Origin of the sequence: Corynebacterium sp. ACRPS, assembly GCF_022346005.1 — a bacterium.
Lineage (GTDB): Bacteria > Actinomycetota > Actinomycetes > Mycobacteriales > Mycobacteriaceae > Corynebacterium.
On sequence record NZ_JAKRMY010000004.1, the window covers coordinates 1 to 56,742 of the forward strand.

54 protein-coding genes and 1 pseudogene (1 of these 55 only partly in view) are annotated in these 56,742 nt (G+C 58.4%); 20 read left to right on the forward strand and 35 right to left on the reverse strand.

Annotated features, from left to right (window positions below; translation table 11 throughout):
* A pseudogene (locus tag MHX65_RS03035) lies at positions 1–446 on the forward strand (IS3 family transposase); the annotation flags it as partial.
* A 41-nt stretch (positions 447–487) separates the two neighbouring features.
* On the opposite strand, the gene MHX65_RS03040 reads toward MHX65_RS03035, so the two are convergent.
* From MHX65_RS03040 to MHX65_RS03050, 3 genes are all read right to left on the reverse strand, one after another.
* A complete protein-coding gene (locus MHX65_RS03040) occupies positions 488–958 on the reverse strand; it encodes a hypothetical protein (protein WP_239268553.1) in 471 nt (156 codons plus the stop codon).
* Between the two features lie 116 nt (positions 959–1,074).
* Entirely contained in the window at positions 1,075–1,839 is a 765-nt protein-coding gene (locus MHX65_RS03045; RefSeq protein WP_239268555.1) for a phage antirepressor N-terminal domain-containing protein, read from the reverse strand.
* Between the two features lie 60 nt (positions 1,840–1,899).
* A complete protein-coding gene (locus MHX65_RS03050; RefSeq protein WP_239268557.1) occupies positions 1,900–2,091 on the reverse strand; it encodes a hypothetical protein in 192 nt (63 codons plus the stop codon).
* A 217-nt stretch (positions 2,092–2,308) separates the two neighbouring features.
* On the opposite strand from MHX65_RS03050, the gene MHX65_RS03055 reads away from it, so the two are divergent.
* From MHX65_RS03055 to MHX65_RS03075, 5 genes are all read left to right on the forward strand, one after another.
* The gene (locus MHX65_RS03055; protein WP_239268559.1) at positions 2,309–2,812 is read left to right on the forward strand and encodes a hypothetical protein; all 504 of its coding nucleotides are present in this window, start codon (positions 2,309–2,311) and stop codon (positions 2,810–2,812) included.
* Positions 2,813–2,946: 134 nt separating this feature from the next.
* Entirely contained in the window at positions 2,947–3,891 is a 945-nt protein-coding gene (locus MHX65_RS03060) for a DUF3800 domain-containing protein (protein WP_239268561.1), read from the forward strand.
* Positions 3,891–4,262, forward strand: coding sequence for an ImmA/IrrE family metallo-endopeptidase (locus MHX65_RS03065; RefSeq protein ID WP_255716714.1), 372 nt, complete (start codon positions 3,891–3,893; stop codon positions 4,260–4,262). The genes MHX65_RS03060 and MHX65_RS03065 overlap by 1 nt, the downstream gene beginning before the upstream one ends.
* 759 nt (positions 4,263–5,021) lie before the next feature.
* Positions 5,022–5,975 carry a P63C domain-containing protein gene (locus MHX65_RS03070; protein WP_239268565.1) on the forward strand — a complete coding sequence of 318 codons (954 nt, stop codon included), beginning with the start codon at positions 5,022–5,024 and terminating at the stop codon, positions 5,973–5,975.
* Between the two features lie 88 nt (positions 5,976–6,063).
* Complete coding sequence (locus MHX65_RS03075; RefSeq protein WP_239268567.1) at positions 6,064–7,164, forward strand: tyrosine-type recombinase/integrase; 1,101 nt, start codon at positions 6,064–6,066, stop codon at positions 7,162–7,164.
* Between the two features lie 266 nt (positions 7,165–7,430).
* Here MHX65_RS03075 and MHX65_RS03080 read toward each other — a convergent pair whose 3' ends face one another.
* The 4 genes from MHX65_RS03080 to MHX65_RS03095 form a co-directional block, all read right to left on the reverse strand.
* Positions 7,431–8,804, reverse strand: coding sequence for an NAD-dependent succinate-semialdehyde dehydrogenase (locus tag MHX65_RS03080; RefSeq protein WP_239268569.1), 1,374 nt, complete (start codon positions 8,802–8,804; stop codon positions 7,431–7,433).
* A 124-nt stretch (positions 8,805–8,928) separates the two neighbouring features.
* On the reverse strand, positions 8,929–10,134 hold the full coding sequence (locus MHX65_RS03085) for an oxygenase MpaB family protein (RefSeq protein ID WP_239268571.1): 1,206 nt from the start codon (positions 10,132–10,134) through the stop codon (positions 8,929–8,931).
* A gap of 34 nt (positions 10,135–10,168) precedes the next feature.
* Complete coding sequence (locus MHX65_RS03090) at positions 10,169–11,545, reverse strand: oxygenase MpaB family protein (RefSeq protein ID WP_239268573.1); 1,377 nt, start codon at positions 11,543–11,545, stop codon at positions 10,169–10,171.
* A gap of 58 nt (positions 11,546–11,603) precedes the next feature.
* Positions 11,604–12,962, reverse strand: a complete 1,359-nt coding sequence (locus tag MHX65_RS03095; RefSeq protein ID WP_239268575.1) for an oxygenase MpaB family protein — start codon at positions 12,960–12,962, stop codon at positions 11,604–11,606.
* A gap of 404 nt (positions 12,963–13,366) precedes the next feature.
* Between MHX65_RS03095 and MHX65_RS03100 the strand changes: the two genes are divergently transcribed.
* Positions 13,367–14,419, forward strand: a complete 1,053-nt coding sequence (locus MHX65_RS03100; protein ID WP_239268577.1) for a PDR/VanB family oxidoreductase — start codon at positions 13,367–13,369, stop codon at positions 14,417–14,419.
* A gap of 73 nt (positions 14,420–14,492) precedes the next feature.
* On the opposite strand, the gene MHX65_RS03105 is transcribed toward MHX65_RS03100, so the two are convergent.
* The 4 genes from MHX65_RS03105 to MHX65_RS03120 all read right to left on the reverse strand — a co-directional run bounded on the left by MHX65_RS03105 (position 14,493) and on the right by MHX65_RS03120 (position 19,072).
* Positions 14,493–15,416, reverse strand: coding sequence for a DMT family transporter (locus MHX65_RS03105; RefSeq protein ID WP_239268579.1), 924 nt, complete (start codon positions 15,414–15,416; stop codon positions 14,493–14,495).
* Between the two features lie 145 nt (positions 15,417–15,561).
* Complete coding sequence (accC, locus tag MHX65_RS03110) at positions 15,562–16,938, reverse strand: acetyl-CoA carboxylase biotin carboxylase subunit (protein WP_005284133.1); 1,377 nt, start codon at positions 16,936–16,938, stop codon at positions 15,562–15,564.
* 17 nt (positions 16,939–16,955) lie between these two features.
* Complete coding sequence (accB, locus tag MHX65_RS03115; protein WP_239268581.1) at positions 16,956–17,513, reverse strand: acetyl-CoA carboxylase biotin carboxyl carrier protein; 558 nt, start codon at positions 17,511–17,513, stop codon at positions 16,956–16,958.
* Between the two features lie 2 nt (positions 17,514–17,515).
* Entirely contained in the window at positions 17,516–19,072 is a 1,557-nt protein-coding gene (locus tag MHX65_RS03120) for a pyruvate carboxylase (protein ID WP_239268583.1), read from the reverse strand.
* A 425-nt stretch (positions 19,073–19,497) separates the two neighbouring features.
* Here MHX65_RS03120 and MHX65_RS03125 point away from each other — a divergent pair, with 425 nt between their 5' ends.
* The gene (locus MHX65_RS03125; RefSeq protein WP_239268585.1) at positions 19,498–20,844 is read left to right on the forward strand and encodes an MFS transporter; all 1,347 of its coding nucleotides are present in this window, start codon (positions 19,498–19,500) and stop codon (positions 20,842–20,844) included.
* Between the two features lie 73 nt (positions 20,845–20,917).
* Here MHX65_RS03125 and MHX65_RS03130 read toward each other — a convergent pair whose 3' ends face one another.
* Together MHX65_RS03130 and MHX65_RS03135 are read right to left on the reverse strand one after the other, a co-directional pair.
* Complete coding sequence (locus MHX65_RS03130) at positions 20,918–21,559, reverse strand: 3-oxoacid CoA-transferase subunit B (RefSeq protein ID WP_237792597.1); 642 nt, start codon at positions 21,557–21,559, stop codon at positions 20,918–20,920.
* The gene (locus tag MHX65_RS03135) at positions 21,559–22,302 is read right to left on the reverse strand and encodes a CoA transferase subunit A (RefSeq protein WP_239268587.1); all 744 of its coding nucleotides are present in this window, start codon (positions 22,300–22,302) and stop codon (positions 21,559–21,561) included. Before MHX65_RS03135 ends, MHX65_RS03130 begins: the two co-directional genes overlap by 1 nt.
* 116 nt (positions 22,303–22,418) lie before the next feature.
* Here MHX65_RS03135 and MHX65_RS03140 point away from each other — a divergent pair, with 116 nt between their 5' ends.
* Positions 22,419–23,192 (forward strand): IclR family transcriptional regulator domain-containing protein, encoded by a 774-nt coding sequence (locus MHX65_RS03140; protein WP_023029078.1) that lies wholly within the window; start codon positions 22,419–22,421, stop codon positions 23,190–23,192.
* A gap of 9 nt (positions 23,193–23,201) precedes the next feature.
* Complete coding sequence (locus MHX65_RS03145) at positions 23,202–24,419, forward strand: acetyl-CoA C-acetyltransferase (RefSeq protein ID WP_239268589.1); 1,218 nt, start codon at positions 23,202–23,204, stop codon at positions 24,417–24,419.
* A 44-nt stretch (positions 24,420–24,463) separates the two neighbouring features.
* Here MHX65_RS03145 and MHX65_RS03150 read toward each other — a convergent pair whose 3' ends face one another.
* Both MHX65_RS03150 and MHX65_RS11535 read right to left on the reverse strand, forming a co-directional pair.
* Positions 24,464–25,750, reverse strand: coding sequence for an acid phosphatase (locus tag MHX65_RS03150; protein ID WP_239268591.1), 1,287 nt, complete (start codon positions 25,748–25,750; stop codon positions 24,464–24,466).
* 144 nt (positions 25,751–25,894) lie between these two features.
* Positions 25,895–26,020 (reverse strand): hypothetical protein, encoded by a 126-nt coding sequence (locus tag MHX65_RS11535; RefSeq protein ID WP_255716704.1) that lies wholly within the window; start codon positions 26,018–26,020, stop codon positions 25,895–25,897.
* A 138-nt stretch (positions 26,021–26,158) separates the two neighbouring features.
* Here MHX65_RS11535 and MHX65_RS03155 point away from each other — a divergent pair, with 138 nt between their 5' ends.
* On the forward strand, positions 26,159–26,440 hold the full coding sequence (locus MHX65_RS03155; protein WP_023023385.1) for a hypothetical protein: 282 nt from the start codon (positions 26,159–26,161) through the stop codon (positions 26,438–26,440).
* Positions 26,441–26,507: 67 nt separating this feature from the next.
* Here the strand turns inward: MHX65_RS03155 and dnaG are convergent, their stop codons facing one another.
* Positions 26,508–28,427, reverse strand: coding sequence for a DNA primase (gene dnaG, locus MHX65_RS03160; RefSeq protein ID WP_239268593.1), 1,920 nt, complete (start codon positions 28,425–28,427; stop codon positions 26,508–26,510).
* A 225-nt stretch (positions 28,428–28,652) separates the two neighbouring features.
* Between dnaG and MHX65_RS03165 the strand changes: the two genes are divergently transcribed.
* Together MHX65_RS03165 and MHX65_RS03170 are read left to right on the forward strand one after the other, a co-directional pair.
* Entirely contained in the window at positions 28,653–29,075 is a 423-nt protein-coding gene (locus tag MHX65_RS03165; RefSeq protein ID WP_239268595.1) for a ribonuclease domain-containing protein, read from the forward strand.
* 2 nt (positions 29,076–29,077) lie between these two features.
* Positions 29,078–29,311, forward strand: a complete 234-nt coding sequence (locus MHX65_RS03170; RefSeq protein ID WP_005284161.1) for a hypothetical protein — start codon at positions 29,078–29,080, stop codon at positions 29,309–29,311.
* Between the two features lie 173 nt (positions 29,312–29,484).
* Here the strand turns inward: MHX65_RS03170 and MHX65_RS03175 are convergent, their stop codons facing one another.
* Both MHX65_RS03175 and MHX65_RS03180 read right to left on the reverse strand, forming a co-directional pair.
* The gene (locus MHX65_RS03175) at positions 29,485–30,777 is read right to left on the reverse strand and encodes a deoxyguanosinetriphosphate triphosphohydrolase (protein WP_239268597.1); all 1,293 of its coding nucleotides are present in this window, start codon (positions 30,775–30,777) and stop codon (positions 29,485–29,487) included.
* Positions 30,778–30,788: 11 nt separating this feature from the next.
* The gene (locus MHX65_RS03180) at positions 30,789–31,376 is read right to left on the reverse strand and encodes a YdcF family protein (protein WP_239268599.1); all 588 of its coding nucleotides are present in this window, start codon (positions 31,374–31,376) and stop codon (positions 30,789–30,791) included.
* Between the two features lie 71 nt (positions 31,377–31,447).
* Here MHX65_RS03180 and MHX65_RS03185 point away from each other — a divergent pair, with 71 nt between their 5' ends.
* Positions 31,448–33,466, forward strand: coding sequence for a TPM domain-containing protein (locus MHX65_RS03185; RefSeq protein ID WP_239268601.1), 2,019 nt, complete (start codon positions 31,448–31,450; stop codon positions 33,464–33,466).
* A gap of 47 nt (positions 33,467–33,513) precedes the next feature.
* Here the strand turns inward: MHX65_RS03185 and MHX65_RS03190 are convergent, their stop codons facing one another.
* The 3 genes from MHX65_RS03190 to MHX65_RS03200 are packed head-to-tail and all read right to left on the reverse strand — an operon-like array spanning position 33,514 to position 35,934.
* A complete protein-coding gene (locus tag MHX65_RS03190) occupies positions 33,514–34,029 on the reverse strand; it encodes a hypothetical protein (protein WP_239268603.1) in 516 nt (171 codons plus the stop codon).
* Positions 34,030–34,040: 11 nt separating this feature from the next.
* The gene (locus tag MHX65_RS03195; RefSeq protein WP_239268605.1) at positions 34,041–34,550 is read right to left on the reverse strand and encodes a hypothetical protein; all 510 of its coding nucleotides are present in this window, start codon (positions 34,548–34,550) and stop codon (positions 34,041–34,043) included.
* A gap of 4 nt (positions 34,551–34,554) precedes the next feature.
* Positions 34,555–35,934 (reverse strand): glycine--tRNA ligase, encoded by a 1,380-nt coding sequence (locus MHX65_RS03200; protein WP_239268607.1) that lies wholly within the window; start codon positions 35,932–35,934, stop codon positions 34,555–34,557.
* 189 nt (positions 35,935–36,123) lie between these two features.
* Between MHX65_RS03200 and MHX65_RS03205 the strand changes: the two genes are divergently transcribed.
* Both MHX65_RS03205 and MHX65_RS03210 read left to right on the forward strand, forming a co-directional pair.
* Positions 36,124–36,414: an ArsR/SmtB family transcription factor gene (locus tag MHX65_RS03205; RefSeq protein WP_005278104.1), complete on the forward strand. Its 291-nt coding sequence runs from the start codon at positions 36,124–36,126 to the stop codon at positions 36,412–36,414.
* A 68-nt stretch (positions 36,415–36,482) separates the two neighbouring features.
* Complete coding sequence (locus MHX65_RS03210; protein WP_370657781.1) at positions 36,483–36,902, forward strand: Fur family transcriptional regulator; 420 nt, start codon at positions 36,483–36,485, stop codon at positions 36,900–36,902.
* Positions 36,903–36,933: 31 nt separating this feature from the next.
* Here the strand turns inward: MHX65_RS03210 and MHX65_RS03215 are convergent, their stop codons facing one another.
* The 12 genes from MHX65_RS03215 to hemW form a co-directional block, all read right to left on the reverse strand.
* Positions 36,934–37,686, reverse strand: coding sequence for an isoprenyl transferase (locus MHX65_RS03215; RefSeq protein WP_239268611.1), 753 nt, complete (start codon positions 37,684–37,686; stop codon positions 36,934–36,936).
* A gap of 10 nt (positions 37,687–37,696) precedes the next feature.
* Positions 37,697–38,413, reverse strand: a complete 717-nt coding sequence (gene recO / locus MHX65_RS03220) for a DNA repair protein RecO (protein WP_239268613.1) — start codon at positions 38,411–38,413, stop codon at positions 37,697–37,699.
* 6 nt (positions 38,414–38,419) lie between these two features.
* Complete coding sequence (gene era, locus MHX65_RS03225; RefSeq protein WP_023023416.1) at positions 38,420–39,457, reverse strand: GTPase Era; 1,038 nt, start codon at positions 39,455–39,457, stop codon at positions 38,420–38,422.
* Between the two features lie 913 nt (positions 39,458–40,370).
* Positions 40,371–41,390: a formamidase gene (locus tag MHX65_RS03230; protein WP_023023423.1), complete on the reverse strand. Its 1,020-nt coding sequence runs from the start codon at positions 41,388–41,390 to the stop codon at positions 40,371–40,373.
* A 127-nt stretch (positions 41,391–41,517) separates the two neighbouring features.
* Positions 41,518–42,366, reverse strand: coding sequence for a pyridoxal kinase PdxY (pdxY, locus tag MHX65_RS03235; protein ID WP_239268615.1), 849 nt, complete (start codon positions 42,364–42,366; stop codon positions 41,518–41,520).
* Between the two features lie 51 nt (positions 42,367–42,417).
* Positions 42,418–43,038 carry an rRNA maturation RNase YbeY gene (gene ybeY / locus MHX65_RS03240; RefSeq protein ID WP_239268616.1) on the reverse strand — a complete coding sequence of 207 codons (621 nt, stop codon included), beginning with the start codon at positions 43,036–43,038 and terminating at the stop codon, positions 42,418–42,420.
* A complete protein-coding gene (locus tag MHX65_RS03245; protein WP_005284200.1) occupies positions 43,039–44,016 on the reverse strand; it encodes a PhoH family protein in 978 nt (325 codons plus the stop codon). It lies immediately after the preceding gene.
* Between the two features lie 10 nt (positions 44,017–44,026).
* The gene (locus MHX65_RS03250; RefSeq protein ID WP_239268617.1) at positions 44,027–44,770 is read right to left on the reverse strand and encodes a 16S rRNA (uracil(1498)-N(3))-methyltransferase; all 744 of its coding nucleotides are present in this window, start codon (positions 44,768–44,770) and stop codon (positions 44,027–44,029) included.
* Complete coding sequence (gene dnaJ, locus MHX65_RS03255; protein ID WP_239268618.1) at positions 44,770–45,915, reverse strand: molecular chaperone DnaJ; 1,146 nt, start codon at positions 45,913–45,915, stop codon at positions 44,770–44,772. The genes MHX65_RS03250 and dnaJ overlap by 1 nt, the downstream gene beginning before the upstream one ends.
* 80 nt (positions 45,916–45,995) lie before the next feature.
* Positions 45,996–47,036, reverse strand: coding sequence for a heat-inducible transcriptional repressor HrcA (gene hrcA / locus MHX65_RS03260; protein WP_239268619.1), 1,041 nt, complete (start codon positions 47,034–47,036; stop codon positions 45,996–45,998).
* Between the two features lie 12 nt (positions 47,037–47,048).
* Complete coding sequence (locus MHX65_RS03265; protein WP_239268621.1) at positions 47,049–48,221, reverse strand: ATP-binding protein; 1,173 nt, start codon at positions 48,219–48,221, stop codon at positions 47,049–47,051.
* A 109-nt stretch (positions 48,222–48,330) separates the two neighbouring features.
* Positions 48,331–49,470 carry a radical SAM family heme chaperone HemW gene (hemW, locus tag MHX65_RS03270; protein ID WP_239268623.1) on the reverse strand — a complete coding sequence of 380 codons (1,140 nt, stop codon included), beginning with the start codon at positions 49,468–49,470 and terminating at the stop codon, positions 48,331–48,333.
* A gap of 149 nt (positions 49,471–49,619) precedes the next feature.
* Between hemW and MHX65_RS03275 the strand changes: the two genes are divergently transcribed.
* From MHX65_RS03275 to MHX65_RS03290, 4 genes are all read left to right on the forward strand, one after another.
* Entirely contained in the window at positions 49,620–51,008 is a 1,389-nt protein-coding gene (locus tag MHX65_RS03275; protein WP_239268625.1) for a hemolysin family protein, read from the forward strand.
* Positions 51,008–52,066, forward strand: a complete 1,059-nt coding sequence (locus MHX65_RS03280) for a CNNM domain-containing protein (protein WP_239268627.1) — start codon at positions 51,008–51,010, stop codon at positions 52,064–52,066. Before MHX65_RS03275 ends, MHX65_RS03280 begins: the two co-directional genes overlap by 1 nt.
* A 110-nt stretch (positions 52,067–52,176) precedes the next feature.
* Positions 52,177–53,331 (forward strand): ATP-binding protein, encoded by a 1,155-nt coding sequence (locus tag MHX65_RS03285; protein WP_239268629.1) that lies wholly within the window; start codon positions 52,177–52,179, stop codon positions 53,329–53,331.
* Between the two features lie 164 nt (positions 53,332–53,495).
* Positions 53,496–54,446 carry a hypothetical protein gene (locus tag MHX65_RS03290; protein ID WP_239268630.1) on the forward strand — a complete coding sequence of 317 codons (951 nt, stop codon included), beginning with the start codon at positions 53,496–53,498 and terminating at the stop codon, positions 54,444–54,446.
* A 139-nt stretch (positions 54,447–54,585) separates the two neighbouring features.
* On the opposite strand, the gene MHX65_RS03295 is transcribed toward MHX65_RS03290, so the two are convergent.
* Both MHX65_RS03295 and MHX65_RS03300 read right to left on the reverse strand, forming a co-directional pair.
* Positions 54,586–55,266 carry a hypothetical protein gene (locus MHX65_RS03295; protein ID WP_239268632.1) on the reverse strand — a complete coding sequence of 227 codons (681 nt, stop codon included), beginning with the start codon at positions 55,264–55,266 and terminating at the stop codon, positions 54,586–54,588.
* A 224-nt stretch (positions 55,267–55,490) separates the two neighbouring features.
* A protein-coding gene (locus tag MHX65_RS03300; protein WP_239268634.1) for an AMP-dependent synthetase/ligase crosses the window boundary here: on the reverse strand, positions 55,491–56,742 show its 3' portion. Its footprint extends 581 nt past the window's final position; only the last 1,252 of its 1,833 coding nucleotides appear in the window; its start codon lies off the right edge, out of view; it ends in the stop codon at positions 55,491–55,493.

Genomic DNA, 56,742 nt, shown 5'->3' on the forward strand with positions numbered 1-56,742 from the left:
TTACTTATCTGCGCACCGGTGAAGGCTGGTTGTATTTATGCGTGGTCCGCGATGGTCATTCCCGCAGGGTGCTGGGCTGGGCTATGGATAGCGTGCAAGACACAAGTTTGGTCGAACGGGCGCTGCGGATGGCACATACACTGCGTAGTGATGTTCCTGAGGGGCTGGTGTTTCACGCTGACCGGGGAACACAATTTACCAGCGAGCAGCTCTGGGAGGTGTGCCGCAACCTAGGGGTTGCTCAGTCTGTGGGGCGTACTGGGGTGTGTTTCGATAATGCGATGGCTGAGTCGTTCTGGTCGACGCTTAAGACCGAGTTCTACGACCGGAAGCGCTGGCCAACCCGCGATGCTGCGCGTCAGGCCGTTGCCTACTGGATTGAAGTGGTCTACAACCGTCGGCGCCGGCATTCCGCTCTCGGGATGGTCAGCCCCGTCGATTTCGAAAACCACACCAGCCTAACCACCAGCAGAAAAGAAATCGCTGCCTAACCACTAGGTAGCTCCACTACGTGTCCACGATTTGCGGGCAACCCCACCACTGGAAAAACACGACGACCTGCAACATCATCAACACTGGACAAGATAAAGCCCTCAACACCCACATCACCGTCACCGTAAATGGGGAAAGCATGTCTCACCCCAGGACTGACATCAAACCAGGCCACGGAATCAACATCACGCTTCCGAAACTTCTCAACCAAGTCCGCAACCACGCTGAAGAATTCCGAACCGAACAAAGGAACTTCGAAACCAGAAGACAAGCCCACAACACCAAAAGCACCACCCTCAACACCCCCTTCCTTGAGGTCAACCCCATCTACATCCCCCTCACCTTCGATGTCACAGTCACCATCCAATGGCACACCCCACTCGGTACACAACACGAGAGAGTCTTCCAAGACCCCAGCCACACGTTCAGTCTCATCGACTGACAAATCCCACAACTCCCGAGACATCAACAACACCTTTTCCTAAACCGAATAAACCCGGAATAAACCTGAATAATCTGATACACTCAACACCGTCGAATAGGTCCGACAAGCCCCGCCCACACGCGGGGCTTTCCTCACACCTAGGCGTAGTACTCATCCCACACTTGCTGCATGAGCGGGCGGTCTGCTTCGGTGTAGCCATTAACCTGGCGTACCTGGCCGTTAGGCAAGGTCAAGTCATACTTTTCTGGTTCGCGTCCCGTTTCCAGCGTGTACAAAGCCTTCATGCGCTTACCGAACATCGGCGCAACGGACTTCATCTTCTTGCTAGAGAGGTTCTTCGACTTCAAAAAATCCGCCGTATACAGTGGCCGCGTCTCCGGATCCAACTCCGGAACCTCACCCAAACCACGCGCCAACACAATCCGCGCCTTCGCCTCCAAATGGTCAGGATGAATCAAACCCTTAGCCGCCTGACACAACTCCATCCGCATCTGAGACTCACGCATCAAAGCATTCAACTGATGCTCCTCGGCGCGGGGGTTAATGGCGCCACCCTTATGGAAGTAGGCATCAAGGGCGTTAGCTGCTTCAAGCTGGTAGGCCTCAAGCGTTGGACGGGCAGCTTCACTGACACGGTTAGTGTCGATAGTGGCAAGCCACATCGTCAGAGTGCGACGGTCAACCATGCTCATTTCTCGCTGTTTGCCGTCAGCGCCAACCGTGTCGATGAGCGCCACGGTTGCCCATGCTTTCCCTTTTAGCTTGTTTCGCTGGGCACTCCACTCGATTCCGAGCGCATTGCAGATGTGACGCGCTGCTACCCACTCGGTGCCGTCGTTCTGCACCGCCATGATGGGGGTGGAAGTTCCGGGAACCGGGATAGTCACGAGTTGATTGTTCATTGTGATAAACTCCTTATCGGTTGATTGTCTTTGGCCCGGTGTTCCTGCACCGGGCTTTTCTTATGCGGCAATGGGGTCATCTACGCGGTCGAAATAGCCTGCGATGTAGTTCTTGTCACCTTGTAGCGTGGATACGCGTAGGGCGAGTTCTGCGGTCACTTTTGCCCCGGCGCGCAGCTTGGGAATATCAGCGGGATATACCCCGATAAGCAATGCCAGCTGTTCTTCTGTTTGAAGGTTCCTTGAACGCATGATTGCGTCTAAAGCTCCAGGGCGGAAGGTGTACCGAGGCGGTGTACTGACAGCCATGTAGTTACCTCCATGTAGTTTTTAAGGTTCTAGTCAAGGCCCTTGTGAACCCGACAAGATTCATTATGAACCTAACACGGTTCATTGTCAACCTGTTTAGATTTATTTTGATAATTCCCCAGCGTTTGACACCTTTTTACGCATGGTTCATAATGAACCTATGGAATTTCAAGAATGGCTAACCACGCTCCCCGGCTCCCCCACAGCCAGCCAGGCCGCCGACCACTCCGGTATCTCTAAAGCGACCCTGCTGCGTCACGCAAAGGCAGGTAAGACGACCGCTGAGTTCACCATCAGCATCGCCCGCGCCTACGAAGTCAATGAGGTCGAATCCCTCCTAGACCTCGGATTCATCACGTCTTCGGCTATCGACGAGTACAGCGTCGAGGCAGCACTAGAAAGAGCCACCAACGAACAACTACTAGACGAAATCCTGCGCCGCTCCGACCCGCAGGCGCGTTACCTGTTCGGCAACGACAGTGACGACGACGCTATCGGCCTAGCCCCACATCTCACCCCCGTGTCCGACGTGTCTGCTTCACTGCATGATGACGATGATGGCGTGGTCCGCGAATTTGACTACTCCCCCGACGAATACGCCGCAGACTCATCAATAAACGAACAAGAAGAACGCGAAAAACGAGGTGAAGATTTGATTGACTAACACATAGTTAGCGAAAAACGCCGGAGTCAGCTACAATCAGTAAACACAGTGGCGGCATTGAAATACATGTACCGCGCTCATTCCGGCGGCTAGAGCATTTAATGTTCTAGCCGCTGAGTCATTTCAAGGACGTTATGCTTATTGCTTACTTGGATGAATTCGGCCACCAAGGCCCCTACATCAGACACGACCACCCTAAATTCAACACACACCCCGTATTCGGTTACGCCGGATACATACTCCCCGCCGAAAATGTACGCCAGATGGGTGGCTACTTCGAATATGTAAAAGAGCACCTACTTGCCTGGGAAATCGAACGCTTGAAGGTTCACCCGAAACGATGGGAGAAGAAAGGCTCAAAACTTCTCACCACAACAAACATCGAGAATTATGGCGAGGAAATAAACCCCGCGATGAACCGTATATTCCGAAAGCTAGGAGAATTAGACGGAAGGATATTCTTCTTCGGTCAACAAAAACCCATCGGAACAGTCAAAGAAACCAATGAGACTTCCCAAGCCCGCGAAGAGCATTGTCTCATTCAATCAATAAACCGACTCGGAACCTTCGCTTCTAAAGCAAACCAAAAACTAATGGTCATCATGGATGCCACCGACACAGACAACCGTGAACGGGCCGTCGCCACTTTAGGGAAAACGATATATTATCGCCAGAACAAGGAAAATAGAAGCATCATTGAGATACCTGTTCAGGCCGATAGCAGACTATACGGAACAATCCAATTGGCAGATTGGATATGCGCGATACTTGGCCGACTAACGGACTATCATTTTGCAGAAACTTCCGCCTTTGGTTGGGCCGTAGACATGGGGCAAAACCTCGCACCACTATGCCAAACGACTAACAATTCAATTATCTGGTCTAACTCCCCCAGCAAAGACTCTCGATGCTTTCCAAACCAGTTAGTGAAAACCACCAAATTTTGGCAGTCTGAAGCTAGAGCCGAAGCTAAGAAAAACCGGCAAAATCAAAGAAATAACCAAATGATGCAGAATATGCTTGACGCTAGTTCGCCGGAGCTTCAGAAGAAACTGGAACAAATCAGAGGCAATCGTTGATGATTGAATCTCTTATACAATCCGCTGAGGCCCGGGGTTATAGAATCCGCTGGCACCGCGGCGGCCCAAAAGCAGCATGGCTCCCCCACCGGTCCACCATCACCCTCCGCGTAGGCATGGATGACACAACTACCCTGTGCTCCCTAGCCCACGAACTAGGCCACGCGCATTATGGTGACCCGCCCGGCCACCACGGCGCCCACGAAATACGCGCCGACAGGTTCGCCGCCCGCCTCCTGGTCTCCCCCACCGAATACGCCACCACAGAAGCAATCTACGGACCACACCCGGCCACCCTCGCCAACGAACTCGGGGTGACGGTCAAAGTCCTCAAAACTTGGCAAAACATCTACGAAAAGACAGCAGTATGAAAAAGCTCTCAATTCTTCTCATCGCAGTCCTCGCACTAGCGAGCTGCACCTCCAACGAGGAACCCACGGCAACCGATAAGCCGTCCTCAAGCACATTCAGCACCTCGAGTACCAAACGCAGCAGCTCGACCAAAACCGCGGACCCCTCCAACACACCCCTAACCACAACACAGGAACCTGCTGCTGCCAATAGCGCCTTACCCGAGGCGAATCCGCAAATGGCACAACCGACCGTAGTCGAGTGCCTCCAAGGCACCCCTGGGCCCGCTCGATGGTCAGACGGCACTGTCTCCTTCTCCCAATGGTGTTTTGACAACCGCGGAGGACAGCAGTACCTCGAGAATGAAAGCCAAGCCGGTCTAGTAGAAAACGGAGAATGCGTAGGGCCGGCGGCAGAATGCGGATACGGCACCGCAGCCAACGGCGCCCGAAATCCGACTTCGGGTGAAATCCAGACCTATCACGGCTGCCAAGACGGATACATCAACGACCCTGCTTTGTGCTCTCAAGCAGAGGGCGCTGTCCGGGCTGCTGACCCAAACGGCTCTATCTATTAGGAGCCATGCGCTTTCAACGCAATCCCCGCCCCCGGTGCTCACTGAAATGAACACCAAGGGGGTTGAGGGCCCAACAATCGGCAATGCGAACTAAAAAACGCATCGAGATCAAACTCAGAAACCCAACTGGGACTTTCCAACAAAACATCATTTCACAAGCATGACCAAAGCAGTACAAAATCCAGCATGATAATATGCGATTATGGAAACGCACAGCGGGAAACTACCCCGCCCAAACTACCGAAAAATAGCCGGACAAAAAGCAGCCGACACCCGATGGGGACGAAAAATCGAACGAGCAACCCACCAAGGAACCCTAAACATAGCCGGAACAGACCTATCCTGCTACGTACTCGAAGACGGACGCCGGGTAATCAGCCAATCCTCAATCATGAACGCCATGGGACGTACCCCTCGCGGACGACGCGCAAGCCACGACAATCGACCACCCTTCTTAGAAGCAAACAACCTAGCCGCATTCATCTCACCCGAGCTCCAAAAAGCAGTCGCTGGAATCGACTATCGCGTCGGGGATAACCCGAACGTCATCAACGGACACAACGCCGAAATCCTCCCCAGAATTTGCAACGTCTACCTCGACGCAGAAGAAGCCGGCGTGCTTACAACCACACAAAAACCAATCGCCAAAACCGCCCGCAGAATCATCAAAGCCCTAGCACTGGTAGGAATCACCGCTCTAGTCGATGAGGCAACTGGCTACCAGGAAACTCGCGCCAAAGACGAACTGCAACGACTCCTTGATGCCTACATTGCAGAAGAATTCCGCCCCTGGGTTCGCACTTTTCCCGAGGCGTTTTTCAAGGAAATATACCGCTTGCAGGGCTGGAAATTCGTCCCCGGCAACCATCACCACCCGCAGTACGTCGGAAAGTTCATCAACAAGTACATCTATACGCCAATGCCGACTGGCATCCTAGACCGTCTTAAAGATCTAAACCCTAAAAATGAGCAGGGTAACCGGCCGCGGAAGCATCATCAGCATTTAACTGATGACATTGGGGTCAACCACTTAGAGCGCCAGATTAACCAGGTAGTCACGCTGATGCAAGCATCCGATGACAAAGTTCAGTTTGAGAATCTTTTTGAGCGCGTTCACTCAAGAAATCTTCCAGTTCAGCAAATGCTCGACATTTAAGAACCCCGCCCTGGCGCTACAGATGTGAAATTCGCGTGCCGGGACGGGTATCACCCCATCCGATTAAAGAACAGAACAGGTCTGTCTTATGGCATCAATCAAGCAATACAAGACCGCCAAGGGTAAAGCTTGGCGCGTGCAGTACCGCTCCCCCGATGGGCGGAATCGCACCAAGCGTGGATTCCGCACTAAAAATGAAGCACAAGCCTGGGCTGACAAAAACGCCGTCCACATGAACGAGCAAAACTGGATAGACCCCAACGCCGGCAAAGTGACTATTGGTGAGGTTGCTGTGCCGTGGGAGGCGAACCTGACTCACCTGAAGCCTAAGACGCGGCATGACATGCTTGCGGTGTGGCGTAACCACGTGGAACCAAAGTGGGGCGGGCGTCAGGTGGCCGGCATTAAACCCTCGGAGGTACAAGCATGGGTGTCCAGCCTGGATAGGTCGGCGTCGTTGGTTAGGCAGGCCCATGCGGTGCTGGCGCAGATTCTTGACCTGGCGGTGATGGATAAGGCGGTGCGGGAGAACCCAGCGCGGGGCGTGAAACTACCGCGTAAGGGTGCGGCGCGGAAAGTGTATCTCACAGCGGAACAGCTAAGCCTATTGGTGAGTGAATGCACACGCTATCAGGAGTTGGTCTGGCTGCTTGGCACCGTGGGCCTGCGTTGGGGTGAAGCCGCAGCACTCAGGGTACGAGATGTGAACGTGCTACGGAATCGCATCAACGTGGAGCGTAATGCGGTCACCGTGGGCAGTGAGGTGATTATTGGTACGCCTAAAACCCATGAAGTGCGGGAAGTGTCTGTGCCCGTGTCCGTGATGCGGATGCTGGTCCCTGTGATGGAGAGTAAGGGGCCGGATGAGTTGCTGTGGCCGCGTCGTGACGGCACTCCGATGAAGCCGCCTACGCATGGCAAGTGGTACTACAACGCACTGGATAGGTGCATGGATAAGTACCCGGATTTTCCGCGAGTCACCCCGCACGGGCTTAGGCATGTGGCGGCGGGATTGATGATTTCCGCCGGGGCGAATGTGAAGGTTGTGCAAAGGCAACTCGGGCATTCTTCGGCTGCGATGACCCTTGATATTTACGCTGAATTGTTTGATGAGGATTTGGAGGCGGTGGGCAGTGCTGTGGATGAAAAGATTTCAGATGTCGTCAAATTGTCGTCACGTAGGGCTTAAAAAGGGTGTTTATGCAGTTTAAATGGGGTTTAGGTGGCTGGTTCGACCCCAGTTGGAGGAGCAGACTACATCCCGCCCAGCATTGCGCTGAGCGGGATTTTTCGTATACGCCACACAGCTCGAGTTCAGAGGGTTGCGGAAGATACAGGTTAAGCACAACGGGGACAGGAAAAGGGGCCTAGCCAATCAAGGCTAGGCCCCTTCCCTACTGCACTCTATGCGCTCGCCGCAGGCTCAGGGAGCGCTGAGCGAGCGTCAACGAGTAATTAGTCGTTGATGTAGAGGTACTGCTTGTTCACGAACTCGTCCAGTGCGAAGACGGAGAGCTCGCGGCCGAAGCCGGAGTTCTTAACGCCACCGAATGGCAGTACTGGGGAGAAGTACTGGCCCAGGTTGACGTGAATCATGCCGGTTTCGATCTGGTCAGCAACCTTGGTGGCGCGCTCGGTATCATCGGAGAAGACGGCACCGCCCAGGCCGTAGTTGGAGTTGTTGGCCAGCTCTACGGCTTCCTTCTCGGAGGAAACCTTGTAGATCTCTGCTACTGGGCCGAAGAACTCTTCGTAGTAGGAGTCGGAACCGACGGGGACATCGGTAAGCACGGTCGGCTCGTAGTACGCAGCGGTCTCGTGCAGGTTACCGCCGGTGCGAACCTTAGCGCCGTTGTCCACAGCGGTCTTGACCTGCTTGTCCAAGTTCTCTGCTGCTTCGCGGGAGGACATTGGGTAGTACTGGTTCTCGCCCGGCTGGGTTGGGTCAGCCTGCTTCATGCCCTCAGCAATGCGGACCATTTCATCGACGAACTCGTCGTAGATGTCTTCCATGACGATGATGCGCTTGTTGGAGGTGCAAGCCTGGCCAACGTTTTCGATGCGCTTGACCCAAGCGTCCTCGGCAGCCTTGGTGATATCGGCTGCATCCAGGATGATGTAGGGGTCGGTGCTGCCAAGCTCCAGCACAACCTTCTTCAGGTTGCGGCCAGCGATCTCGGCCACGGCGGCACCGGCGCGCTCGGAACCGGTCAGGGATACGCCCTGGACGCGCTTGTCCCCGATGATCTCTTCAATCTGCTTGTGGTCGGCGTACACGTTGATGTACACGCCCTCTGGCAGGCCAGCCTCGCGGAAGATCTCCTCGATGGCTGCAGCGGACTTCGGGGTAATTTCGGCGTGCTTCAAGATGATGCAGTTGCCGTTCATCAGGTTCGGGCCGGCGAAGCGGGCGACCTGGTAGAAGGGGTAGTTCCACGGCATGATGCCCAGCAGGGTACCAATGGGCAGGCGGCGGAGGGTGGCCTTGCCGCCTGGCACGTCAACCGGCTGGTCCTTGTTGTGCTCTGGGGCGTTGTCTGCATAGAACTGCAGGATGTCGCCGGAGAAGTTAATTTCCCACTCGCCTTCTGGGGTGGACTTACCCATCTCCTGTGCGGCAATCTTGGATAGCTCGCCCTTGCGCTCCTTGAGCAGTTCCGCGGCGCGGGACACAATCTTGGCGCGCTCCTCAATTGGGGTCTCGCGCCAGGTCTGGAAAGCCTCGTTAGACTTAGCCAGAACCTCTTGGATCTGCTCATCGCTAAAGGTGTCGAATTTCTCTACTACTTCATTGGTAGCGGGGTTAGTTACCGCAAAATCCTTGGACATTATTGGATCCCTTTCTAATTGGATTCTTGGAACTAATGTGGCGACGAACACAGTCTGTGTGCGCCTGCCACAAGAGTACTTAAAGTTCTAGTGACGTGTCACCCATGAAAGTGGGTAATTTGTTTTAGGAGGCCGCGACGACCGAGCCATCCTTCATCTTGATGCCCTCATCCTGCTTCATATAGGTGGCATCGCGGGTGAGCATCTGGCGCACCGCCTCCTCGTTCTTCTGGATTTCCGCTTCGAGCGCTTCCGAGTCTTGGCGGAGGAGGTCAAAGCGCTCCTGCACCAGCGGTGCCTCCATTTGCAGGATGGGGCGCATGACGGAGTCGGCCACGCCACAGGCATCGGCGACCTCATCGCCGTGAATGATGCGCACGTGCGCGGCGGTCCAGTCCGCCAAGGTGTCATCGGGCATGCCCGTGAGCTCCTTGGCGTTGACGACGAAGCCGTCCATGAGGGCATCAACAAGCTTGCGGGCCGATTCGTTGATCTCGCCGTCGACGGTGTGGATGGCATCCATGGTCTCCTGGGAGGCCTCTACCCCATCTTCGCCTTCGAAAAGGTCCGCGGAAATGCCCAGCATGCGCCCGGCAATCTTCCACAGGTAGAACGCGTCTTTTTCTTCTTCTGCGGTAAGCTTCCAGCCCATGTTGCGCAGGCCAGCGTATGGAATGTAGGTGAAATCAAACCAGGTGCGCAGCATGTCGAACTCGCTGATCGGAGCACCGTAGTGGGAGTAATCCAGCTCCTTGCGGGTGTGCACACGCCGCACGTGGGCGTGGATGGCGCGCACCATGCCGGTGTGAATGAAGCCTTCGCCGCCGGGTTGCAGCGCATTCGGCAGGTAGAGCGAATAGGTCCGGTTGGTGGTGTAGGCAAGGCGCTTGACGGCGCCATCGGTAAGCTCACCGGTGTTGACCAGCAAGTCCGCGATCGCTGGGGTGGAATAGGTGTGGACCAGCGAGCCCGGGCCCAGCGCCAGGCCGTGGCTAAGCGGCGGGATGGACAGGTAGACGCGGCGGCCGCGCTCCAGCTTTTCGGCGTCGATGCCGTCAAGTGCCTTGGTCATGTCCTCAATAAGGGCGGCAACCTCGGGGAAGGTGTCCTCGTTGGCGGTGCCGCGCGCGAGGGCATCGCGCAGGTTAGGCATGATTTCCTTGACGGTGTGGCCGCTGGTAAACAGCGCATCAGCCACCGGGTCCATCTTCCAGAAAGCCTCGTGGTAGCGGTCTGCGCGCTCTTGGCCAAAGGTGGCGATGAATTCATCCTTATCGCCGCGGCCAGCAGGCCACTCGCCGACGGTACCTAGGGACATAGTGTTAGTCATGGTGTTCTCCTCTGAGAATGTTATGGGGGATGGGTTAGCTGCGAGCTTCTTTAGAGTCATCGTGCAGCGTGTAATCGGATTTGGTCTCGGGCTCGTTTTTCGCGATGTGTGCCTTGATCACCGCGGTGACATCGGACCATGGCGGCTTATTCTTATTGGCGCGCTTAATCTTTGCCTTTTGCGCACCCGGCAGCTTGTCCCGCAGGCGCGCAACCTTGGCTTCTGCGCGCGCGGCACCCCGATACAGGATGGCCCACGGCTTGTAGTTCACCTTTTCCCAGCGCGTGCCCTTAACCATGAACTTGGTATCTTCCACGCCGCAAATGGTGGTCAGCGCACCAAGCGCCATCTTGGGAACCAGCGGGTGGATGGTTTCTAGAATGCTCATTAAGGCGGTGGCCACGCGCTCGTGATAGGTGGAGGAATACCCGCCATTGGCGTAGATATAATCCGTCATCTTGCGCATTTCATCGCCAGTCTTGGGGATGAGGCGCTCTTCGGCGCCCATCATATAAAGGATGTATCCCCAGTACTGGGCCACATCGTCCCAATCCTGGCCGGAGTGCGGGCGGCCAAAGCGCTCGTCGATGGCCAACGGCATCATCCCGAACCAGCCCTCACCGGAGACCAGGAAGCTGGAGCCAATCGGCCGTCCGAATTCGTTGTAGTGCTCCTTGCCCCACATCTTTTCTAGGCCACGATTGGCCTGGGAATGCAGCAAGCGCACGCGCACGGCGGCCTTGCGACCTTCGCCGAAGCGGTCAAAGACGTCCTTTTTGCCCAAGTCAGTGAAGAATTGCGCCGTTTCAATGGAGCGCTGCATGGCCTTGAACTCGAACATGCCGGTCTCGCCCGTGGCCGCCGATGTGCGGTCCTCCATCGTGGTGGCCCAGTATGCGAAGGCGATGGCCAGAACCTCTGAGGTGCGCGTGACGTTGTAATAGGCCACACGGCCGCGCTCTGCGGCCTCAAGATCCAGCCACTCCGGAATGCGGTCTACCTCTTTGAAGAAGTCCACCAGCTCCGACGCGGGGTCTTCTACCGTCTCGATGCCGTGGTTAAGCGCCTGCTCAAACTTGGCGCGCGATTCCTTGGCGCCATCACGGCGGAAGGCCTGCGCCAGCTTTTCACCGGTCTCATCGGTCTGCCACATGTGGTCATCAAGAAGCTTGGTTTGCAGGCTATCGTAGCCAGACCATTCATCTTCTACGGTGTGCCAGGAATCGAAGATATTGTGTCGCAGCTCGGACCAGCCTGGGGCCGCGGTGCGACGCTTCGGCGCCGGGCGCAGGTCCATGCCATCGCGGTAGAAGTAGCGGAAATCCTCATAGGGATTATCGGACATAGGCAGAACCTTTGGTTCCACCTGCGACGTGTTGGCAGCCTCAGACGTATCTGTGGGAGCAGTCATTGTATTTCATTCCCTTCCTTATTATTAGGCCTTGATAACTAGCTGTGGGGCGCAGCGGCTAGTTCCGGCGGGCTTCCTTGGAGTCATCGTGCAGGGTCCACTCGGCCTTGACGTCTGGCTCATGGTTGTTGATGTGCTCTTGCACTTCCTCCAAGGCATTGATCCACAGCGGGCGCCCTTGCGCGGCGTTGTGCTTCTTGTATTCCTCCGCGCCCGGCTTTTCATCGGCTTCGCGGGCTTCCTTTGCCTCTGCGCGCGCCTTGGCCTCAAAGTCTTTGGCTGCCTGAGAAAAGTCCATATCGGCCCAGCGGGTTCCTTCCACCATGAACTTGGTGTCTTCTTCTCCCACTAGCGTTGCCAGCGAACCCAACATTTCCAGCGGAAGGTCCGGGTTCATCTGCTCCACGATGGACATCAGTGCCGTGGCCACCCGCTGGTGGTACGTGGAAGAGCGCCCGCCGTTTGCGTAAATGAAATCGGTCATCTTGCGCATTTCATCGCCGGTCTTGGGGATGATGCGTTCTTCGCCGCCCATCATGTACAGCACATATGCCCAGTATTGGGCGACATCGTCCCAGTCCTGGCCGGAGTGCGGGCGCCCGAAAAGCTCGTCGATGGCCAGCGGCATGAGCGCGAACCAGCCTTCACCGGAGACCAAAAAGCTAGAGCCAATCGGCCGGCCGAATTCGTTGTAGTGCTCCTTGCCCCAAAGCTTTTCCAGCCCGCGGTTAGCCTGGGCGTGCAGCAGGCGGACGTGGACTGCGGCCTTGCGGCCTTCGCCAAAGCGGTCGAATACGTCCTGTTTGCCCAAGTCCACGAAGAACTTGGAGGTCTCCAGCGCGCGCTGCATGGCCTTGAACTCAAACATGCCCGTCTCACCGGTGGCCGCAGAGGTGCGGTCTTCCATGGTGGTGGCCCAATAGCCAAAGTTGAAGGTGAGAAGGTCCGCGCTCGGGGTGGCGTTGTAGTAGGCAACGCGCCCGCGCTCGGCGGCTTCAAGGTCGATCCAGTCTGGGATGTTATCGACCTGCTCGAAGAAAGCCACCAATTCCGGCGATGGGTCCTCGACGGTCTCGATTCCTCCATTCAGCGCCTGCTCGAACTTTGTGCGCGATTCCTTGGCACCATCGCGGCGGAAAGATTCTGCTAACGCGGCACCCAGTTCATCAGTTTGCCACATGTGATCATCGAGCAAACGAGTCTGCTGGGTGTCGTAGCCTTCCCACTCGTCATGAACGGTGTGCCAGTGGTCAAAAATATTGTGGCGCAGGGTGGACCAGCCGGGTTTGTCCACGCGGCGCTTCGGCGCCGGGCGCAGGTCCATGCCATCGCGGTAGAAGTAGCGGAAATCCTCATAGGGATTATCGGACATGGGCAGAACCTTAGGTTCAGTCCGAGTATCAGTAGGAGCAGTCATGGGGAGTAAACAACCTTTCCAATCTTGGTGCCACACCACACACGTGTCCTGTTTATGTGGCGTAGTTCACCATTTAGCTGTGCCCGTAAGCCTATAGAGACTTTGCTCGCGACCGCAATGAATTTTGAATCCAATTTTCTGGGAAATTTCTGGCCGCCAACGCCGCTACTACGCCCGCCTTCACAGCACCTATCCCCTCCTGCGCAAATAGCAAAAATGGCCATCTTGGCAGATTTTGCAAACCTTCTGCCTGCTCACCCCATATAGGTGTACCAGCCGTACATCTGTCCGCTATGCGAACGCATTTGTAACCTGTATCTCGCTCCAGGCTGTACCATGATGTGCATTACATGCAGTTAATAGCCAAAGAACTACAGTCACGAAAGTGAGGTCTATTCACCCCTATGCCTACTTCTCCTTCTCAACCCGCGCCCCAGCTTGCCGATGTCCCCTCCACCACCGCCACGGTGCACAACGTCACCGCCGTAGCCGATGACCTTTCGGTCATCGCGTTTTCACTGGACGGTGATGCTCCGCTCGCGGATTACTCCCCCGGCTGCCACGTCGATATCACCCTCCCGGGAGCCAACGGTGAGATGCTTACCCGCCAGTACTCGGTTTTTGAGCTGACCGGCATCTCCTCCCCTCCTGCCGGCCAACAGGAACGGCCAACGTATGGCGTCGCGGTAAAGCGCGAGGAAAACTCCACGGGTGGCTCGATTGCGATGCTCAAACTGCGCCACGGGGATAGTTTTAAGATCTCGCAGGCATTTAATAACTTCGAGCTCGTGGCAGACGCCGGCTACTACGTCTTGGTCGGCGCCGGAGTGGGCATTACCCCTATGCTCTCTATGGCCCAATCCCTCGAGCGCGAGAACAAACCGTATATAGTGCTCTTTTTCGCGCGCGATAGCCACCACGCGGTGCTGCTCGAGCAATTGCGCGAAACCTGCGGCGATAAACTCATCGAGGTCTTTGGCCGCCCGCGCGAGAAGCAAGCAGATATCTACCGGCACCTGCTGGGCCAGGCGCCAAAGGAGACGGCCTTTTATGTCTGCGGTCCGCAAGGATTTATGGATTCCGCCAAAGAAATCGCACTCGACTACCTGCCCGAGCACGCCTTTCACTGGGAGAACTTCCACCCCGATCTACAAGCGCTATCCGGTGAGAAAAACGCCGGGGCCGGCGACGGTCCGTTCGAAGTAGAATTTTGCGGAGAGACGGTAGAAATCCCAGAGAATAAGACGGTCCTAGAGGTCCTCGAGGATCTCGATCTGCCCGTAAAATCGCGCTGCCTGGAAGGAACGTGCAGCACCTGCCTGATGCGCGTGGTTGACGGCGAGCCAGACCACCGGGATTCCGTCTATGACGCGCAAATGTATGCCGAGGGCGCCTTCGCGCCATGCGTCTCCCGAGCACTAAGCCCCAAGCTCACCTTAGAGCGCTGGCGGCAATAACCCTTCGCTCCGGTCCCAGCCGGGAGTGGGAGCGAAGGGGAATAAAGGGGGTATCGGCAAGCGCGGCACAGCCCTAAAGGGCGCGCACCATAATCACGCCGATGATGACCAAGACCAGGCCGATGATGCGGTGGACCGGCGGCAGGCCGCGCTTGGCATTGCCCCAGCCCAGCGATTCAATGACCTGGCCGCAAATGATTGAGCCCACCAGCGAGCCGATGACCGTCGTGCCAGTGCCGATCATGGGCGAAAGCGTCGCTCCACCAACCACAAAAAGCGCGCCGAGCACACCGCCGAGCCACATCCACCAGGGCCCAGGGGCGATACCGCTCAAAAGGGCACGGCGGGGTGCCTTCCAGCCCAGGGTGAGCAGGGCCAACAGGATCACGCCGACGCCCAGGGAAATGACGCTGGCGGGCATGGGGCTGTGCAACGCGCCTCCCAGGTAGCCGTTGACGGCGGTTTGGGTGGCAGAGCCCATGCCGATGAGCACGCCGAAGACCCGCCACAGCCACAGCGAAAGCCCGGTGGCTTGCGCGCGCGTGGTGGCAGCGCCCCGGCCGATTTCTAGCACCAAGGCGATGCCGCCCACCACGATGAGGGCGCCGAGGATGCGCAGCGGGCCGACGGGAACCAAGGGGGATTCGAAAAGGCCGGTCAGATCATAAATAAGGCCCATCGTCACCTGTCCCAGGATGGGAAGGATGACGGTTTCTACGCTGCCGATGCGCGGGAAGAGCAGGATATTTCCCACGATGAAGGCCACGCCCATAAAGCCGCCGAGCCACACCCACCACGGTTGCGCGGCCGCCAGCGCCAGGTCCGGTATCGCGTCACCGGTGACTATCAGCGCAAGGATGGCGGAGACGGCAAAGCCGATAATGAAGGAGAAGAACCCGGCGGCGATGGGCGAGCCCACGGACTCGCGCAGTCGTGTATTAATGGCCGTTTGCGCCGGCACGATGGCGCCGACCAGCATGGCGGCAATAACCAACATTGTTTTTCCTTCCCCCACAGGTTTAGGTCTAAGCAAAGCCTGGAACCAGGCGTTAAATAGAGATGTAATTTTAGAGGCTTAAAATGCAAAAAAGTGCAGGCCGGCAAAAGCGGAACCTGCACTCTCTCGCTAGAAGGAGCCGAGTTTAGTCATCCGTAGGGATCGAGTCGGTGCCTTCCAGCAACTTGGCAACGTAACCAGTGTTGAACTCGCCACTGCGGAACTTTTCACTGTCCAACAGCATGGCCTGGAATGGCGCCGTGGTAACAACGCCTTCTACCTGCAGCTCGTCGATGGCGCGCAGCATGCGGGTAATGGCCTCATCACGGTCTTCTGCCCATACGATGAGCTTGCCCACCATGGAGTCATAGAACGGCGGGATGGTGTAGCCCGTTTCGATGTGGGTATCCATGCGCACACCGAAGCCACCTGGCACGCGGTAGTGCTCGATCTTGCCCGGCCGCGGCGCGAAGTTCTGGTTCGGATCCTCGGCGTTGATGCGGCACTCGATGGCGTGGCCACGAATCTCCACATCATCCTGGGTGATGGATAGCTTCTGCCCGGAGGCAATGCGCAGCTGCTCCTTGATGAGGTCCACACCGGTGATCATCTCCGTAACCGGGTGCTCCACCTGGATGCGGGTGTTCATCTCGATGAAGTAGAACTTATCTTCGGTGTTATCGAAGACGAACTCGATGGTTCCGGCGTTCTTGTACTTCACCTCTTTACACAGGTTAATCGCGGCTTCCTGCATCTCCTGGCGCAGCTCATCGGTCAACACCGGCGAAGGGCCTTCCTCAATGAGCTTCTGGTTGCGGCGCTGCGAGGTGCAGTCGCGCTCGCCCAGGGCGACGGCGTTTTCGCCATCGGCCAGCACCTGGATCTCAATGTGGCGGATATCCGTCAAGAAACGCTCGATGTAGACCGACGGGTCATTGAACGCGGACTCAGCCTCATTCATGATCTCGTTGAGGTCCTTTTCCAGCGTGTCCTCGGATTCCACGACGCGCATACCGCGTCCACCACCACCGGCGGCCGCCTTAATCAGCAGCGGGAAGCCGGTGTTATGGGCAACCTCAAGCGCTTCGTCGAACTCGGTGACCACGCCGTCGGAGCCCGGAACGGTGGGAACACCGGCGGACTTGGCGATGCGCTTAGCCGCGATCTTGTCACCCATCAAGCCAATGTGCTCAGCCGAAGGGCCAACAAAGCCGATCTCTTCTTCTTCCACCATGCGGACAAAGTCCGGCTTTTCGGACAAGAAGCCGTAGCCCGGGTGAATGGCATCTGCCTTGTACGCCATGGCTGCGGAGATGACCAGCTCGGGACTGTTGTAGCTCTTGGAAACATTCGCCGGGCCGATGCACACTGCTTGATCAGCGAGTTTTACCGGCAAGGAGTCCTTATCGCCTTCGGAATAAGTAAGGATGGACTTGATGCCCAATTCCTTGCAGGCGCGAATGATGCGAAGCGCAATCTCACCGCGGTTAGCGATGAGCACGCTACCTAGTAGATCTGACATATTTTCCTCCAGGTCGATTACTTCGGCTGGATGACCATGATGGGCTGGCCGTGCTCCACGGCGTCCTCGTTATCTACAAGGATTTCCTTCACGGTGCCAGCAACCTTGGACTCGATGCTGTTCATCAGCTTCATAACCTCGACGATGCACAGCACCTGGCCAACCTCAACCTCGTCGCCCACCTTGACGAACGGATCTGCGCCAGGCTTCGGAGCGGCGTAGAAGGTACCGACCATGGGAGCCTTCACGGTCTCGCCTTCTGCGGACGGCTCACCGGAACCGGAGGCCTTTGCCTCTTCCTTCGGAGCTTCCTCCTGCGCCGGAGCAGGCTTGGACTCTGGCTCAGCGGCTGGGGCTGGGGCGGCCTCTGGGGCTGCGTCCTGTGCTGGTGCGGCAGCTGGAGCTGCGGCCGGAGCGGCTTCCGGAGCCGGTGCCGGGCGGTTCAGGCCGCCTGGGGTGCGGGACATCGCGAGCTCGACGTCGCCGTACTTGATCTGCAGCTCTTGGATGTCATCAGACAGGTTGGCCCACTTCAGCAGGGACTTCAGGTCGTGCAAGTTGGTGGAATCAGTCATGGTTACTTTTCTCCTTTGGTGAGGTTGATTTCCAAATCGGAAGTCTTGAGGTGGAAGTCGGTGGTATCGGAAGAGTCGTAGATTTGCTGTACCAGGGAGGTAAGGACGCCGCCCTTGACGCCTTCGCCCTCGCCGCCGCGGCCTTCGGCCACGAAGCGCTTCATTTCATCGACCTGGCTGCCGGCGAACATCACGCGCAGCAACAGGGTGTCGATGTCCTCGTCCGGGTGGGCCTTCTTCAGGTCCGGCAGAACCGGCTTGAGCTCTGGGATTTCCTCCGTAATTTCGGAGGAACCGTTGGCCATAATCTTCTCCAGCACGTCTGGGTCCAGCGGGGCGAGCGGCTCGCCATAGTAGCCCAAGGCGTACTTTTTAATCTCGTTCGGGACCACGGAGTATCGGTCACCCGTCGTCACATTCATGACGGCCTGGGTTCCTACGAACTGGGCGAACGGCGTAATCATAATGGGGTATGCGAGCTCTTCGCGCACGCGTGCGACCTCGTACAGCAGCTCTTCGAAGCGGTCACCCAACCCAGCGGTTTCCAGCTGGGATTCGAAGTTGGTGAGCATGCCGCCGGGCAGCTGGTGCATGTAGTGCAGGCCATCGAATGCGCGCGGAACGCCAACTGGCTTATCTTCCGTATCGGCGATTTCCTGAATGCGCTCGCTGGCGGAATCGATGCGCTCATCGTCAACGTCCACCGTGTAGCCCAGTGCGCGAAGATCGCGCACTACGGCCTGGGTGGCCGGCTGTCCCGGGCCATTGGCCAGCGGGGCGATGGAGGTGTGGATGGAGTCCACGCCCAATTCTGCAGCGTAGAGGTAGGTCAGCGGGGACAGTCCGGTCAGCGAGTGGGTGTGTACCTCGAGCGGGACGTCACCGATGGAGCTGCGGATCGCCGGGATGAGGGTCTTCAAACGATCCGGAGTAAGCAGGCCGCCGGCGTCTTTTAGCATGATGCGGTCCACATCGGTGCGCTCGAGCAGCTCCGTGGCCTTTCGCTTGTACAGGTCATCGGTGTGTACGGGGCTCAAGCAGTAGGACAATGCGCCGAAGGTTTCGGCACCGAGTTCCTTAGCCAGCTTGAGGCCCTGGTCGATGTTGTCGATGTCATTCAAGCCATCGAAGGAACCGATCACACGGAAGCCATTGGCGTAGAGACGCTCGGTCCAGTTCAAGATGGCGTCATCCGGCAGGAAGTCAAAGGAGGCCAGGTTCTTGGAACGAATCAGGGCGCGGAACTTGGTGCCCGGCGCGGCGTTCTCGTGTACGAGGCGAACGCGCTCCCACGGGTCTTCCTTGAGGTAGCGCACGGACACGTCGAACTGGATGGGCGCTACCAAGTCCACGTGCTCGAAACCGGCGTTGGTGATGTCATCCAACAGCGACAGGATGTGACTCGTGGTCATGCGGGTGGCCCAGATGCTCTGGTGCGCATCACGCAGGGTGGTATCGATGATGTTGATCTTGCGCTCGCTATCGGCCGGGCGTCCGCCCGCGGCCATGATTTCGGCGAGGCCTTCTGTGCTTAGTTCCTCGGGACTAAGAGCAGTCATAAATCCCTCCTTAGGGTGTGGCTCCGGAAAGACTCGGTTGGTTCACAGTGATGGTTCACTTTGGTGGTTCAAGACTCTTCGAGAACCTTCCGTGTCGTGGCTCACACGCTACACCACACCTAAATTTTCAGCGCCGGAATTCCGGCCAAAAATGACCTTTTCCTACGAATTCCAAGCTCGTCACGGCAAAGAATTTATACAAATACCCCTATACGGGGTCACAGTGCGCACTACCGTTCACTTAGTGAACAGCGAGTTTTTATGGGCATTCCCCCTGAAAAGTGGTGGACGACATGCACTTTCTAGTCGGTAACCAAATCAGCCCCTGTAGCGCTGCCGCTTTCGTGGCCTACATCGCGGTCTAAGCGAAGTGTGATGTGCGTAATATCCTTCTCAACATTTCGGACCCATACCTAGGAGGAACAATGACTTCTACCGCCCCGCCGAGCCCCACGCCCACTAAGTCATCGGGCGCGACAAAAACAGACCGCAAATCCCTCGCAGCCAGCCTGACCGGCCAGGTCCTGGAATGGTACGAGTGGAGCTCCTATGCGGTCTTCGCCCCGTTCATCGCCGCGGCGATGTTCGACAAGGGCGATAACGCCTCCGCACTGCTTGCCACCTTCGGTGTCTTCGCCGTCGGCTTCTTGGTCCGCCCGCTGGGCGGCATCGTCTTTGGCCACATCGCCGACCAGCGCGGCCGCAAGACCGTCTTGATGACCACCATCATCATGATGGCTAGCGCCTCGGTCCTCATCGGCTTGCTGCCCACCTACGAATCCATTGGTATCTGGGCCTCCGTCGGCCTGCTCTTCATCCGCGTGCTACAGGGGTTTGCACACGGTGGTGAATCCGCAGCTGCCAATAGCTACATCCCTGAGATCGCCCCGAACGCCCACCGCGGCCGCTGGGGTTCCATGGTCTATGTCTCCATCTTCGGCGGCTCGGTCATCGCCTACGTCTTGGGTGGCGGCATTTCACTGGTCCTGACGGACGAGCAGATTGGCGCTTGGGGCTGGCGCATTCCGTTCCTCCTGGGTGCCGCCGCAGCGTTGGTTGCGTTGTACCTGTGCCGCCACATGAAGGAATCGGATCACTTCCAGGAAATCGATAGCGCCGAGCCCACCGTTGAGGCTCCGAAGCGCACCAAGAAGTCCGTGAACTCGGGAAAGCCTGCCTCTGTTGTCCGCCCGGCGTGGCAGAATATCTTGCTCGTCGTGGGTATGGTCTCCGGCGTTACGGCCTCGCACTACACGTGGACCTCCTATGTTTCCACCTACGCCATTAGCCACGAGGGGATGTCCATTCAGGGTGCTTATTGGGTCACCGTGGCCGCACAGACCGCCGGTCTCATTGCCCTACCGCTGTGGGGCAGCCTGTCCGATAAAATCGGCCGCAAGCCAGTGATCTACATCTGCGCCATCGGCCTAGCCATCCTGCAGATCCCACTGATGAACTTCATCGATGATCGCCCATGGACCCTGCTGGTGGCCTCCACCGTCGGTGTGGTCATCGTTGCCGCCGGCGGCGCGCTGTTGTCCTCCATCATGTCCGAGGTCTTCCCCACCGCCCAGCGCACCCGCAGCATCGGCCTGGCCTATTCGCTGTCCGTTGCCGTCTTCGGCGGTACCGCACCGTATATCTACCAGTGGTTCGTAGCCCACGGCCTTACCTGGGCTTCTGGCTTCTACGTCGTCGCACTGTGCATCCTGACGCTTATCAGCATGTACATTCTGCCTGAAACCAAGGGCGTGGACCTGCGCGATGTCTAATCCACCCGCGAAACACTAAATCGCCGCTTCCCAGTCTCTCCCGGGAAGCGGCGATTTTCACGTCCACAACTAATTAATCGAGCGCTACCTTAAAGGGTGCGTCCGTGACCTCACGGATGGACTCCTCGGTTTCACCCTCGGCGACCTCGATAAGCGTCAGGCCCTCCAGCTCGTCCACGGTGAATACAGCGCGGTCGGTGATAATCAGATCCACACAGCGAGCGCCGGTCAGCGGCAGCTGGCACTCTGCCAGAATCTTGGAATCGCCGTGCTTGGATACGTGCTGCATCATCACCACGATGCGCTTGGCGCCGTGCACCAAATCCATCGCACCGCCCATGCCCTTGACCATCTTGCCGGGAATCATCCAGTTGGCCAGGTCGCCGAACTGGGATACCTCCATGGCACCGAGCACCGCGACGTCAATGGCGCGGGAGCGGATCATGGCAAAGGACTCGGACGAGGAGAAGAAGGATGCACCTGGGGCTTCGGTAATGGTTTCTTTACCGGCATTGATGAGCTCCGGATCAACCTTGCCCTCTTCAGGGTAGGCACCAACGCCCAGGATTCCGTTCTCAGAATGCAGGACCACCTCGCGGCCCTCTGGCAGGTAGCCCGGGATGAGCGTCGGCATGCCGATGCCCAGGTTGACGTAGTCACCATTGTCCAGTTCTTGTGCGGCGCGTGCCGCCATTTCTTCGCGTGACCAGGTCATTACTTGCTCACCGTCCTGAATTCGATTCCGGTTTCTTGTTTGCCCACTTCCACTACGCGGTCCACGTAGATTCCGGGCACATCCACCTCTGCGGGCGGAACCGCTTCAACCAGCTGCTCCGCTTGCACGATGGTGACATCGGCGGACTTGGCCGCATCGGGGTTGAAGTTCTGCGCGGTCTTATTAAAGGCAAGGTTGCCAAAGCGGTCCGCGCGGGCGGCATGGACGAAGGCGAAGTCCGGGGTAAGGGCTTCTTCCATGACGTAGAGCTCGCCGTTGAACTCGCGGGTTTCCTTCGGTGCGGAGGTCTCCGCGATGGTGCCGTCGGGGTTGTAGCGGGTGGGGATATCGCCATCGGCAAGCGGCGTGCCCACGCCAGCCTTGGTGTAGAAGGCCGGAATGCCCGCGCCACCGGCGCGCATGCGCTCTGCCAGGGTGCCCTGCGGGGTAAATTCGACGGTAAGCTCGCCCTCGAGGTACTGGCGCGCGTATTCCTTATTGGTTCCCAGGTAGGAACCAATGGAGCGGGCGATGCGGTGATCCTTGAGTAGTAGGCCAAGGCCGAAATCATCCGTACCGAGGTTATTGGAAATGATGGTGAGCTCGCTCGCGCCTTGGGAACGCAGCGCGGCAATGAGTTGCGCTGGAATACCCACAAGGCCGAATCCGCCCACCGCGATGGAGGAACCGTCCGGGATATCCGCGACGGCCTCCTCTACTGAGGCTATGACTTTATTCAACATGGGCCTTAGACTACGTGCGGTTCACAGAAAGCACAAGGGTTCAGAATGCGAACACGATCGGGTACACTGAAGAGACCTGGGACACTTAACCCTAAAAATAGCTTGGAGGACACACCGTGGCAGATACCCCCGTAGTGCAATCATTAGCCCGCGGACTCAATGTCATTCACTCGTTTAATGGCGAACGCCCGCGGCAAACACTGGCCCAGGTTGCCGAGGTCACAGGCCTAGCGCGCGCCACCGCACGTCGCTTTTTACACACGCTTGTCGCGGAAGGATACGCCCGCACCGATGGCTCGGATTTTTGGCTCACCCCGCGCGTTTTGGAACTGGGCTACTCCTATCTATCGAGCTTGGGACTGCCGGATATTTCCCAGCCCCATTTGAGGGAGTTATCCACCAAACTCGATGAGTCCTGCTCCGTGAGCGTGCTCGACCGCGACACCGTGGTCTATATCGCCCGCGCCGCCGCTCACCGCATTATGTCCACCAATATCACCATCGGTACGCGCTTCCCGGCGCACGCCACGTCCATGGGCCAGGTGCTGCTCGCCGATTTAACGCCGGCGGAGCTGGATGAGTACTTCGCCACCACCGCTCCGCTCGAGCAGGTCACCCCGCATACCCTGGTATCCCAGGATGCACTGCGGGCCCGCCTCGGCGAGGTCCGACGGCGCGGCTGGGTCATCGTGGACCAAGAGCTAGAAATAGGCCTGCGCTCCATCGCCGTTCCCATCCGGGATCGCACCGGGCGCGCTGTGGCGGCCATCAATATTTCCACCCAGACCTCCGTGTATTCCACCCAAGATCTCACCGCGCAGCTCCTCCCCGAGCTCCTCACTACCTGCGCGGCCATTTCCCACGATCTCACTACCACCGAAATTTCCTAAGGAGAATCCATGCATACTCAAGACGTTGTCCTGTGCTACCCCAAGCGCACCCCAGTCGGCCGCTACGGCGGCGCGCTCAAATCCGTCCCCGTCCAGGATCTGGCCAGCCTGGTGGTATCCACCATCGTGGAAGAATCCGGCATCGACCCGAACATCATCGATGACATCATCCTCGGCCAAGCCTCCCCGAACGGCGCTGCGCCTGCCTTGGGCCGAGTCGCCGCCCTCGATGCCGGCCTCCCCGTCTCCGTGACCGGCATGCAGCTCGACCGCCGCTGCGGCTCCGGCCTGCAAGCCATCGTCACCGCCGCCGCCCACGTCGCCACCGGCGCGGCCGAGGTGGTCATCGCCGGCGGTGCCGAATCCATGTCGCGCACCGAGTACACCGTGGACGGCGATATTCGCTGGGGTGCGAAGGGCGGAAACATGGTCTTTCGCGATCGCCTCCAGGAGGCCCGCGAAACCGCCGGTGGTAAAAACCACCCCATCCCCAGCGGCATGATCGAAACCGCCGAAAACCTCCGCCGCGAGCGTTCCCTGTCGCGCAAGGATCAGGATGAGCTTGCGGTGCGTTCCCACCACAACGCTGCCCGCGCGCAGGAGCAGGCGCTTTTCGATACCGAAATCGTCCCCGTCTCCGTCCCCCAGCGCAAGGGTGATCCCATCATCGTGGACAAGGATGAACACGTGCGCGCTGATTCCAGCGTGGAAAAGCTATCCAAGCTCCGCCCGGTGATGGGCAAGCAGGACGACGAGGCCACGGTGACCGCGGGTAACGCCTCCGGTCAAAACGACGGCGCCGCCGCCGTCCTCGTTACCACCCGTGACAAGGCCGACGAGCTTGGTCTCGAGCCGATGGTGGTCTTGAAGGGTTGGGCGCTTGCCGGCGTGGAGCCAGAGCGCATGGGCATCGCACCGGTTGAGGCAACCCGCAAGGTCATGGACCGCCTCGATCTCACCTTCGATGACCTCGATCTCATCGAGCTCAATGAGGCCTTTGCCGCCCAAGCCCTCGCGGTACTAGATCAGTGGGGTATTTCCCCCGAAGATCCTCGCTTGAACCCCAATGGCTCCGGCATCTCGCTGGGCCACCCAGTGGGAGCGACCGGTGCCCGCATCGTGGTTACCGCCGCGCACCACCTGCGCCGCACCGGCGGCAAGCGCGCGCTGGTTACGATGTGCATCGGCGGCGGCCAGGGCCTTGCCGCCATAATCGAAACCGCCTAGTCCTCGCAGTGAGGGCCTAGGCGGTTTCGGGGCGGGCGACCAAGCTAGCCTTGGACGCTCACGCTGCCATCTGCATTGACGTTGACTTGCGCCGCCATGGCACGGGCAACGTTAAGCCGCTGCCAGGAGCCGTCCTTGCCTTGCCAATCCAATGGATTGCCGGCAGGGCGTGCGGTCTGGCGTAGCACCTCGGCGCGCTGTTCCGGAGTCAGGTCCGGGTGGGAAGCGGCGAGGAGTACCGGGGCGGCCTGCGGCACAACCATCGACGCATCCGTCGGATTGCTTGGAGTGAAATCATAATCCAAGAAATCCGTGTATTCGTCTACAGCATCTGTAGTGGATCGGTATTCCTTACCATCGGCCCTATCTTGTGCGACGAGTTCTTCTACAGATTTGCCCGTACGCCACTGAATCTCTTCACGAATTTCCTGCGTAGCCTGCTGCAATGCATCGCGCATGCGGTCATCGTTCAAGCGATCCGCCGCCGCAGCTTGACCGGTCATGCGTCCACCAATGACGTCCAATGGGTAGTGCACACCCAGTACGACGCGGTGGTTTCCTGCTTCGGCGCCGCGCAGCATTAGTTGCGGGCCTACCTCCGGAAGCATAGAAGCCATCAAAGTGGTGATCCACGTTGCCTGGTTAGTGTGCCCAGAAGGGAAAGCCGGCGAAGTGGAATAGAGATCCTTCGACTCGTCTTCGTAGCGGTTAATAGCATCGGGTGCCTGCACGAATGGGCGGTCATAGCGGAAGTAGTACTTTTCTGCGAAGGTGGAGCTAGCCAGTCCACCAGCACGGGCGGCGTAGCCATTGCCCAGCAGGTACTGAGTCTTTGGCAGTCGATGCTCTGCCAAGGCCTCGCGGAATGCGCCGCCTAGGCTCTCCCCCATGGAGTCAGAAATGGCCTCGAGCATCCCACCGGAGCTTGCCTTGGCATCGGATTGCGCACGGGCGATCAGCTCAGGGTCATCGGCAGCCGCATTGTTAATGGCCACTACCTTATCCATGTTTTCTTCAAGGACCTCAGGCTGGTGCTTAATCTGGTCAAACTCGCGGACAACCTGCCAATAGTTGCCAAATTGGTAGGACGAAATATCGGATTCAAAGCCTGCCAGATAGTCCACACCAAAGGGCTGAGGAACCGGCGCGCCTGGGTGCTGCACTGGAGAGGGGCCGATACTGGATCCACTGCTAGATCCCTGTACCTGCGGCACCTTGGACGAAAGCTCACCCGCCTGCGCAGCGGGTGCAAAGGAAGCAACGGTGAAGCTGGCGGCCGCTCCGAGAGCAAGTACTCGACGCGAAACACCACGATTGAAAATACGGGTCATATAACGCAACTTTCAGCTAGAAGTGATTTCCTCTGCACACTAACCAGCTAACGTTAAGGAAATATGAACTGCGCGCTAACCTTTCTCAGCGCTTTTTTAAACAAATAGTTATATGACCGCTCAAGCTAATCGATGCCTCCCTGCCTACTCCACCCAGAACCATGTTTCCTCGGACGGTTCGGCACCAGACGCGGACAAGCCCGCCGTGGCGAGTGCAGCAAATGCCACCGCGGCGGCCATGGCCGAATCTCGCTGCTGATGAAGAATCATTAACTCAATCTAGCGCGAATGGGCGCCGATGAAAACAGGAAGGCACTTCCAGCGGGCGGTTTCGGCGCGAAACCGTACTTACGCGGTAAGCTAGAGAGGAACTTTTGCTCGCATAGGATAAAGGGGAATTAGTCAATAATGATCCAATTCGTCTTCGGCGCCGCCGCAGGGTACGTATTTGGCACCAAAGCGGGCCGCAAGCGCTACCACCAAATGAAAAGCGCCTACCAAAAGACCGTCAACTCCCCCGCCACCAAATCCGCGGTGCGTTCCGCGCGCAAGATGGTAGCCAACCGCCTGGATCCCGAGCCACGCATGCGCGAAATCCACGACCTTTCCGAAAAGCGCCGGGGCAAAGGCAAGGCTCGCGGGAACCAGGCTCCACAGGCAGACCGGATTTATGAACCCGATGAGGATTAAAACCTTTCCCCGTTAGCCCTTCCCCGCGCAGCACCTGAACTAGCGCTCGAGTGCCTGCCCGGGGATTTTATATACCTGGCGTACCGCGAAAGGCGCGGTCATTTAACTCGCGGCGGGCCTGCTCCAAGGCAATGAGGTCCGCGAACAGGGAGTTATAGCCGGCCTCATCATCGGTAGGCCGCATCCGGCCCAACTGGGCTTTCAGCTGTGCAATCTGATCGCCCACGACGGTTTCCTGCAGCCGCGAGAGTACGGAATCCGCATATTTTTCTGCGCCTACGTCCGTGGGCAGGATGGCCTCGACTGCCAGCTCGGAGACGAAATTCCTTCCCGTCAGATCCTGCATTTCCCCAGCAACGGCGGCAATCCAATCCACCCCGGACATAGTGGCGCCCTTGTCTGCCCCGCCCACTGCGGAAATCGCCTGCCGGACAATGCGGTAGGCGTCGTTGGTGTAGGCATCGGCAGTAATGCCATCAAAGTACGAGCCAACTACCTCCGGCATCTGCAAGGCCAACTTTAGCGCCTCCCGCTGCGGCCACAGATGGGTCTCCTTCGGGCTGGGCGGATGGATCATGGGCACATCCTGCTGCGCCGGCTGCGGCTGTGCATTATCAAAGCGGCGTATCGTCGGCTTATCCGCCTTCTTCGGTTTCTTCGCCTCCGCGCGCACTTGGCGGAGCACCTCTTCCGGATCGTTCCAGCCCACCCAGCCGGCAAGCCGGCGGGCGTACTCGCGCTGCAGGGGCTGGTCCCGGATTTGCGCGACGATGGGCACCGCCCGCCGCAAAGCCTGCAAGCGGCCTTCGGCAGTATCAATCCGGAAATCAGCAATAACCGACTGAATGACGAATTCAAACATGGGGATGCGGTCTGCCACCAGATCGCGCACCGCGGCATCGCCCTTTTCAAGGCGCAGATCGCACGGGTCCATGCCGTCTGGCGCCACAGAGACGAAGGATTGTCCGGTAAATTTCTGCTCCCCGTCAAAGGCACGCATCGCGGCCTTCTGTCCCGCCTCATCACCATCGAAGGTGTAGATGAGCTCGCCGTGGAAATAGGAATCATCCAGCATGAGCCGGCGCAGCACCTGCAGGTGCTCCCCACCAAAGGCCGTACCGCATGAGGCCACGGCAGTCTTAATGCCTGCCGCGTACATGGCCATCACATCCGTATAGCCTTCCACCACCACAGCTTGGTGTCCTTCTGCGATATTGCGCTTGGCCAAATCCAGCCCAAAGAGCACCTTGGACTTGTGATAAAGCATGGTCTCGGACGTATTCATGTACTTGCCCAGCTTGTCATCATCAAAGAGCTTGCGCGCGCCAAAGCCAATGACGTTGCCGGAAAGATCCTTAATGGGCCACAGCAACCGGCGGTGAAAACGGTCAATGGGACCGCGCTTGCCCATCTTGGAAATGCCGGCCGCCTCTAGCTCTTCAAAGGAAAACCCCATGCGCAACAGGTGCTTTGTGGCGGTGTCCCAACCTTCTGGGGCGTATCCGCACTCGAAATCATAAATAACCTCGCGGCTAAACCCGCGGTCCAGCAAAAAATTGCGCGCCGTTGCCGCCTCCGGGGTTTCCAGCTGCTTCCGGTAGAACTCGTGCACCGCCTTATTCGCAGCGATTAGCCGCTGCCGAGTACCCGGCTTCTCATTGCGGGCACCGGTCGAGCCGCCCTGGTAATTAATGTGGTAGCCGATCTTCTGCGCTACGGCTTCCACGGCCTCCGGAAAAGAGACCTGTTCCATTTCCATTAGGAAGCTGAATACATCGCCGCCTTTTCCGGTGGAAAAACAGTGATAATAACCGCGCTGCGGGCGGACGTGGAAGGACGGTGTCTTTTCATCCTTGAAAGGGCTCAAGCCCTTCAAAGAATCATGCCCTGCTGGTTTGAGCTGCACATATTCGCCTACAATTTCTTCTAAAGGCGCGCGTTCACGGATAGCTTGGATATCACTGTCCGGAATTCTGCCCTTTGCCATGGCTACAGACTACCCCGCCCATTTATCGGATGCTTAACTGCCAAAGCCAGGATGGTCGCATTGGGCGGTGCCACTCAACAAGTACACAGAATCACCGTGTTTTACCCACATGTGTGGCGGCCTCTCCCCGGGTATTCCCACCCCCGTGACGGGGCAATTTTGAATATTGGCCTTGACACGGTGGACGTTTATGTTTTCGAGATATTTCCTGCAACAATAGGGAGCATGTCCAAGTCCAAAGCGTCTAAGAAATCGCTTCCAGTGGCCCTTGGTGGACTCGCCATCGTCGCAGGTGCTAGCTACTTCGGCTTCGACCTCGGCGGTGATGAGGATGCAACGTCGACGGATGAGACCTGCGCTATTTCTTCCCTTCCCAGCGAGGCCGAAGAAACCGCAGGCGATATTCTCGCCGGTGGCCCCTATGACTACCCCGACAATGACAATTCCCATTTTGGCAATTATGAAGGCGTCCTCCCCAAGCAGGCGCAGGACTACTACCGCGAGTACACGGTAGAAACCCCTGGCAGTAACCATCGCGGTTCGAGGCGCATCGTCACCGGCGGCGGCACCGAAACCGACCCCGATGTGTGGTACTACACCGACGACCATTACCAAACATTCTGTTCTATCCCGGACGCAGAGGACTAATAGTGCACCGCATTTTAATTACGGAACCCATCCGTACCCGTACGGATTTCTTCAATGCCTTAGGACGCACCCATGGTTGCGTGGATTGTGGCCCGCGCAGCCTAGAGGATCTAGCTAAATTCCTACGCGAGAATGAGGTCTCCACCATCGTCGCAGCCAACATGGAAATGGAATTGGATGACTTCGCGGCCATCGCGGCCATCGCCCAGGATGAAGGCGTTAGGCTCGCACGCTAATAGCTACTCTGCAGATGCTGACATTCCGCGATGCTATAGGTCCACTGCAATAACTGAGCATTGCGCGCCCTCAGATATCACTTTTCCGCCTCAAAAATAGCAGCAGAGGTTGCACTTTTCGCGAACACCAGCGCCGAAGTTCCTCCGAAGGAGCCCCACGGCCTGCATAGCTACTAGTCCAAGAACCCCGAAAGGTCAGCGCTTCGGCGGGCAAGCCGCTCGAGGCGGGATTCGGTCATGGAAGCGATCTGATCAATGATGGCGCGGTCGCGAGCGGCGTCGGTATCGGCCTGCTCCCACCACAGGCGGAAAGTGGCATCGAGCGAACCGGGCGCACCGGCAACGAGGTAGTCGTAGACGCGGTAGATGCGTTCGCGCTGGCGGTCTTGGCGCGCTAGGTGCGCTGGTTCATCCATTACATAAAGCACAGCAATCGTCTTGAGGAGCTTGACCTCTGCCTGCGCCAAGGGCGGAACGTGCAGGTCACCGTGCATGCGGCCGAGCGTATTGGCACTGATAAGTTCGGCATTCGCCTCCGAGGTGGCACCGATGGTGGCGCCCACATAGCGTCCCACCAGCTCAGAGGTCATCTTTTTCAGCTTGGCATAATCGCGCAGGGTGTAGTCGAAATTCCCAAGAGCGTTGATGACATCGAGGTTGCGCAGGCTATCGGCGGCTTCCAAGAGCTCATCGGCAGTTCCGCCAAAGGCCTCGGCGCCCTTTTCTGCAAGGTGGGCTAGCTCCACCAAATCCCACAGCACGTTCAAGGAAATGCGCTGGGAGATGATGCCGTCTTCCACATCGTGCACGGAATAGGCAATATCATCGGACCAGTCCATGACCTGGGCTTCGATGCACTTTCGCTTATCGCTATGGCCTTCGCGCAGCCACGCTAAAAGGTCAGCGTCCTCATCATAAGCGCCGTATTTGCGGTTGATGGTGCCATCCGGATTGGTCTTGGTCCAGGGATATTTGCACGCACCATCGAGCGCGGCCCGGGTGAGGTTGAGGCCAAAGCTGTAGGCGGTGCCATCGGCGTCCTCGACTAAGACCTTGGGTTCGAGCCGCGTGAGGATGCGCAGGGTTTGCGCATTTCCCTCGAAACCGCCCTGCGCGACCTCATTAAGGGCATTTTCGCCGTTGTGGCCATAGGGCGGGTGGCCGATATCGTGGGTGAGCCCGGCCATGTCACAGAGATCCGGATCGAGTCCGAGGCCTGCGCCGATGCCGCGGGCGATCTGGCCGACCTCGAGCGAGTGGGTAAGCCGGGTGCGCGGGGTATCGCCATCGCGTGGGCCTACGACCTGAGTTTTATCCGCCAATCGCCGCAGAGCAGCCGAGTGCAAAACGCGGGCGCGGTCGCGGGAGAATACCCCGCGGTGTTCTTCAATATCGCTAATCGTGGATCCCTTGGGCCGTTCTTCGGCCAGCCGGGCAAAATCAGCTGCAGCATAAGAGTAAGACACGGCGTTTTAGTCTATTCCCCCTGCGTGCGGTCTGCGTCTTTATTTTGCATCGTTTCGTGCCGCAGCTTCTGATTCGGCCGCAGCATCAGCTCGATGCGGTACAGGCGCCTTTTCCAGGCACGCGCGCACTGGGGAGAAACACTGCTGGCGAGCCCAATATAAAACAGCCCGCCGCATTCGTGTGCGAGGTAGCGCCACCAAGGCTTGGACAAGCGCCGAGCGGGATAATAGGGTGTGCCAGAAACTTGAGCGTTGAGCCCTTCCTGCTTGGCGATGACCCACGTGCGCAACCTGTGCAAGGGATCGGTGACGATGATGGCATCGGCAATGCCGTGGGCATCGATAACTGCTGCTAAGGACTCGCGCGTATCGAGTCCTTCCTCCACGGCGGATACCTGCAGCCCAGGGAAGTTCTCGCGCAGGTAATCGCGCGCGACCCCGGCCTCGGTAAATCGATCCCCGGGCAGCTGGCCGCCGACGGTTATAACGGGCAGGCCGCGGGAGGTGGCCAGCTCCCCGGCATGGCGCAGACGCCCGGTTAGGATGCGGGAGGGGCGGCCATCGTATTGCGCGGTGCCTAAAACAACGACATATTTCACAATACTTCCCACCCTACTTCCTGCGAAGGAGGTTCTCCGGATTGGGCGTTCGGGCAGGTAGAGTTGTGGGCATGAATCTTAGTGCACGAATCGGCCGCGCTACCATCGCGGCATTTTTGCTCGGCTGCACCTCCATTGGCGCAGGCCAGGCCTTAGCCGCGGAGACCACTACCATCGCCCAAGCACCGGATACGGCGGCGGTGACGGATAGGGTAAATGATGAGGCAGGGGTCTTAAACACCGAGGAAATTAGGGAGATCAATGAGAAGATTACCCAGCTACAAAAAGACCAGTCGCTCATCATCTTCGTTGTCTTCGCAAACGATCTAGGCACTGATCCGGAGAGCTATGCGCGCAACATCGTCAACGAGAAGGGCCCGAATTCCGCGGCCTATGTCGTTGGTGTGAACGAGCGCCAGGTGGGCGTGCAGACCGGCGATCAATGGCCCGAAGGCCGCCTGGATCAGATGTACGATGCCGCCTATAGCAAGCTCTCCGCCGAGGAATACGGCGCTTCTGCGATCGCACTCGCCGATGCCGCCCTTGGTAACTCCAGCTCCTCCGATTCTTCTGGCATGGCCTGGCTGGGCGGTGGCGCCGCCGCCATCGTCGCTGCAGGCGGTGGCATTTGGTACTACTCGCGCCGCAGCACGAAGAAGAATCAGGCTAAGACATTAGAGTCCGCCCGCGAAATTGCGCCAGAAGATACCGATCAATTAAACCGGCTACCGCTAGATACCTTGGATAAATTGGCCCAGGAAGAGTTGGTCTCCACGGATGAATCCATCCGCCGCGGCAAGGAAGAGCTCAATATCGCCCTGTCTGAATTCGGGCCCGAGCGCACCCGCCCGTTTACCAAGGCGATGAATCATTCCACCTCTACCCTGCAAAAGGCCTTCAAGATTCGCCAGCGCCTCGATGATGCAGTTCCGGAGTCCCAGGCCGAGCGCCGGCAAATGTTGGTAGAAATCGTCTCTACCTGCGGCCAAGCCGATGACGCCCTAGATAGCCAGGCAGAAGAGTTTGCCCGGATGCGAGACCTGCTGCTGCAAAGCGACTCTAAGTTAGACGAGCTCACCCAGCGCACCGTCGGGCTGCGCACCCGCCTGCCGGGCGCCGAAGGTACCCTGAAAAAGCTCCAAGAGGACTACTCCGCAGAGGTCCTATCCTCCATTGCGGATAACCCAGAATTGGCGAGCGCCTCCCTCGATGAGGCGGAAAAGCTCCTGGACCAAGCCCGCGAGGTGCAAGGTCAGCCTGCCGGCCAACAGGGTTCGCTCGTGGGGCTTATCCGCGATATCGAGCATGCCACGGAGGTCACCGATAGGCTCCTGACCGGTGTAGAGCACGCCGAGGAGAATATTTCCTCCGCGCGCCGCAATCTGGGCGCGCTCATTACCGAGGTCGAGGGCGAAGCCGAGGAAGCCCGCGAACTGGAGCGCCAAGGCAAATCCCAGGGAACCCAGGCGGATTGGGAGGCCCTCGAGGAGCTGCTTAAGCGCGCCTCTGCCGCGGTCACTGACGCCAAGCAACAGGGCGATACGGATCCCTTGGGCCAGCACACCGCCCTTATGAGCATCGATACCGAGCTTGATGAGGGCCTCGACCGCGTGCGGGAAAAGACCTCCACTCACGCGCGCCAGCTCGAGCTTTTCCACCAGCAAATGTCGGTGGCGGAATCCAATATTCAGGCCGCCGAGGATCTCATTTCCTCGCGCGGGCGCATCGTTGGTTCCGGCGCCCGCACCGCGCTTGCCGATGCCAAGCGTCTCCACGCCCAAGCCCTGCACACCCAGCGCAGCGATATCCGCGGCGCTCTGCAATCCTCCCGCGAAGCCGTTGCCGCAGCGCAAGCCGCCTTGCAACGGGCCAAGGATGATTCCGATGAGTACCGCCGCCAGCAACAACGCCAGCAGACGAGTTCTGCGGCCGGCAATATCATCACCGGTATGGTCTTAGGCCAAATCTTGGGCGGCGGTGGCCGCGGCTTCGGCGGTGGTTTCAGCGGAGGCGGCGGCAGCTTCGGTGGCGGCGGAGGAGGATTCTCCGGCGGCGGTGGCGGAGGCGGTTTCCGCGGCGGCTCCTTCTAAGCGGGGCTCCCCTTAACCGCGGCGCAGAAGGCCTGCTTTGTTGGCGCTTAGCCGCGCACGATGCGCGGTGTGGCATCGACAAGCAGGCAGCTATAGCTCAGCACCACCGCATCCACGTCCGGAAGGCCATTGTTATCAGAGGCCGCGACTTCCAGGCCATTGCCCCGCGGGGTAAGGCGCGCAACTTCGGTGCCCTCCGCGCTACCATCTTCGGCAAGGGCCACGATGCGGCGCTGCTTGCCAAAGATGGCGGAGCGCTCCAAAAGGTAGTGGGCATCTCCGCAGGTCGCGCGCAGGCGCGTGACGGTCAATCCCGCCTGCGAGACTTCACTATGCTTCACGGCACCGGAATCCGCGCCGCGGCTGGCACGCGGCCGGGCCCGCAGGAAAAAACGCGGGGAGGCGGTTGCACCGTCCAAAGACGTCTCCACGTCAAAAAGCATATCGGGGCGTGCGGGATCCCCGGAAAGCGCGCCGGCAATGGTCAGTACTCCATCTCGCACCCAGGCGATGTCGGTTCCGCGTACGTCGCGCAGGGTATTTCCGTTCCACTGCCACGGCATCGTTCCCGCCATTAGAAGATGAGCACCGCCAGCAGGGCAACGATGGAGGCCAACACCAGCGTGATGATCCATACCAACGCGGAATTTTTGGTGTTCTTTTCCAAAATTGCGCGGGTGAACCAGCTCAGGCCGGCGATCTCGGCGGTGCTTAGACCCTCCGCATCGTCTTCGAATTCCAAGATGGCCTTGCGCACACCAGAATTCTTGGCGGAAAACTGTGCCACCTTGTTGTCATCGACGTCATCAATGATCCAATCGCCGCTATTTTCATTGACGTAATGAAAGGTGCGGCCATTGAGCGAGGCCTCCAGCCGCTTATCGCGGCCGAGGCGGCCGGCGAGGCGGTAGACGGAGCCATCATCAAGCGTGACCGAAGCGCCCAGATCGCTGACCTCAACGCGCCAAAAATTGCCGTCCACCTCGGCGGAATGCTCCGCAAAGACGCCTAGGCGCTCCGGCCCTTCCTCAGCGAGGAGGACGGGCTTTTCGCGGTCGGAGCGATCCCAGCTGGTGTAGTGCATCTGCTTAGCATCCAATCAGGCGCGCGGAGAGGTAGGACTCAAGATCCTCAATCTTTACGCGCTCTTGCTCCATGGTGTCGCGCTCGCGCACGGTCACGGCGTTATCCTCGAGCGAATCGAAGTCGAAGGTGACGCAGAATGGCGTACCGACCTCGTCTTGGCGGCGGTAGCGGCGGCCGATGGCGCCGGAGACGTCAAAGTCCACGTTCCAGTAGGCGCGCAGCTTATCCGCGAGCTCGCGGGCCGGGGTGGACAGCTCCTCCTTCTTGGACAACGGCAGGACGGCGACCTTGATGGGCGCCAAGCGGCGGTCCAAGCGCAGAACCACGCGCTTGTCGGTGCCGCCCTTAGCGTTCGGCGCCTCTTCCTCGTCGTAGGCATCTACCAGGAACGCCATCATGGAACGGCCCAGGCCGGCGGCCGGCTCGATGACGTACGGAATCCAGCGCTCGTCATTGGCCTGGTCATAGTAGGACAGGTCCTCGCCAGAGCCCTTATCGTGGACGGACAGGTCATAGTCGGTGCGGTTGGCCACACCTTCCAGCTCGCCCCACTTGGAGCCCTTGAAGCCGAAGGCGTACTCCACATCCACGGTGCGCTTGGAGTAGTGCGAGAGCTTTTCCTTGGGGTGCTCGTACAGGCGCAGGTTTTCTTCCTTGATGCCCAGGTCGGTGTACCACTTGTAGCGGTCATCGATCCAGTACTGGTGCCATTCTTCGTCCTCGCCCGGCTTGACGAAGAACTCCATCTCCATCTGCTCGAACTCGCGGGTGCGGAAGATGAAGTTACCAGGGGTGATCTCGTTGCGGAAGGACTTACCAATATTGGCAATGCCGAATGGCGGCTTCATGCGCGAGGAGGTCATCACGTTCTTGAAGTTGATGAAAATGCCCTGTGCGGTCTCCGGGCGCAAGTAGTGCAGGCCCTGCTCGTCATCGACTGGCCCCAGGAAGGTCTTCAGCAGGCCAGAAAAGGCCTTCGGCTCGGTCCAGTCACCCGGCTGGCCGGTTTCCGGATCGTTGATATCCGCTAGGCCGTTTTCTGGCTCGTGGCCGTGCTTTTCCTCGTAGGCCTCGATCAAGTGGTCGGCGCGGTAGCGCTTACCAGTGTGGCGGGATTCCACCAGGGGATCAGTAAAGACCTCCACGTGGCCGGAGGAGACCCACACCTGGCGCGGCTGGATGACGGAGGTATCCACACCCACGACGTCGGGGCGAGATTGGACCATGTGGCGCCACCACTGGCGCTTGATGTTTTCCTTCAACTCCACACCGAGAGGACCATAGTCCCATGCGGAGCGGGAACCGCCGTAAATCTCACCCGCCTGGTAGACCAAGCCGCGGCGTTTACACAGATTAACAACGGTATCGATAAGGGATGCCATGGTTGTAAAGGACTCCTCTGGTAGGGGACAGTCGTGACAATCTCATTCAGTTTAACCCTTTTCGCCCATCCGTAGTGCGATCAGGGGGGTGCAAATTTAAATCGGTTAATGTACAGGTAATGACCAACTTGAGGTAATATAGTAGTGGTCGACAGATAATAGATACCGTATTGAAGGTGCCCACTCCCTATGACGACCGTTCAATTAGCATTTAATAACTCTGCGGCCGCAAGCGTTATCGCGGCCCTCGATTCCCCGCTGCGCATTTCCATTATTACCCGCCTAGCGGAGCGCGACCATTACGTACACGAGCTGGTAAAAGCCACTGGCAAGTCTCAGCCACTGATTAGCCAGCACCTGCGAGTACTTAAGCAGGCAGGGATTGTCAGCTCTGAACGCAATGGGCGCGAGGTGACCTACTCTCTGGTCGCACCGGAGGTTTTAACCCTTTTGGAAGACGCGGCGAAAATCGCCTCTTAATAACAGGTCTGCATATAAAGACGATTTATTATAGCGCTTGTTGAAAAAGAGTTGATAATATGAATGTCATGTCCATTCATGAGAGTATCCCCAAGCTCGGCTCGCGCAATACTAAACAGCGCACCGCGGTTGTTGAGGTCCTGCGGGACATCGACAAGTTCGCCTCCGCCAAGGAAATTTATCACCAGCTCCAAGAGCGGCAAGAAAAGGTCGGCCTCACCACCGTCTACCGCACCCTACAGTCTCTGTCCGATATTGATGCCGTAGATGCGCTACACATGCCCAATGGCGAGACCCTGTACCGCCATTGCGAAACCGACGCGCACCACCACCACTTGGTATGCACCAAATGCGGCCGCACCGAAGAAATCGATGGTGGCCCCATTGAAAAGTGGGCTTCGGCCGTAGCTACCGAGTACAACTTCGAGCTTACCGGCCACGACGCGGAGATCTTCGGCGTGTGCTCGCAGTGCGCCGCCGCACAATAATCACGCGCGCTGTTTTTAATCCCCTATTTCCCTACTTCACGGCACCGAAGCGGCGATCGCGGCGGGCATATTCCTCAATAGCGGCAAAGAGATCCTCTGGGGTGAAATCAGGAAATAGCTTGTCCTGATAAATCATCTCAGCGTAGGCAGACTGCCACAATAGGAAGTTCGAAGTGCGCTTCTCACCGGAAGGCCGCAAGAATAGGTCCACGTCCGGCATACCGGGATCATAAAGATGCTCTGCGACGGTGCTTTCTTTAATATCGCGCGGGCGAATCTCACCAGCGGCGACCTTTTCCGCAATCTGGCGCACGCCATCGACCATTTCCGCCCGGCCGCCGTAATTCACGCACATGGCCAGCGTCATTTTCGTATTATTTTTGGTCAATTCTTCGGCGGTCTCGAGCTCTTTAATTACCGAACGCCACAGGCGCGGGCGTCGGCCCACCCACACCACGCGTACGCCACGCTCATTGAGCCACTCTCGCTGCCGACGCAGCACATCGCGGTTAAAGCCCATCAAAAAGCGCACCTCTTCCGGGCTGCGCCGCCAATTTTCAGTAGAAAACGCATAGGCCGAAAGGTACGGGACACCGGCGGCGAGGCAGGCATCGACGACATCGAGAAGCACCGCCTCTCCCCTGCGGTGGCCTTCCGTGCGTTTCATGCCCTTTTCCTGGGCCCAGCGGCCATTGCCGTCCATCACCAACGCAATATGGCGCGGCAGCAGCTCTTCCGGGATAGTCGGCGGGGTCAGGCGGCGAGAAGGATCTGGGGTAATCACGGACTACAGTTTACTGTTCCATCACCTGTAATGCGGACACATTTCGCTCCATGTGCCACTGCAGGTGCGCCCGCGCTAGCCGATGCCCCTCCTGCCGCTGCGCATTCGTCGGGTCCGTCGGGTAGCCGTGTGCCAAAAGCCACAAGTGGTGCAGGGTTTCCGGATCCACCTCCGCAGCACCTGGCGGCCGGCATTCGTGGCAAGCGGCGCCGCCGACGGCCGGGTGAAAGGCGTGGTGCGGGCCGGGGCGCTGGCACTGGGCGCAATCAAAGAGGCTCGGCGCCCATCCGGCATGCGCCATGGCCTGCAATAAGAACGCATCAAGCGTTTGTGTCGGCTCATCGGTTTGCAATTGCTCGAGCGCAGCTACGCCTGCGTTGTAGAGGTACGGGTCGCCGTCGCCATCCGCGTAGATGAGCCGCTCCGCCGATTCCAAGACCGCGCAGGCGGCCGTATAGCGCTCGTAGTCTTCAATGAGGCGCGCGCCAAAATAATTTACCGTATCTGCCTGGGAAATCGTGGCCAGGTTCTTTCCCACATACAGCTGAACATCCAAATTGACGAAGAGCTGCAGCCGCGATCCAAAGCGGGATTTTGCCCGGCGCACGCCCTTGGCCACCGCACGCACCAACCCATGGTTTTGGGTGAGCAGTACGATGACGCAGTCGGCTTCCCCAAAATCATAGGAGCGAATGACCACGGCGCGGTCGCGATAATTTTCGCGCATGGCCTTTTAGAACCCGAGCCTGCCCAGCGACTTGGCATCAGATTGCCAGTTCTTCAGCACCTTGATGCGCAGATCCAGGTACACGTTCTGGCCCAGTAGCTCCATGATTTCCTTGCGGGCATTGCCCACGATGCGGCGGAAACGCAGGCCATCTTTACCCTCGATGATCCGCTTTTGCCCTTGACGCTCCAAGTACATGATGGCGTGAATATCCAGCACTCCCTCACGCGTGCGCGAAGGCAGCATTTCATCAATCTGCACCGCAACCGAGTGTGGTAGCTCTGCCTTCAGGCCAGAGAGCGCAGCCTCACGGATGAGTTCTTCGATGCGCTTTTCTTGCCCCTCATCCGTGATGTGATCATCCGGGTAGAACTTCGGGCCCTCCGGCAAGTGCTCCACGATGACCTGCACCAAGTCATCCAGTTGCACGCCCTTTTTACTAGAAACCGGAATCACCACGGCCTCCGGATCTTCTTGCGCCAAGAGCTCGTGCAAGGCCAAAAGCTGCGCGCCCACCTGGTCCTTAGAGGCTTTATCCAGCTTGGTCACGATGCCGATGATGGGGGTCTTCGGCGCAATCGAGCGCACATTATCCAGGATCCACCGGTCACCCGGACCGATCTTCTCATCAGCAGGAATGGTCAAGCCGATGACATCCACATCCGCATACGTTTCTTTAACCACTTCATTAAGCCGCTCGCCCAACAAGGTGCGGGGGCGGTGCAGACCCGGTGTATCCACCACGACGACCTGTGCGTCCTCGCGGTGAACCAGACCGCGGATGGTGTGGCGGGTCGTTTCCGGCTGGTCCGCGGTAATGGCGATCTTTTGGCCCACCAGCGCGTTGGTCAGCGTGGATTTACCCGTATTCGGGCGGCCCACAAAGGATACGAATCCAGAGCGGAATCCTTCTGGGGTATCCGTGTACTGCGAATAATCTAACGGAGCTGCCTTCTCCCCGGCGGCTTCCGGAGCAGCATCATCGGGGTCATCTGGCAGGCCCTCGAATGCCGCATCAAACTGTGTATCAATGTCAGAACTCATTACCTGCAATGATAACCCACCGCACCAAAATCTCCGATTGTTTCACGCGCTAACAAATCTGCAGGCTAAGCTAAGACCGTTCTCTCCTCCTCGGTGTATTTCTCACCGCTTCCTGAAAGGCACTCCGCCATGCCAACCGAGTTTCCCCTACTGCTCCTGGGCGCTCTTCTCACCATTTCCATTAGTGCCTGTTCATCCCCTGATGCTGGCCCTTCGCCTTCCGAAGAGGAATCCACAAGTACTTCTACTAGTTCATCATCCAGCTCATCTAGTGCGTACTCTTCGAGCAACGTTGCACAATCCACTACTCAAGAGCCCACCTCCGAAACCCCAGCAGAGCCAGAAGCCCAAGTAGCAACTGAGGAGTCAGGCGCACAACCACAAGCGGCAGCCGCTGAGCCAGAGCTGTTGTACTGCGAAATGGGCCTTGGCGCAGTCGGGAGATTTTCTGATGGCTCTTCGCACCAAACTGAACTGTGCAATACCCCTGCACTCCAGCGTTCCGTGCGCGCAGAAGGAGTATGCGGTGGCCTTAATGGATACTTGCTTTATCCAGACGAGTGGCCAGAACTTTGCAACGGCGGCGCTCCATATTCGGGACCGCCGCAGGGTGGAGCCTCGTCAGAATTCTATGACGAAGATTCTCTCGCGGGAACGCCCTTGGAAACACAAGGGGAAGGCCTCTAGAGCGGTGCCTCGAACCTGTATCCCGTCTACCTTTTCGCAGATGCTACAGGTCCACTGCAACAACTGAGCATATTCGCGCCTGAAATGTAGCAAATCGCGCTCAGATATACCCGAGGACCCTGACCTTTTGATTTTCCCTCTAGGCCAACACCAGCCCGAAGGCCCCGCACCCTCAAAATAAACGAGGGTGCGGGGCCTTCAATAGCTAAGAGATTTAGCCGGGTGTCTATTTCTTGAATTCATCCGGAAGCGGGCCAAGCTGCGGTCCGTCCGGGTAGTACTTCCAGCCGTCCTTGATGCGGACATCATCGGACCACGGTAGTTTGTACTCGCCCTTGGCAAGGTCTTCTACCCAGGTGAGGTAGTTTTCGGTCTTTCCGCCTGGGTAGCCAACGTAGCCGCGATTGCCCAGGTTGAAGATGTTGTTTTCGAGGCCCCAGTTGATGCGCGCCTTATCAGCCAGCGCTGGGAATACCTCTGCAGTAACGATTTCGCCCGGGTTGCGGTGGCCCTCAGAAATCATGTGGCCGTCATAGTTGCAGACATTGCCTTCACCGAAGTAGTAGAAGACTTGGTCATAGCCCGCCAAGTTCACCGATGCCGTGTACATGAGGTTCTGGAAGGCGTTGGTCTTGTTGGTCATGATCCACTGGTCTTGGGTTTGGGTGGAATAGCCCGAGATGCGGATGTAGACATTGGCGCCCTTATAGGCGGCTTCGCGGGCGAGCTCAGGGAACATGCCGTCGTGGCAAATATTGACCGCGAGCTTGGACCCCTTCGGGCCATCGCATACCGGCATCCCCAAGTCGCCCGGGTACCACGGCTCGATGGGGGTCCATGGCTGCAGCTTGCGGTAGTGCAGCGCAATCTCGCCATCGGAGTTGATGATAATCGCCGTGTTGAACGGGGGCTTCCCCTCTTCGTGGTTGGGTTCCATGATGGAGAAGACGCCCCAGACGTCGTTATCCTTACAAGCCTGCTTGTACTGGTCCACCTTGGGGTCATCGAGGCCGATGAGGAATTCATCGTAGGACCAAATCTTGGTGTTCAGGCCCGAAGAGGAGTATTCCGGAAAGACGATGAGATCTAGGTCTGGGTAGCCAGCCTTGGTCGAGGCCACCATGCGGCAGATTTCATCGACGTTTGCTTGAACGTCTTCCGGGGAATTGACTACGGGAACTGGGTATTGAATAAGGGCCATCAACAGGCCGTCGGGGGATGCGCTGATACTTCCGGTGCTGGACAAGACGGGACTCCAATCACGTCGTTGATTACGTTACACCTATCACTTTATAGGTATTCAGCAAGTTATGCACCAAAACAGCGGATTACTTGTCTCGGATTGCAGACCACACCACTCCACCAGTGCAGCTTTAGAGCTCCTCCGCCTGGAATTGCATACTCGGGTGGGCGAAGGCGTCCTGAGCTTGAATAAGCTGCAGCTCAGTGGATTCCGCTTCATACGTCGTACGCAGAAGCTCGTAGACGGAAGATGCGGTGCGGCGCAGCGCTTCTTTCACGTCATGGGTTTCAACGTAGTGGCCGGTAAACAGCGCGGCGGTCACGTCGCCGGAACCGTTGCGCTTAAACGGCAACAGCGGGGTCGAGAGCAAGAATGCGCGCTCACCGTCCACGGCGAGCATCTCGATCTGATCCGCAGGGGTTTCCGGGCGCTTGACGGAGGTAACCAGTACCGTCTTCGGCCCCATTTCCTGCGCCTTCTTCACCGCCGCCAAGGTCTGGTCCAAGGTGCTGACCTCGGTATCGGTGAGGTAGCCCAGCTCGAATTGGTTGGGAGTGATGATATCGGCAACGGGTACTACGCGGTCACGTAGCAGCGGCGGGATGTCATCGGAAACGAAGCAGCCCGACTTCGCATTACCCATCACGGGGTCGCAGGCGTAGAGCGCCTTGGGGTTGACGGCCTTGATGCGGCGGACGGTATCCACGATGGCATAGGCAATGTCGGAGCCGCCCTGGTAGCCGGAAAGGATGGCGTCGATGTTTTCAAAAGCACCGCGCTTTTCGATGCCATCGATGATCGACGTGACATCACTGGCTGGAATCATCGGCCCGCCCCAGTCACCGTATCCGGTGTGGTTGGAAAAATTCACCGTATGCACGGGCCACACCTCGTGGCCGGCGCGCTGGAGGGGAAAGACGGCCGCGGAATTTCCCACATGGCCGTAGGTGACATGAGACTGGATGGAAAGGATAGTCATAGCTATCCATTGTGCTACTGACTGTGCACAGAGACAAAGGAAGGGGCGAAATTATTCTCGGGGTTCCTCGTCGCGTGGTTCCCCAATCGCGGGAATGCCGCCGCCCGGTACCTGCTCATCAAGGCGTGCTCGCTCGGCAGCGTCTGGGAAGGCCTTCGGGCCCGAGGGCTTTGGCTGGTAGCTCTTCCCGCGTGCGGCGAGGTCATCGTACCAATCCGCCAGCAGTTCATTCTGCCGGGCAAACATTTCCTTTTCTTCCGCCGCGGTGGCGTGATCGTAGCCCAGCAAGTGCAAGCAGCCGTGCACCGTCAACAGCGCGAGCTCGTGGCCGAGCGAATGCCCGGCGGCATCGGCCTGGCGGAGGGCGAACTCGGGGCATAAGACGATATCGCCAAGCATTGCAGGCCCCGGATCGGCGGCATCGGGGCGCCCGCCACCAGAAGTGGCACCGGGGGTAAGTTCATCCATGGGAAAGCTCATTACATCGGTAGGGCCTTCCAAGTCCATCCAGCGGATGTGCAGATCCTCGATGGACTTCAGGTCCACGCAGGTAATGGTGCATTCCGCATCGGGGTTGATGTCCATTGCGCCGAAGGAATAGGAGGCGACATCGATCAGCATCTCCTCGTTGACGCCATCAAAACCCGACTCATTGAGAAACTCGATACTCACTTATTTCCCCTCGTTTTCCGCAGCCTGCTTATTGTCAAAGGAATCATAGGCATCCACGATGCGGCCCACCAGCTGATGGCGCACCACGTCCTGGGCGCTGAGATCCGCAAAGTGGATATCGTCCACGTTATTGAGAATTCGCCGCACAATACGCAGGCCAGATACCTGCCCGCGTGGCAGATCTACCTGGGAGATATCGCCGGTGACCACAATGGTGGAGCCAAAGCCCAGGCGGGTCAAAAACATCTTCATCTGCGCCGGGGTGGTGTTTTGCGCCTCATCGAGGATGACAAAAGCATCATTGAGCGTGCGCCCGCGCATATACGCCAGCGGGGCAACCTCGATGATGCCGGCATCCATCAGCTTGGGAATCATCTCCGGATCGAGCATGTCCCGCAGCGCATCATAGAGCGGGCGCAGGTACGGGTCGATCTTGTCATTGAGCGTGCCTGGCAAAAAGCCGAGGTTTTCGCCCGCCTCAACCGCCGGACGGGTAAGAATGATGCGCGAGACCTGCTTATTTTGCAGCGCCTGGACGGCCTTCGCCACCGCCAGGTAGGTCTTGCCGGAACCGGCCGGGCCAATGCCAAAGACCACCGTATTATTGTCGATGGCCTGCACGTATTCGGATTGCCCCACGGTCTTAGGGCGGATGGACTTGCCGCGGCGCTTGACGATGTCCGCCGCCATCGCCGCTGCCACCGACTGCGGCGCCTCTACGGCCACCATGTCCATGGTGTGCTTGACCGTATCGGTAGATACGGCATGGCCGCGCCTGGCGATGGCCTCGAGCTCATCGAGGATCTTCGCGGCGCGGGCTACCTCGTAATCGGGACCGGTGACGGTGACAATATTGCCGCGGGCAAAAAGGTCCGCATCGAGGCGGTCATTGAGCACGCGGAGGTTATCGTCCGCGCTGCCCAAAACGCTGCTGACATACGCGGAATCGATCTCACATTTCTTGGTGATGATAGGCACGTCTAATAGGCTACCAGCGCTCAGTCCGCATGCCGATAGCCGCCAAGGCCACCATCGCCGCGCTGGCGGTGCGCAGAACCTCCGGGCCTAATTTGATGGGCACGGCTCCTACCTCGCTCAGCGTTGTCAGCTCTTCTTCCCCGATGCCGCCCTCAGGTCCGACTAAGAGGAAGACCTCGCCGCGCAAGTCCACCTCGCGGATAGAGTCGGTGGCTTCCTCGTGCAGGACTAACACGCTCGCGGATTCTGCGTGCTCTGCCAGCTCCGCAACCAATTGGCGGGTAGTCAGCGGGCCGCGAACCTGCGGGATACGGTCTCGCCGGGATTGCTTTGCGGCCGCTTCGGCCGCGGCCTTCCATTTGACGACGGCCTTCGGCGCCTTCTTCCCGTCCCACTTGGCCACGCAGCGATCCGCCTGCCAGGCGATGATCTCATCCGCCCCGGCCTGTGTAGCCAGGTCAACGGCTAGCTCGGCGCGCTCGGATTTGGGGATCGCCTGCACCACGGTTACCCGCGGATTCGGCTCCGGAAGCTGGGTAACGGACTCGATGGTGCCGGTCAAGTGATCCTTGCCCGAGGTCTCGGTGACGGTGAGGGTGAGGCGGATACCGGTGCCATCGATAAGCGCCAGCTTCTCCCCCTGCTGCATTCGCTTGACCGTCACGGCGTGGCGCGCCTCGGGCCCAGACAGCGTGATGCTGTCTCCGGCCTGGGCGGCGGAGAGATCTGGGTGGATGAAGACTGGCAACGACATTAGCGGCGGAACTTATCGCGCAGGCGGGTAAAGAAGGAGTCTTCCTGCCCGTCGCTGGCGGTGCGCACGCGGGCACCCTCATCGCGGGTATTGCGGATCTTTTCCAGCGCCTCGCGGCTCTTGCGGTCCAGATCCTTGGGCACGACCACGTCCACGTGGGCAAAGAGGCTACCGTAACCGTCGGTGCGCAGGCGTGGCATGCCTGCGCCTTCCACCTTGATGGACTCGCCTGGCTGGGTGCCCGGCTCGATATCGATGGTGAGCTCCTCGCCGTTGAGCTGATCGATGGTGAAGTTGGTGCCCAGCGCAGCATCGATCATCGGCACGTGCACGGTGACGTTCAGGTCATCCGCATTGCGCTGGAAGACCTCATGTTCTTGCGTGTGCACCTCCACGTAGAGGTCACCGGCAGGGCCACCGCCGTGGCCGACCTCGCCCTGGGAGGCCATACGGATGCGCATGCCATCGTTGATACCAGCCGGGATGGAGACCGTAAGGTCGCGGCGCTTTTTCACGCGGCCATCGCCGGCGCACTGGTTGCAGGGATCCTCAATGATTTCGCCAAAGCCCTGGCACTTCGGGCACGGGCGGGTGGTCATCACATTGCCCAAGAAGCTGCGCTGCATCTCCTGAATTTCACCCATGCCGTTGCAGTTATCACAGGTAACGGGCTTGGACTTGGAGTTCGAGCCGGTGCCGCCGCAGGAGTCACACAGCACCGCGGTATCGACGGTGACCTTCTTCTTCAGGCCCGTATAGGCTTCTTCCAGGGTAATCCGGGTGCGCAGGAGGGCATCGTTGCCGGGCTGCACACGCGACTTAGGCCCGCGGGATCCGCCGCCGGCGCCACCGCCGAAGAACTCGGCGAAGATATCGCCCAAGCCACCGCCGCCAAAGCCGCTAAATCCGCCGGCACCGGCGCCTTGCTCCATGGGGTCGCCGCCCATGTCGACGATCTGGCGCTTTTGTGGATCCAGCAAAACTTCTTGGGCAACCGAAGCCTCGCGGAATTTCTCCGCCGCTGCCTCATCATCCGGGTTCACATCCGGGTGATACTTGCGGGCCAGCTTGCGGTACGCCTTCTTAATTTCCTGGTCCGTTGCGTCCTTATCAACACCGAGGATGCCGTAATAGTCACGAGCCACTGTTAGAGATATTCCTTCTCGATCGTTTTGTTGGTATTACCTTGCAAAAATTTATGTAGCGACCGGCTAGTCTACTCGCACTACTCGCCGGCCAAAATTTCACTCACGTATTGTGCAACAGCAGAGACTTTAGAGATTGTTCCCGAATAGTCCATAAACGTCGGCCCCACCACTCCAAGGCCACCTAGCGTCGCCGCCTGTCCCCCGGTTCCAAAACCATACCCGGCGGCAACGACGGAGGCATCGCGCAGTTGATCCTCTTCGTTTTCGTCCCCGATCACCACGGAAACATTGCCTAAGTCCGGCACGCGTGCCAGCAATTTCAACACGACGACCTGTTCTTCCAGGGCTTCGATAATTTTGGGCAGTCCTTCCGGAAATTCGCGCGCGACGCGGGTGAGGTTCGAGGTACCCGCCAAAATCAAGCGATCGGAAGGCTGTTCCACCAAGGTTTCAATGAGCGTGGTCGCCACCTTGAGCACGTGGTGGCGAATATCCAGCGGGGCGTCATCGACGAGGTGGGCGAGCTCCACGGAGGCATCAGTAAGCGTCTTGCCCACCAGCGCATTATTGACGATGTCCCGCAGGCGATACGTCTGATCCTGGTCGATGACCTCATCTAGTTCCACGTTGCGCTGATCCACGCGGCCGTTATCCGTAATCAGCACCAGCAGCACCCGCACCGGGGACAACGTGACGACCTCGCAGTGCTTGACGCGCGAGACCTTCAAATTGGGCAGCTGCACCACGGCCGCCTGCTCAGTGACCTGGGCCAAAAGCTGCACGGAGCGGCGCAGGACATCTTCGAGGTCTACCCCGCCTTCCAAGAAGCTCAGCATCGCTTTGCGCTCTGGGGTAGAAAGCGGCTTGACCTCGTGCAGGGAATCAACGAACTGCCGGTACCCCTGCTGCGTGGGAACGCGCCCAGAACTGGCATGCTGCTGCGAAATCAGCCCCTGCGATTCCAGCACGGCCATGTCATTGCGGATGGTCGCGGAAGAAACGCCCAGCCGGTAGCGCTCTACCAGCGTTTTAGAGCCCACGGGTTCCTGGGAGGCAATGTAATCCGCAACGATGGCCCGCAGGACCTCCTTGCGGCGGGCATCAGTTGAGGTAGACACTTCTCAGCGCTCCTATTCTCTACGGCGTTTAATAAATTCTTGAAAATTGGGGACGGTATATCGCACCTTGCCATGTTCGGGTGAATAAATCAGCCCCTTATTAATAAGGTTTGCTCGAACTGGACCCAATTTACTGGTTTCCTTATCCAAAAATTCAGCAATATCCTTGGTCTCAGCGGATTCACCCCCGATTTCCGCCATAGCGATCAGGTATTCCCTTTCAGCAGGGGTAGCCCGGTCCCACTGAGCTTGAAAGAACCCAGAATCTAGTTGGTTGATGCCCAACCGTGCTGCCTGCTGCGCATGATTGAGCGAAAATGGAGAACTCTGTCCCACTCTCCAAATCTGCGAACCGAATTCTTGCAGAAAGTAAGGATACTGGCCGCTAACTTCTACGAGATGATCCAATGCATCATCCTGAAATTCCACGTCTTGGCGTTCCGCAGGTTCAGATAAAGCGAGCCGTGCCGGCATCATTCCTAGACGGTCAATATTGTGAATTTCAAACATTCGCTCTGCGTAAGAGCGTGAACGCGCCACCTTTCCTGGAAGGCTCGGCAGTCCAGCCCCGATGATATAAAACGGGAGCCTATTTTGACCTGCCTCGTGCTGCGCAGAAATCAAGGCCTCGAGCATCTCTTCATCGAGATCCTGCATTTCATCAATGAACAGCGCCACCGCTCTTTTCTCTTTCCGCAATGCTTCCGCAGTTGCAGAGACCACATCTTGTAGATCAAGTTCCAGATTTCCTGTTAAAGGTGGAAATTCTTTCGGCTCCACACCCAAATCAATCGTGCCAGCCCCTAATGAAACATTAAAAGCCGCAACTGCCCGCGTTAATGCCGCTGCGCTTTCTTTAACTTTGATTTTCGCACGAAAACGAAGAGATGCTTTTGCCAGCCCATCCGCAATCGCTCTACGGACGCTTTCGTGACCTCGTGTTCCCTGGGAAGCCTCGACTTTAACCGTCAGCCAGTCGTTTTGATCCGCACGAGTTTTAAGCTGATTCAATAAAACTGTTTTTCCCACGCCCCTTAAACCAATGAGCAGCATTGGGCGTCCCAAAAGATCGTTTTCCGCGCGCTTGATGAGGTTATCGAAGGCTTGTAAATCCTTGTCTCGCCCCGTAAGAACCGTCGGCGCAAGCCCAGAGCCTGGGGTATAGGGGTTGAGTGCGTCGTCCATGCCCAAAGTCTAACAAGAATAAGGCCGAATAAGGGGTTTTGGTGGTTCAGGGACAAATATAAGGGGTTTTGGTGGTTCAGGGGCAAATATAAGGAATTTCTGACGGCGGCTAGGACTCTTCGGCGATGAGGAGGTCGGAGACGATACCATCGGCAAGCAGGCGCCCAGGCTTGGTCACTCGCACGCGCTGGCCGGCGCGCTCGAGCAGGCCGCGGTCGATGAAGTCCTCCAATGCCGGGGCAGCGTGGGCATCGAGCCAGGATTCTGGGATGCCCTCGCGCAGGCGCAGGCCCAGCATCACCTTTTCCATGTGGCGATCGGCACCCGTTAGGGTTTCGCTGTCTTTGATGGGCAGCTCGCCGTTTCCTAGCGTTTGGATATAGCGGCTAGGGTGCTTGACGTTATAAAAGCGCTCGTCGCCTAGGTGGGAGTGCGCACCAGGACCTGCGCCCCACCAGTTGCCGTCCACCCAATAGATGCGGTTGTGCTCGCATTCGCCGCCGGGCAGCGACCAATTGGAGACCTCGTACCACTCGAAGCCGGCGTCTTCGAGGGTGGAAGAAATCAGTTCATAGCGCCGGGCCAGCACGTCTTCATCCGGGGCGGGCAGCAGCCCCTTATTCACCTTGCGGGCCATACGCGTGCCGTCTTCTACGATGAGCGAGTACGCGCTGACGTGGTCGACGCCGGTCTCCAGCACGCGGTCCAAGGTCTCGCGGACGTTATCGTCGGTTTCGGTGGGCGTGCCATAGATCATGTCGAGGTTGACGTGCTGGAAGCCTGCCTCCCGGGCCTCGCGCGCGGCGGCGAAGGCGCGTCCGGGGGTGTGGGCGCGCTCGAGCACTTGGAGCACGCTGTGCGAGGCGGACTGCATGCCGAGGCTGATGCGGTTAAAGCCGGCATCGGCAAGCGCGGCAAAGTACTCCGGCGAGGTGGACTCCGGGTTGGACTCGGTGGTGACCTCGGCGCCTGGGCTAAGCCCAAAGGTAGAGCGCACCGTATCCAGGATGCGGCTCAGGCCCTGCCCGCCCAGGAGTGAGGGCGTGCCGCCGCCGATGAAGACCGTATCCGCGGTGCGCCCCACGCGGGTGGCCGCCATCTCCAGCTCCTTGTTCAAGGCATCGAGGTAAGGGCCGGTGAGATCGCGCGGGCTGCCCAACTCGCCGGGGGTATAAGTATTAAAATCGCAATAACCGCAGCGGGTGGCGCAAAAGGGAACGTGGATATACAGCCCGAATGGTTCAGTCATGAATCAAACTCTAATAGGCAGGGAACAAAATGGCCGAAATGGGTGTTAAACATGTAGTATATTGCCAACTTCCCGCGTATAGAAAGGTACCTTCAGTGGAGCCTCCCAGTCGATGTCCCCGCCACCTTATAGGCGGTGGGGAGTAACTCATGTTATCGGCTATTATGATGATCCTGGCAGGCTTTATCGTCATCGGGCTCATCATCGTCGCGAACGCTTATTTCGTGGCACAAGAGTTTTCATTCATGTCCGTGGACCGCACCCAATTGCGGTCCATGGCCGCTGAAGGTGATAAATCCGCCCAGCGCGCGCTGGACATCACCAAGCGCACCTCCTTCATGCTTTCGGGTGCGCAGCTCGGCATTACCATTACCGGCCTGCTTATTGGTTATGTGGCAGAGCCCCTGGTGGGCCAGGGCCTTGGCGTGCTGCTTGGCGGAGTGGGAATTCCCACCGGCGTGTCCGTGGCTATCGGCACCATCGCGGCGCTATTTATTTCCACCATCGCCACGATGCTCTTTGCGGAGCTTTTTCCTAAGAACTACACCATCGCCGCGCCCATGAAAACGGCGCTGCGCCTGGCCGCGTCCACGCAGTGGTACCTGCGCATTTTCGGCTGGCTCATCCGCTTTTTCGAGTATTCCTCCAATGCGATTTTGAAGCTCTTTCGCATCGAGCCGGTAGAAGACGTCGACTCTTCCGCTACTGCCGATGACCTCGAATCCATCGTGGATTCCTCGCACGAAACCGGCGTCTTGGATGAGGACACGTACATGGTTTTGGACCGTTTGCTCGACTTTCCCGAGCACGACGTCGAGCACGCCATGATCCCCCGCTCCCGCGTGGACGTCATTGATCCTGGCACCACCCTGGGCGAGGTGCGCGAATTGATGTCTGAGAACCATACGCGCTACCCCGTCATCGATGATGAGCACAATCCCATCGGCGTGGTGCATCTTTTCGATGTCCTGGGCTCCGATCTCCCTGCCGCCACCAGCGCCACCGCCATCATGCGCGAGCCCCTGGTGGTTCCGGAGCTTATGCCGCTTCCCGATGTCGTCGATGAACTGCGCGGCGAAGAACAAAAGCTGGCCTGCGTCATCGACGAGTACGGCGGATTCGTCGGCATCGTCACCATGGAGGACCTGGCCGAGGAGATTCTTGGCGATGTCACCGATGAGCACGATATCGAGGAAACCGAAGAAATTACCGAGCAGGACGAATCCCACTGGCTGGTCGATGGCGATACCCCGCTGGATGAAATCGAGCGCGCCATTGGCCACGATCTTCCAGAGGGCGATTTCGAAACCATCGCCGGCCTGCTCATCGCGCACGCCGGTGCCCTGCCTGAGGTGGGCGAAATCCACACCATCGCCTTGGAGGCAGAGCCGGATGACTGGGTGGATCAGGATGAAGCACCCACCCGCTCCATCCGCATGCGCGTGGATGACGTGGACCGCCACGTGCCATCCTCCCTGGCCATCGAGCTCATTGAGGACTATGTCCACGACAGCGATGACGAAGAGGAGGAGGCATAATGACCGATACGTGGTGGTTCAACCTCATCGTCACGCTGCTCATCATCGCCGCATCCGGCTTCTTCGTGGTCATAGAGTTCTCCCTCATGGGTTCGCGCCGCAACCGGCTCGAAGAAAACGCGGAGTCTTCGCGCACCGCCCGCGCCGGTCTGCGCTCGCTCAATGAGCTGACCATCATGCTGGCTGGCGCGCAGTTGGGCATTACCGCCGCCACCTTCGTGCTCGGTGCCGTGACCAAACCGTGGGTCCATCACCTTCTGATGACCCCGCTAGAGGCCCTTGGCCTGCCGCTGGGCATTGCCGATGTCGCCAGCTTCATCCTCGCGCTGTTCATCGTCACCTTCCTGCACCTGGTGCTGGGTGAAATGGCGCCTAAGTCTTGGGCCATCGCCCACCCAGAATCCGCCCTGCAGGTCATTGCCATTCCCGCCCGCGGGTTCGTGTGGGTCTTCCGCCCGCTGCTGAAGTGGATTAACACGATGGCCAATAAATTGGTGGCCATGACCGGCGAGGAACCGGTCGACCGCGCCGGCGCCGCCGGCTACGATGCCGAGACGCTACGCACCTTGGTCGAGCACTCCCGCGAGACCGGCGCGCTAGACGATAATTCCGCCAACCAAATTTCCGATGTCATCGAGCTCGAGAACTCCACGGTGGGTGCCATGGCGCGCGCCCACGGCTCAGAGGTCGTGCCCCTGCCTTCCGATGCCACCGTGGAACAGCTCCAAGAGCTCGTCCTGCGCAAGAACATCATGCGCGTGCTCGTCTTCCCCAAGGATTCCCGCGTCCCCCGCGTGGTGCACGTGCGCGATACCCTCATGGCGGATCCCGATACCCCAGTCCTCGAATTCTCCCGCGCCCCGATTTCTGTCTCTTCTGCCACCACCGTGCAAAAGACGCTGGATCACATGCGCTCCCGCAATGAGCAGCTCGTCGTCGTGGGCAAGGCAGATAAGGACAAGGCCGTGTGGATCCTTACCTGGGATGACATCATGGGCCAGCTGTGGCCGCAGATTACCGAGCAGCTGGACAAGGTCACCCCTCCCCCAGCGGTATAGCGTCCTCATCGAAACCAACCGTCCCCGTTGGTTTCGATGCCTAATAGTTTTATAAACAAAATTCAAAAGATAAACAAGCGTACACAAGCGCAGTGTTTTACACTTGGACTATGACCACCCGGAAGAATCCGTTTACCGCCACGCTTGGGGCCACGCCTCCCTACCTGGCTGGCCGTAAAGACTCCATCGAGGAGTTTGCTTATGCCTTGGACGATGGCCCCGGATCCCATGAACGCATTTCCCTCGTCGTGGGTCCGCGCGGTATCGGCAAGACGGTATTGCTCAATGCCTTCGAAGACACCGCGTCAGATCGCGGGTGGCGCATCCTTAATGACACGGCATCTGCCGGTTTTGCGGAACGGCTCCGTGCTGAAATTATTAATACCCTTCACCTCAACCGGGCAGCGCTAAAAGGTTTCAACCTGCACCTTTTCCAATTGGGCATCGGCATGGAATGGGATTCAAGAACATTATCCGCGGAAACCTACCCCTTAAGAAGGGCCTTGAAAGACCTCCTCCATGCGCAGCGGGAACTAGACCGGATTTCCCACAGCGAGCCCACTGGGGTGCTCATTACTTTGGATGAAATGCACCACCAGCGCAGTGATGAGGTCATCGATTTTGGAGCTACCATCCAGCACCTCGTGCGAGAAGGGGAAAATATTGCTGTAGTCATGGCAGGAATCCCATCCTCAATTAAACCGCTTTTGGCTAGCCAAGATGACTCTAATCCTGTCACTTTTCTTCGCCGTGCGAACCGCATTGAATTGGACCGAGTGCCGGATACGGACGTCCGGAAGGCACTCAATGCTCCCGTAGAAGAAACAGAGGTTAATTGGGACAAGGACGCACTGAATTCTGCCGTAACCGCTTGCCAGGGATATCCCTTTATGATTCAGCTCGTCGGCCTATGGGCTTTCCGCCACCGAACAGACAATACGATTTCGGTGGAAGCTGCGCAGGAAGGCATTTCCAAAGCGCGACGAAAGCTAGGGCAGCTAGTCCATGAGCCCGCCCTAGCGGAGCTTTCCCCCATCGATCGGACATTCCTGCTCCACATGGCTCAAGACAATGGCCCCTCATCCATGAGTGATATCACGGCCCGCCTAGGAAAAAGTTCGCAATATGCATCCAATTACCGGCGCCGCTTGCTTGACTCGGAACTAATCGAAATACCAGCCAGTGGCCAAGTAGACTTTGCCCTGCCCTACCTTCGGGACTACTTGCGCGAGCATGCAGCTAGCTTGGTCATCGATTCGTACTAATCGAACTCAGTCACGCAACCCATTGTTATCGCAGGTGTGGATAACTTGAGCTCGTGGCGCCACTGGGGAATCATGATTAACACTTAGTGAAGATTCAACGAGAACTCCACAGCCTGCGCGCATTCGGGTAGCGGGCATCATGCTCCTCGTATGTGCTCGAGGGCATGAACCAAGCATTAACTAATATTCCGTCCATCCGGCACAACCATCCCACCTTCTGGCACGAACTCGATAACGGCACCTACCTCAAACTCGCACCCCGCATCGCGGTGCACCGCGAACATTACCACAGCCTGAACCTGTCCTCTCAGCTGCGCCTGCGCGCCATTGCCGCCGCCCGCAGCGCCTATACCGCGGTGCTCATTTCCAAATCCGCCGCCCGCGTCCACGGGCTATGGGTGCTTGCCTCCGCCGAAGAAAAGGTGGAAATGGCCCTTCCCCATAACTCTTTGCCTAATAAGGACCGGCGCAATCCAGAACGCATTTACCGCAAAACGAAATTACCCGAACCGATGCTGGTACACGGCGCCCGTACCGTTTCTCCGGCTCGGGCGGTAATCGATATTGCCCGGTTCCACGGTTTTCGCGAGGGCCTCATTGCCGCCGATTCTGCCCTGCGCGCAGGAATTACGAAGAAAGCTCTTAGTCAGGAATTCGCCCAGATGGGCAGGGTACGCAATAGTGCCGTCGTGCGAGAAGCTATCCACCACAGCTGCGCCGCCTCCCCTTCCCCCTATGCTTCCTTTGCCCGTGCCCTGCTCATCCAGGCGGATTTTCCCTGGCCGATGTTTTTCGAGGTCCACTACACCGCCCTGCCCGGCATCACCGCGGAGCTCTGCATCAATAAGACCTACGTCATCGACATCACCGAACCAGGCGATGACACTACCACCTCCATACAGCCGCTTGCCGATGCCCCATCCACCGCGGCACCAACGAAGCCGCGGGACCACGCTGAGCGGTCCCGCGACAAGCGCCTGCGCGATGCTGGCTTTATCGTCATACGGTGCTCCCCGCAGCAGTTAGTTCAGCACCCGGAGCGCTTTATCTCTGAGGTCACGGCCACTATCTCCGCGCGCCAGAACGCTATACGCTCCCAGCAGTCCCACAACTGAGCCATTCAACGCTAAAGATGAAGCCACGCAAGGTTCTAGTCCACGCAGGGTGTCCATCTAAAAATGCGACGGCCACCGAGAGAGGGAATCTCGGTGGCCGCTAAATTCCCCTTGCCTTAAGCAAGGAAGTCTAAAGGAACTATGCAGTTGTGGCCCGGCGGGCTGCCTCGCGCTTGGCGCGGACTTTTTCTACGACCACGGCAATGCGGGCGCGTTCTTCTAGGAATTGCGGCGGGTTATGCCCGCGCATGGAGCGCACGTACGCCGGGTGCGTATCGAGCACGGTGTGCTTCCACGCCTGCACGGCGATGAGCGCGGATTCCCCGGTACACTTATACAGGTGCGGTAGGGAGACCATGTCGAGGTTGCGGGCGACGGCATCCGTTTGCTCCAGCACGTATTCCACGACCTCACGCAGGTAATCTGCTACCGCCTGTGTGCGCTGGCGCAGCGCTTCTGCCAATTCATGCACAACGATGGGCTTGGCAATGGGATAGCGCTCATCCAACAGGCGCGGGGTGAGCTGCTCCGGCTCCTCCGCATCATTCGCGCCGGAGGGAGCGGCAGAAATGGTTCCCGAACGCACGCCGGACACGAGCGCTTGGCGAAGCCCAATTAGCTCACCCACGCAGCGCCCCGAGTCCACGCGGGCGTCGTCGACGATATCGCCGAGTTCCGCCAAACAATCCATGGACAGTTCCTCATCCCAATCCTCGATTGCTTCAATGAGGTGCTCGAGGTATTCCGCGACTTCGTCGCCGATATTGTAAATCTCCTGGGTGAGCTCGCGGTGACGCAGCTCGGCGGCGATCTTCTGCATAGGCTTCGAGCCACTCCTTCCGCGGTTTTCATTTTCTAACCTCTAGTAGAGGTTGAGGTTTTCGGCGACGACTCATGACTCTATGCCAGATCGTCTACCGCGAGAGTGCGACACTCCGAAGCGTTTCACAGGTTTATGGCAGGTTCGCGCTTCGCCCATGGTGACCTGCAAGAAGGAAAACACCCGAGGAATAAAATCCTCGGGTGTACCCGTTTCACGCCTTTCTAGCGCTTGTAAATGTGCTCGATGGCGCTGGCGTAGCGTTGCGCCACCACGTTGCGCTTGACCTTCATCGTTGGCGTAAGCTCATTTTCATCCTCGGTAAGGTCGCTTTCTAGGATGTAGAACTTCTTAATGCCTTCCGCATGGGACACCGTGGAGTTGACCTTGTTGACGGCGTCTTGCACTTCGGCGCGCAGGGTGGCATCGGTAGCGATATCGTCCATAGAGCGGTTTTCTGGGATATTGTGGTCCAGCTTCCACCGCTTGAGGATGTCCGGGTCCAGGGTGATAAGCGCTCCCACGAACGGCTTGCCATCGCCTACGACCATGGCCTGCGAAATCAGCGGGTGGCCGCGCAGGATGTCCTCCATCGGGCCAGGCGAGACGTTCTTGCCACCCGCGGTAACAATCAGGTCCTTCTTGCGCCCGGTGATGGTGAGCTTGCCATCATCGTCGATTTCCCCCAAGTCACCGGTGTTGTACCAGCCGTCCTCAAAGGCTTCCTCCGTGGCCTCGGGGTTATTCCAATACCCTTCGAATACCATGCCGCCCTTGATGCAGACTTCGCCGTCATCGTTGATGCGGAGGGTAACCCCGCCGAGAGGCGGGCCGACGGTACCAATGGATTGGTCCACGTAGTCCACGGCAGCGGCCGCGGCGGTCTCGGTCAGGCCGTAGCCCTCATAGATGGGCACGCCGATGCCGCGGAACCAGTGCAACAGATCGTGGCCCATCGCGGAGCCGCCGGTAATGCAGTACCGAACATTGCCGCCTACGCCCTGGCGAATGGTGGAATAGACCAGCTTGTCAAAGAGCTTGTGCTTAATTTTCAGCAGCCGGTCTGGGCCGTCCGGCGTATCGAGTGCCTTCGAGTATTCGATGGCGATCTTTTCGGACTGTTCAAAAAGAAAGCTCTTGATGCCAGAATCCGCCGCCTTCGAGGCCGCGGAGTTGCGAACCTTTTCAAATACGCGCGGCACGCCCAAAATGACGTTGGGGCGAGAGCGGGCGAACTCGATGGAGATGGTGGAAAAATCGGACCAGTGGTTCTGCGAGGCACCGCGAATGGCCACGGCAATCGATACGGCGCGGGAAAAGACATGTGCCAAAGGCAAAAATGTCAGCGTATGGCTGCCCGGCACGGCGAAGACACCGATGGGGTTGGTGGTCAGCGCCCTAGCCTCCGAGAGCCAGTTCCGGTGCGTCAGGATGCAGCCCTTCGGGCGGCCGGTGGTGCCGGAGGTATAAACCAAA

What these genes read in the sequence shown, in the direction of transcription:
- MHX65_RS03105 (WP_239268579.1), bottom strand. Translation starts at nt 15,416, where the DNA reads ATGTTGGTTATTGCCGCCATGCTGGTCGGCGCCATCGTGCCGGCGCAA.
- MHX65_RS03070 (WP_239268565.1), top strand. Translation starts at nt 5,022, where the DNA reads ATGGAAACGCACAGCGGGAAACTACCCCGCCCAAACTACCGAAAAATA.
- MHX65_RS03080 (WP_239268569.1), bottom strand. Translation starts at nt 8,804, where the DNA reads ATGTCCAAGGATTTTGCGGTAACTAACCCCGCTACCAATGAAGTAGTA.
- MHX65_RS03145 (WP_239268589.1), top strand. Translation starts at nt 23,202, where the DNA reads ATGCATACTCAAGACGTTGTCCTGTGCTACCCCAAGCGCACCCCAGTC.
- MHX65_RS03290 (WP_239268630.1), top strand. Translation starts at nt 53,496, where the DNA reads ATGAACCAAGCATTAACTAATATTCCGTCCATCCGGCACAACCATCCC.
- MHX65_RS03090 (WP_239268573.1), bottom strand. Translation starts at nt 11,545, where the DNA reads ATGACTGCTCCCACAGATACGTCTGAGGCTGCCAACACGTCGCAGGTG.
- accC (WP_005284133.1), bottom strand. Translation starts at nt 16,938, where the DNA reads ATGTCAGATCTACTAGGTAGCGTGCTCATCGCTAACCGCGGTGAGATT.
- MHX65_RS03045 (WP_239268555.1), bottom strand. Translation starts at nt 1,839, where the DNA reads ATGAACAATCAACTCGTGACTATCCCGGTTCCCGGAACTTCCACCCCC.
- MHX65_RS03125 (WP_239268585.1), top strand. Translation starts at nt 19,498, where the DNA reads ATGACTTCTACCGCCCCGCCGAGCCCCACGCCCACTAAGTCATCGGGC.
- MHX65_RS03195 (WP_239268605.1), bottom strand. Translation starts at nt 34,550, where the DNA reads ATGCACTACACCAGCTGGGATCGCTCCGACCGCGAAAAGCCCGTCCTC.
- recO (WP_239268613.1), bottom strand. Translation starts at nt 38,413, where the DNA reads ATGCGCGAAAATTATCGCGACCGCGCCGTGGTCATTCGCTCCTATGAT.
- MHX65_RS03150 (WP_239268591.1), bottom strand. Translation starts at nt 25,750, where the DNA reads ATGACCCGTATTTTCAATCGTGGTGTTTCGCGTCGAGTACTTGCTCTC.
- MHX65_RS03190 (WP_239268603.1), bottom strand. Translation starts at nt 34,029, where the DNA reads ATGCCGTGGCAGTGGAACGGAAATACCCTGCGCGACGTACGCGGAACC.
- accB (WP_239268581.1), bottom strand. Translation starts at nt 17,513, where the DNA reads ATGACTGATTCCACCAACTTGCACGACCTGAAGTCCCTGCTGAAGTGG.
- era (WP_023023416.1), bottom strand. Translation starts at nt 39,457, where the DNA reads ATGAGTTCTGACATTGATACACAGTTTGATGCGGCATTCGAGGGCCTG.
- MHX65_RS03205 (WP_005278104.1), top strand. Translation starts at nt 36,124, where the DNA reads ATGACGACCGTTCAATTAGCATTTAATAACTCTGCGGCCGCAAGCGTT.
- MHX65_RS03210 (WP_370657781.1), top strand. Translation starts at nt 36,483, where the DNA reads ATGTCCATTCATGAGAGTATCCCCAAGCTCGGCTCGCGCAATACTAAA.
- dnaG (WP_239268593.1), bottom strand. Translation starts at nt 28,427, where the DNA reads ATGGCAAAGGGCAGAATTCCGGACAGTGATATCCAAGCTATCCGTGAA.
- pdxY (WP_239268615.1), bottom strand. Translation starts at nt 42,366, where the DNA reads ATGACTATCCTTTCCATCCAGTCTCATGTCACCTACGGCCATGTGGGA.
- MHX65_RS03055 (WP_239268559.1), top strand. Translation starts at nt 2,309, where the DNA reads ATGGAATTTCAAGAATGGCTAACCACGCTCCCCGGCTCCCCCACAGCC.
- MHX65_RS03295 (WP_239268632.1), bottom strand. Translation starts at nt 55,266, where the DNA reads ATGCAGAAGATCGCCGCCGAGCTGCGTCACCGCGAGCTCACCCAGGAG.
- MHX65_RS03095 (WP_239268575.1), bottom strand. Translation starts at nt 12,962, where the DNA reads ATGACTGCTCCTACTGATACTCGGACTGAACCTAAGGTTCTGCCCATG.
- MHX65_RS03050 (WP_239268557.1), bottom strand. Translation starts at nt 2,091, where the DNA reads ATGCGTTCAAGGAACCTTCAAACAGAAGAACAGCTGGCATTGCTTATC.
- MHX65_RS03040 (WP_239268553.1), bottom strand. Translation starts at nt 958, where the DNA reads ATGTCTCGGGAGTTGTGGGATTTGTCAGTCGATGAGACTGAACGTGTG.
- MHX65_RS03250 (WP_239268617.1), bottom strand. Translation starts at nt 44,770, where the DNA reads ATGTCGTTGCCAGTCTTCATCCACCCAGATCTCTCCGCCGCCCAGGCC.
- MHX65_RS03185 (WP_239268601.1), top strand. Translation starts at nt 31,448, where the DNA reads ATGAATCTTAGTGCACGAATCGGCCGCGCTACCATCGCGGCATTTTTG.
- MHX65_RS03275 (WP_239268625.1), top strand. Translation starts at nt 49,620, where the DNA reads ATGTTATCGGCTATTATGATGATCCTGGCAGGCTTTATCGTCATCGGG.
- MHX65_RS03075 (WP_239268567.1), top strand. Translation starts at nt 6,064, where the DNA reads ATGGCATCAATCAAGCAATACAAGACCGCCAAGGGTAAAGCTTGGCGC.
- MHX65_RS03120 (WP_239268583.1), bottom strand. Translation starts at nt 19,072, where the DNA reads ATGACTGCTCTTAGTCCCGAGGAACTAAGCACAGAAGGCCTCGCCGAA.
- MHX65_RS03200 (WP_239268607.1), bottom strand. Translation starts at nt 35,934, where the DNA reads ATGGCATCCCTTATCGATACCGTTGTTAATCTGTGTAAACGCCGCGGC.
- MHX65_RS03280 (WP_239268627.1), top strand. Translation starts at nt 51,008, where the DNA reads ATGACCGATACGTGGTGGTTCAACCTCATCGTCACGCTGCTCATCATC.
- hemW (WP_239268623.1), bottom strand. Translation starts at nt 49,470, where the DNA reads ATGACTGAACCATTCGGGCTGTATATCCACGTTCCCTTTTGCGCCACC.
- MHX65_RS03265 (WP_239268621.1), bottom strand. Translation starts at nt 48,221, where the DNA reads ATGGACGACGCACTCAACCCCTATACCCCAGGCTCTGGGCTTGCGCCG.
- MHX65_RS03100 (WP_239268577.1), top strand. Translation starts at nt 13,367, where the DNA reads ATGCCTACTTCTCCTTCTCAACCCGCGCCCCAGCTTGCCGATGTCCCC.
- MHX65_RS03285 (WP_239268629.1), top strand. Translation starts at nt 52,177, where the DNA reads ATGACCACCCGGAAGAATCCGTTTACCGCCACGCTTGGGGCCACGCCT.
- MHX65_RS03165 (WP_239268595.1), top strand. Translation starts at nt 28,653, where the DNA reads ATGTCCAAGTCCAAAGCGTCTAAGAAATCGCTTCCAGTGGCCCTTGGT.
- MHX65_RS03065 (WP_255716714.1), top strand. Translation starts at nt 3,891, where the DNA reads ATGATTGAATCTCTTATACAATCCGCTGAGGCCCGGGGTTATAGAATC.
- MHX65_RS11535 (WP_255716704.1), bottom strand. Translation starts at nt 26,020, where the DNA reads ATGATTCTTCATCAGCAGCGAGATTCGGCCATGGCCGCCGCGGTGGCA.
- MHX65_RS03060 (WP_239268561.1), top strand. Translation starts at nt 2,947, where the DNA reads ATGCTTATTGCTTACTTGGATGAATTCGGCCACCAAGGCCCCTACATC.
- MHX65_RS03155 (WP_023023385.1), top strand. Translation starts at nt 26,159, where the DNA reads ATGATCCAATTCGTCTTCGGCGCCGCCGCAGGGTACGTATTTGGCACC.
- MHX65_RS03085 (WP_239268571.1), bottom strand. Translation starts at nt 10,134, where the DNA reads ATGACTAACACTATGTCCCTAGGTACCGTCGGCGAGTGGCCTGCTGGC.
- MHX65_RS03130 (WP_237792597.1), bottom strand. Translation starts at nt 21,559, where the DNA reads ATGACCTGGTCACGCGAAGAAATGGCGGCACGCGCCGCACAAGAACTG.
- MHX65_RS03135 (WP_239268587.1), bottom strand. Translation starts at nt 22,302, where the DNA reads ATGTTGAATAAAGTCATAGCCTCAGTAGAGGAGGCCGTCGCGGATATC.